Raw genomic sequence first — 57,671 nt, forward strand, 5'->3', positions numbered from 1 at the left:
CCCCCCCCCCCCCCCCTTTTTCACCCCCCCCCCCCCCCCCCATACCTACACATGTCGTGGTTCGTCGGCAGCGTCAGATGTGTATAAGAGACAGAGACTATTGGGATCATTTATTGGAACTTGAAAGAAGACGCAAATTTTAGTGGTAAAATTGATGCTTTTCAAGTTAGTTGCGACTACTAACGTTGTCCAGCAACGCTTCTAGCTCTATTAGATGTTTCGAAGCAGGTAGGCGCTTTCCACTTTCCCATTCTGTGACAGTTGATTGGTCAACTTTCAATAGGTTTGCGAGCATAGAGGAAGTGGTTCCCGTTCTATACCGGTATGCTTTTATCTTACCAGAAAGTGTTGATTCATCAAAGTCTAATGGGTTATAACCCAAAAAGTCGATAATTTTTGGAAAGAATTTGATTTGTGGATTGCTTCTATTGTTTTCCCAATAGGTAATACAGTCTATACTTACATCAAACCTCTCAGCAACATCACTCTGCAACAACTTTAGTTCCATCCTTTTCTTACGGATATGCTCGCCAATTGTAACCGGCGAACTAGGATAAGAAAATGGCAAGGGCTTATCTACTTGCTTAACATATTTAAAACAAGGCAACGCATGTATGTCCTTGTGGCTTTTTCAATCATCCAGATAAGGAATGCTTATGTGCTCCGGGTGTGGTACAGAAATACCTGAGCAAGATTTCCGGTCCTTTGTTAGACCGCATCGATTTACATGTGGAGGTAACCCCGGTTAATTTTGAGCAACTTGCTTCCAATAGAAAAACCGAAAAAAGCGAACAGATCAGGTCACGCGTAATCAACGCAAGAACCATCCAGGGCGAACGCTTTAAAAACCAGGAAAATCTGCATGCCAATGCACAAATGAGCTCGAACATGGTGCGGCAAATTTGTGTGATAGACGAAACCGGGCAAAACCTCATTAAAATGGCGATGGAAAAACTGGGGCTTTCGGCGAGGGCCTACGATCGTATTTTGAAGGTGGCCAGAACCATCGCCGATTTAGACGAAAGCGAACAGATCAACACTCAACATCTCGCCGAAGCCATCCATTACAGAAGCCTGGATAGAGAAACCTGGGCGGGATGAGTCAAGATGCTTTATTTTTTACTTATGCCGCTTTTTGACAAGACTTGACGAGGCGGTATTTGTAATGTTCATGGCAGGTTTGGCAACGGGTCTTCTCAAGGCCGAAAGCGCTTTGTCGTTGCAACATGATTTACCTTTGCTTAAACAGGCTTCCTTTTTAACGGGAGTGGCTTTTGGAGCCTTGGTTTGCGCCTGGGCAACAAAACCTACGGCCGTCAGTAACAAAGCTAGGGCTAATTTTTTCATCGGGTTAGGTTTAGCTAAGTTCGGCTAATACGGTAATACCGCCTTTTACCACTTGATCCAGCTGCAGGTTTACCTTGGTGCCAATAGGCAGGAAAATGTCGACCCTAGAACCAAATTTGATAAAGCCAAACTGCTCGTTTTGCACCACTTGATCGCCTTCTTTCACATACCATACAATGCGTCGGGCCAATGCGCCTGCAATTTGCCTAAACAATACCGGGGTGCCGTTTTTATGTTCAACCACTACGGTGGTTCTTTCGTTTTCGGTACTCGATTTGGGGTTCCAGGCGGCTAAATATTTGCCCGGATGGTATTTGAAAAACTTCACAACGCCCGAAATCGGGTTGCGGTTAATGTGTACGTTTACCGGCGACATGAAAATAGAAACCTGCAGGCGTTTGTCTTTGAAATATTCGCCTTCTTCGGTCTCCTCAATAACCACTACTTTACCATCGGCAGGGCATATCACCAGGTTTTCGCCATTCGTAAACGTTCTTTTAGGGTTCCTAAAAAACTGCAGAACGATAATGAAGAGGGCAAAAGACACGATGTAAATCAGCCAGCGAAGCCAGGTTAAATCGGCAAATTTATAGTCAACAAAGGCGTTGAGCAAAAAGATAAACAGAACAGTTAACGCAATGCTGGTATAGCCTTCTTTGTGTATGGTCATTGTTTTGGGGTTTAATATGGCAAAATTCGGAAAAAAAGCGGGAATTTACGAATTACGATTTTAGATTTACGATTTAAGTGGTCCAGCATACACGATCTACGATCGAAAATCTACAATCGCCAATCTATATGGCTCTATAAATGTCTTTCAGGTTTCGGCCAAGCCCATCGTAATCGAGCCCATAACCCACTACAAATTCGTTGGGTATTTCGAAACCCACGTATTTCAGTTCTGCTATGGGGGCTTTGAGTGCCGCAGGCTTAAGCAACAGGCTACAGATACTTACCGATGCTGGCTTTTGTGCGTAAACCTTCTCCAGGATGTACTGCAGCGTTAATCCGGTATCAACAATATCTTCTACCAAAATAACATCGCGGTTTTCCAAGTCGCTGGGCAGGCCAAAGGTTTCCTTGATCTTTCCGCTGCTTTCGGTTCCATGGTAAGAAGCTACGCGGATAAAATTGACCTCGCAGGCAATATCGATTTCTTTCAGCAGATCGGCCATAAACAAAAAACTGCCATTGAGCACGCCTATAAAAACCGGACAGCGGTTTTCGTAATCCAGGTTCAGCTGTATGCCAATGAGGCGGGTCCGTTTGCCAATGGCATCGTTTTCGAGAAAGATTTCGAAGTCTTTGTTGTTTACTTGTATTTTATTCATCTGGGTTTAAGAAGCGCCATTTTCTTTGGCCTTTTCCTGCTCGCGCTCCTTTCGGCGCTGTTCACGACGTTCTTGGCGCAATTGTTTTTTGGTTTTAACGGTATCGGGTCTAATCATGGCTTTATTGTTCGCCGCGGTATCTTTTTTGGCCGAATTGCCACCAAACAAACGGTCGAACAAGCTTTTGCCTTTGTCTTGCATGGCGGCCGGCGGTAACATGCCGTCTTCGTCGGCATCAACAGCAGTGGTATCAACAACCGTCGAATCAGGCAGCAAATACTGCCTTAAGCCCTCACGCAGGCGAACGTTGTAAAAACCGTAACCGCTAGTATCGGCTGGCGTTAGCCCTCTTCTGGCCATGGTGCCTCCAATAAAGTTAAAATAAGGTAGCAAATAGCCTTTTAAGCTTCCGTCGCTCATAAACTTATACAAAGCTACTTTGGGCTTCGGCACAATATTGGCCAGGAAAATGCCTTCGCCTATGCTAAGTTCTGCAGGAGTCTTGCCAAAATAATGCCTCGAAGCTTCGCCAATTCCATACACGTTTTGGCCCATTTCGATAATGTTGAAATAAACCTCGAGCATGCGCTGCTTGCTCACCAGCTTGTTGTTTTCAATCAGCCAAACAATTAAAATCTCTTCCGCTTTGCGGGCCAATGTTTTTTGCCTGCTCAAGAAAACGTTTTTCACCAATTGCATAGAAATGGTGCTGCCACCGCGTTTAAAGCGCTTTTCCTTAAAGTTTACAGCGATGGATTTGCGGATGGATTCTTCCACAAAGCCATGGTGCCTAAAAAACGACGGGTCTTCTGAAGTAAGCAAGGCATTTTTGAAATTGGGCGAAATCTCATCCAGCCGTGTAAAATTGGGGTTAGACGGGCCAATGGTAATGTTGCGCATCGGCTTGCCGTATTCGTAAGGGGTGTACACAAAATCGCTGTTGATTTTCTGCAGATCGGTTTTGCCCCATTTCACGATTTTAAAATTGGTTGGGGTTAGCGTAGAGTTGAACTTTACGCTGTCTGGAATAGCGGTATCGAGGTAAAAATCGAGGTTGTAGCGCAATTTGCCTTGCACCTGCATGCCCTCTAGCGATTCGAACAATCCCAATGGAAAAGAATCGAAAATAGCCTGGGCATCCTGTTCTTCGGCCTTGAGCTTCATCTCGTAAATTTTGTTGGGCGACAAGGTGTATTTGAGAAAAGGATGGATGGAGGCCTTTTTCAGGTAAACTGTAGAAGTGCTATCCAGGCAAAGGAAGTTGTCGCCAATCAGCATATCGGCATCAATTTTGGCATCAGGCACGATAATGTCGGCCGAGGAAATGCGTTTTTGGTTGATCAGTAGGTTTTTGACACTCCAAGATCCGGATATTTTGTAGTCGCCACCGCTAAAATCGGCTTCCTTCATCTCGGTCCTTACGGTATCGAAGTTGATTTTGGTACTCAGTTTTCGTTCAATGTAAGGCAGTTCTACTTTTTTGCCATCGGCATAAAGCATAATGTTGAGGCGTTTTCTGCTGGGGTTCAGTTTGCCGTTGATGTGCCAGGTAGCCGCCGTATCGTTTACGGTAATGTTCGATTTGAGCTCGCCACCATCTATGGTAGCCGAAGTGGTAAGGAATTTGAGTGTAGCGGTATCGTTGTCGTTCAGCTGCATCATCAGGTTCTTCAGCTGCATGTCGTCGGGAATTTTATAGAAGACCTCGTTTAGCAGGTTGCTGGCCAAATCGCTGAGGGCTACTTTATTCGAGTTGCTGGTACTGTCCTTCTTTTTTCTTTTCAGGATGAAATCGAGGTTGGTAAGCGAATCCTTGAGCACCACATTGAGCTTGCCTTCGCTGAGGTTGATTTCAGACAGCTTTACGTTGCCAAAAATAAGGGGAAAGAGCTTCACGCCCACTGTAATATCGTTAATGGTGGCCAAGGTGTCGCGGTCTTTGGGCACTACCGAAATGTGCTGCATGCGTACGGCACTTAGGCCACTAAAGCCTGCCGATCCGATTTTGATTTCCAGTCCGTAGTCCTTATCCGCTTTGGCAATGGCCTTGGCCATCATTTTTTTGAGCAACGCCTCACGCTTGCCATAGGCCACCGCACCCAATGCAACAAGAACCAATGCAAAAACACCCAAAACCCAGGCGCCAATCTTGATATATTTTTTAGGAATTCTAATTTGAGGGAATTGCATAAACTAATGTAGAAATTATTGTTAAACAAACGCCTTGGGCAAATGTTTATTTCGTGTTAAAATTACAACAAAAAGGCCTATCACAAATTATTTATGCCTATGTTTTGTTAATTTTGGGGATGATAATTACCAATGAGCAGGTTTTAGCCGCTTTACGACATGTAGAGGACCCCGACCTGAAAAAGGACCTGGTTACGTTGCACATGATCAAAGACCTGAAAATCGAAGGTCAAACCATAGGCTTTACGTTAGAGCTGACTACCCCGGCCTGTCCGATGAAAGACATGCTGAAAAATGCCTGTATCAATGCCATTAAACATTTTGTTACGCCCGATGCCGAAATCAATATCAACATTACGGCCCGGGTAACCAAACCTTTAGATACCACGCAATTGAACGCCATTAAAAATATCATTTTGGTTTCGTCGGGCAAAGGCGGCGTCGGCAAATCAACCGTGGCCAGCAATTTGGCAGTTACCTTAGCCAAAGACGGTGCCAAGGTTGGACTGATTGATGCTGATATTTACGGGCCTTCGGTGCCGATTATGTTCGGGCTGGTTGGAGCCAAGCCAAGCGCACGGGAAGCCGAAAATGGCAAGACTTTGATTTTACCGATCGAAAAATATGGCATCAAGTTGCTTTCTTTGGGTTTTTTTGCCGATCCAGACCAGCCGGTGCCATGGCGCGGGCCAATGGCTTCCAATGCCATTAAGCAGCTGTTTAACGATGCCGATTGGGGCGAATTGGACTACCTGATTGTAGATTTACCTCCAGGAACCGGCGATATCCACATTACCATCAGCCAAAGCTTCCCGATAGCGGGTGCCGTTATTGTAACTACGCCACAACAGGTAGCCCTAGCCGACACCCGAAAAGGGCTGGCCATGTTCAGGATGCCTGGCATTAACATCCCGGTATTGGGGGTTATCGAGAACATGTCGTACTTTACACCGGCAGAGCTTCCTGAGAACAAATACTACATTTTTGGAAAAGATGGTGGCAAAGCATTGGCCGAACAGTACGGAGTACCTTTCTTGGGCGAAATTCCGTTGGTGCAAAGCGTAGCGGCTGCCGGCGATAACGGCGAACCGATAGCTACAGACCCGCAAAGCCCAGTAGCTTTGGCCTTTAGCGAAATTGCAGGCAAAATGGCACAGCAGGTTTCTATACACAACGTACAAGCGGCGAATTGCTAAAAATTTACTATTTTTATACTTTAAAAAATATAAGATGAGTTTAACGGAACAAGTAGAGCAAGCATTAGAAACCATTAGGCCTTATTTAATCGCCGATGGAGGAAATGTTGCCTTAGAAGAGATTACGCCGGAACATGTCGTAAAATTGAGGTTGTTGGGCAATTGCAGCTCCTGCAAAATGAGTTTTATGACCATGAAAGCCGGCATTGAGCAAGCGATCATGAAAGCCGTGCCAGAAATTAAAAGTGTTGTGGCTATTGATTTGGCCGAACAGGAATAGTTTTTTAACACATTTTAACTAGCCAATAAGCCTTTTACACGTATTTTTGTAAAATGAAGTACTGTCTAACCATCATATTATTGCTGTTTTCGGCCGTTGTTTTTGCGCAAGACGGAGGCAAAAGCAATAAACTGGTGCAGTTTTCGGGCATTATTACCGAGGCTGACAGCAATTCTGTTGTACCTTATGTGACCATTACCAACCTGAGCAACAAAGAGCAGAAATATGCTGCTAATTACCAGGGCTATTTTTCTTTTATTGTCCATCCAGGCGATACTTTGCTGTTTTCGGCCGTAGGCTTTACCAGCAAGACCTTTGTGTTGCCTACCGAAATAGCCGATCATAAATACACGGCGATGATTAAGATGAAATCGGAAATTGTGTATTTAAAAACCGTACGTGTAAACCCATGGGCTACGGTAGAAGAATTTACCAAAGACTTTCTGTCTATGAAGGTAGCCGATGACGATATGGCTATTGCCAAGAAAAACCTGTCGAGGACCAGCATTAGGGGCATGACCCTTACTTTGCCAAGAGATGCACAGGAAGTTAGCAACAGTAACTACCGCTACAACTTCGACCGCATGGTGAATGCCAACATGCGCCAAACCAATCCACTGCTTAATCCTTTTGCCTGGGGCAGGCTCATGCAGGAAATCTTTGCCGGCGACAAGGCGCGCAGCGAAGATAAATAAACGCATTTTTTTATGGTGATGATTAGTCCCACCTTGCCAAGAAGGAGAATGGCTGCTTGCTAGGCGCGAGCCCAAAGCTTACTAAAACCTTGATGGCCTGTGTTAGGCACTTCTTTACTGGCGCAATGCCGACTTAGCTACCGATTAAGCTCTACCTTTTCTTGCTTTGCTTAGGGAAACGCATTTTATAGTCGGTACGCACGTTGCCTTTCGAAATGTTTTCCAGCTTGCTTTTTAACAACTGTTTGCGCAACAAGCTCAACTTATCGGTAAACAGCTTACCTTCAATATGGTCGTATTCGTGCTGGATTACGCGAGCTGGAAATCCGCCTACTTCTTCTTCGTGCAACTGCCAGTTTTCGTCGTAGTAACGGATCAGGATGTTAGGTTTGCGCATCACGTCTTCCCTGATTTCGGGAATACTTAAACAACCTTCGTTAAAAGCCCAGGGCTCGCCGGTTTCAGCTAAAATTTCGGCATTGATGAATACCTTTTTGAAAGGCTCTTCGTCTTCGTCGGCACGGGTATCAACAACAAACAGCCTGATGGCCAAACCTACTTGTGGAGCGGCTAGGCCTACGCCATTGGCATTGTACATCGTGTCGAACATATTGCTGATCAACGCTTGCAAATCAGGATAGGTTTCGTCTATTGGCGTACAAACTTTCTTTAAAACAGGGTCTCCGTAGGCTACGATAGGTAATTTCATGTTGCAAAAATACGAAAAAGATTTTATATGGTATTCGGGAGCGTCAGCCCTAATGGCGTGGTGCCCATCATAATTGAGTATACTGTATTCCGTCTGAATGAAACTAGTCGACAGGATAGAAAACAAGCGAGCTCAGGTTCTTTTCGTCCAGCATCTCGTTTGCAATGTTTTGCATATCTGCAGTGGTTACGGCGTTGATTTTCTGAAAAACGGTAGTCAGGCTGTCAATCCGATCATAGTCGATCAGGCTTTTGGCCATCGAAATGATCAATCCGATCCGGTTTTCTTCGCCCAAAGCAATTTGGCCGATAAACTTGTTCTTGGCCTTGTGCAATTGGATTTCGGTAAAGGGATTGGTCTTTATCTTTCTAAATTCCTTAAAAATAAGGCTCCGGGCTTTGTCAACCTTTTCTTTGTCGGTGCCAAAATAAAGCGCAAAAATTCCGGTATCGCTCAAAGGGCTGTAATTGGTTTCGATGGTATAAGCGATGCCGTGTTTTTCGCGCAGCTGCAGATTCAGGATAGAGCTCATGCCGGTACCGCCCAAAATGTTGTTGAGCAGCAAAAGCCCGGTTTTATAAGGGTGATGCAGCGAATAGGCCTGTATGCCCATCATGCAGTGCGCCTGCATAATCTGCTTGTTAGACACCAGGTTTTGCACCAGCGCCTGCTGTGGAGCCATTCGGTTGCTTTGTCCAGTATTTGCAGGTACGCTTTCGAAATGCTTGGTGCCAATCTTAACCACCTTCGTAAGGTTATAGTTGCCCAAAACGGCTACTACAATTTGGTCGGTACGGTAATGCTGGCGGATAAAATGATGGATATCTTTTTGGCTCAGCGCACCAACGGTATCGGGGGTACCCAAAATGTTGCGCCCTAAGGCGTGTCCGGCAAAAAGCTGGTCTTCAAAATCGTCGTTAATGGCTTCTTCGGGCTGGTCCAGGTACGAAGTAATCTCGTCGAGCACGACGCCTTTTTCCTTCTCTATTTCCTCTTCTGGAAAAGTAGAATGGAAAACGATATCGTTAAAAAGCTCTAAAGTGCGGTCGAGGTAGGGATGCAGAAAAGAGGCATGGATGCAGGTGTATTCTTTGGTGGTATAGGCGTTCAGGTCGGCACCCACGCTTTCCAGCCGGGTTAAGATCTGGTTGGTATTGCGTTTTTCGGTCCGCTTAAAAATCAGGTGTTCGATAAAGTGGGCCAGGCCCATTTGCGCATCGCTTTCATCCCTCGATCCCGTATTGACAATAATGCAGGCATGAGAAATCGGCGATGCCGAAGGAACGTGCAAAAGCCTGATGCCGTTGCTTAAAGTATGAACATTATATTCCATTGAAGGCGCAAAGCTACGGCAATTTAAGTTATAAAATATCTGTATCCTGTAAACTTAGGGTATCGGCTACCTTGCTGGCGGTAGGCCTGCTCATGACCAAATTAATGAAAGGCATTCCGGCAAATATTAAAAAATAGAGGTTGCCGTGCATTAAGAAAACAACCAAATTAACCATTGACCCCGCCTCTAAAATGCCACATTTTGTTAAGAATGCCCTTTGATATCGAATAAACTTAGATTTCGTATCACTTGCGGAATCTATATTGGCAATTAGGCTGTTAAATAAAATATTACTTATCGTACTGCTAAAAATGGCTGTTAAAATAAATCCCCGTTCGTAATAGCCATTCGGCGATTGAAAGAAAAGCTTACTTTGGTTAATCAGTAAGCCTACCATGGCAAATGTAAATACCGCGACGCAAAAGGCAGTATGCATCAGTTGGATTACTTTAAGTTGTTGTTTCATGCAAGTGTAAGTATAATCAAAAATTCAGGAATTCGGTAAAGCAACAAAAAGGGAATATTTTCTATTATCGAAAATATTCCCTTGGATATGTTAAGATATTAGGTCGGTTTATTTTAAAGTTAGCTCAATAACGGGGATTTCGAAATTGGGCTTTTTCTTGGGCAACTTGAGTACCAGGTTGCTAGCGGTCGATTTGTTCAGGTCGGTTTGAAGCTCTGAGTTGTCGTGCAGAAATTGGGCATACGCAACCTTGTCTCTATAGCCCTCCAACACCATATTGCCATCTTTCGGATAATCGAATAAATGCACATACAGCTTCCTGGCTTCTTTGTTATAGGTAAGTTTGGTGCCTTCAACCGCCTTAAATTCGTTTGGCGCGAAGGTGCAGTTGTAAATCGATCTGGAATTGGCATGCATCCAAGAGCCTAAACTATCCAAGGCATTGGTGGCCCTATAGTCAAACTCGCCACGGGCAGTAGGCCCTACGTTCAGCAACAGGTTGCCGCCGTTGGCTACCGAGGTAATCAGCAAATCTAATAGCTGGCGATGGGTTTTCCAGGTATTTTCGTCGCGGTAATAGCCCCAAGAGCCTGAAAAGGTTTGGCAGGTTTCCCACACCTTTCCCCTGTATTTTTCGAGCTCTTTGGTGCCCACTTGTTCGGGTGTTTCAAAATCCTGCCCGTCTTCATACGCTTTCAGGTCTAAACGATTGTCGACAATGATACCAGGTTGCAATTTTCTGATCTGTTTAAGCAATTCTATCGAGCCCCAGTCGTCCTTGCCCTTGCCGTACTTTCCCGGATAGGAGAAATCGAGCCAAAGGATGTCTATTTTTCCATAATTGCTCAACAGTTCGGTAACCTGATTGTACATGTATTTGCGATACTTGGCCATATCTTTCCCCTTGTTTAGGGCGGCATAGCCACTATCGCTTTCCTTAACCAGTCTTTGCGGGTGCATCCGGTCTATCGTAAAATCGGGGTGATGCCAATCGATCAGCGAGTAATAAAAACCTATCTTAATGCCTTCGGCCCTAAAGGCCTCTACAAATTCTTTGACCAGATCTCTCTTGGCCGGCGTATTGGTGGCTTTATAATCGGTAAATTTACTGTCGAACAAGGTAAAACCTTCATGATGCTTGGTCGTGAGTACCGCATATTTCATCCCTGCTTTTTTTGCCTCCTTGGCCCAAACTTTGGGCTGGAACAAGTCTGGATTGAACTGTTGAAAGTATTTTTCATAGCCTTCGTTCGTTATTCGCTCGGCGTTTTTTACCCATTCATGGCGCGCCGGCAAGGCATACAAACCCCAGTGAATAAACATGCCGAAACGGGCATCGGTCCACCATTCCATTCTTTTTATTTTAGCTTCAGGGCTTTCGGTCCCTATTTTTTGTTGCGAAAATGCGGCGGTATAAACGGCTATCGCAAAAAGCAGGCATAACAGTGTTTTTCTTTTCATGGCTTGATGATTTGGTTAGAGGTATACAAGATAACCAGAAGCCTGCATTTAAAATTAAGCGCAATTGGCAAATGATTATGCTTTTTACACCTAAAGTAGTAGCCTTTCCAGGCATAAACGCTTGTTGAGCAAGGTTTTGGTCGGCAGGATGTTTGACAGGTTTTGCCGTATTCGCTGTCATTTTGACCTGTTTCGCATTTTGGAACAGGGCTTGATGGGTAAGGATATAATCAAAAAATTAGAAATTAAAATATGACAACAGAAAAAGGAAATATTTCCATACACACGGAGAACATTTTCCCGATCATCAAGAAATTCCTGTATTCGGATAATGAGATCTTTTTAAGGGAATTGGTTTCTAACGCAGTTGATGCGGTACAAAAAATAAAACGATTGGCGGCCTTGGGCCAGTACAATGGCGAGCTAGGCGAACCTCTGGTAGAAGTAAAGCTTGACGAAAAAGCCAAAACCATTACCATTAGCGACAATGGCTTGGGCATGACTGCCGAAGAAATCAAAAAATATATCAACCAAGTCGCCTTTTCGGGCGCCAGCGAATTTGTAGAGAAATTTAAGGACGCCAAAGATGCCAATGAAATTATCGGCAAGTTTGGTTTGGGCTTCTACTCTGCATTTATGGTAGCCGATTGGGTTGAAATCCAAACCTTGTCATATCAGGAAGGTGCAGCCGCGGCCAAATGGACCTGCGATGGCAGCACCGAATTTGAAATTGCCGACGGTAACCGTACCACCAGAGGTACCGATATTATTTTGCACATCAACAGCGAATCGGAGGAGTTTTTACACGAACACAAGCTGCAGGAGATTTTGGATAAATACGCCAAATTCTTGCCAGTGCCAATTAAATTCGGCACCAAAACCACACAAGAAGAAGACGGACAGGACGAAGAAGGCAAAACCAAATACAAATCGGTTGAGGTAGACAACATTATCAATACCACCAATCCGATCTGGACCAAAGCGCCTGCAGATTTGTCAGACGAAGATTACCTCGATTTTTACAAGCAGCTTTACCCTTTTTCGGAAGAGCCTTTGTTTTGGATCCACTTGAACGTAGACTATCCGTTTAACCTAACGGGGGTGCTTTATTTCCCTAAGGTAAAAGACGACTTCGATCTGCAACGCAACAAAATCAAGCTGTTCAGCCGCCAGGTGTTTATTACTGACGAAGTAAAAGACATCGTGCCAGAGTTCCTGATGTTGCTGCATGGCGTAATCGACTCGCCGGATATTCCGTTGAACGTGTCGAGAAGCTTCTTGCAAGCCGATAGCAACGTGAAAAAAATCAACAGCTACATCACCAAAAAAGTAGCCGATAAACTGGCCGAGCTGTTTAACAAAGACCGTAAGGCCTACGAAGAAAAATGGAGCAATATCGGTCTTTTTGTGAAGTACGGCATGATCAGCGAAGAGAAATTCTACGAAAAAGCCAAAGATTTCGCTTTGTTGACCAATACACAAAATGAGAACTTTACCCTAGAAGAATACAAGGAAAAAATCAAGGCCGAGCAAACCGATAAAAACGGTTCATTGGTTTACCTGTACACTACCGATCCTGATAAACAAGACGGTTTTATCCAGGCCGCCAATAAAAAAGGCTACGACGTGTTGCTGATGAATTCGCCTATCGATGGCCATTTTGTAAGCAGCCTGGAGCAAAAACTGGAAAAAACCTTGCTTAAACGTGTTGACGCCAGTGTAACCAACCAGCTGATTGAAAAAGACGAGCTGCACGAATCAGTATTGAGCGACGAGCAGTCGACCCAGGTGAAATCCATTTTCGAAAAAGCCATTGTAAAACCAGGCTTCAGCGTAGAAGTGGTAGGCTTAAGCCCAGACGACGCGCCGGTAACCATTACCATGGACGAATTTATGCGCCGCATGAAAGACATGGCCAAAATGGGCGGAGGCATGAGTTTTTATGGCAATATGCCCGATAGCTATAAGGTAGCCATTAACGGCAACCATAAATTGGTAGGCAAGATTTTGGCCACAACCAATGAAGAAGAGCAAAGCAAATACGCTAAACAGGCTGTAGACTTGGCCCTGCTTTCGCAAGGCATGCTTACTGGAGCAGAATTGACAGATTTTGTTAACCGCAGCGTAGAGCTGATCTAATAACCGAAATAAGAAAGGGTGTTTTAATCAAAACACCCTTTCGCTTTTTAATGCCTTTTTATGAGAAGAAGACTTCAATTCGCTCCCATAGCCATATTTTTATTTGTTTTTGCCTTGTTAAACGCCTACGTAACGGAGGGCTTGAGGCTGGTGGTTCCGTATTACGTATTGGCCATTTTTTGGTCGGTCGTAGTCGTTGTAACCCTTGCCTTGGCGGGTTCTATTTTTTACAGCCGTGGCAGAGAACTGGGTACGGCCTTCAAAATTTCGGCACATGCTTTTTTGGTGCTTTTGGTAAGCGAACTGCTCTTTGCCGTGGTATTGCTGTTTGGCGATGTTTATCGGCTGTTGGCAGGTACGGTTCATCTCATTGGCAACCACCGGTTTTTGGCGCCGGTTAGAAATCCTTATTGGGTAGATTTTGGCCTGGTGCTTTTCGGTTTAAGTGTGCTCTTGTTCGTTTACGGAATGCTACGGGGCAAATATGCGTATCGGGTAATCCATCATACTTTGCATTTCAACGATTTGCCCAAGGCTTTCGATGGCTTTACCATTACCCAGATTTCGGATGTACATGCGGGCAGCTTTAAAAACCAGGCCGCCGTACAACGGGGTATAGACCTGATTAAACAACAGGATTCGGATTTATTTGTGTTTACCGGCGACCTGGTTAACAACAAAGCCGAAGAAATCAAGCCCTGGATTGGTCATTTTTCGCAAATCAAGGCGCGCTACGGCCAGTTCTCGGTATTGGGCAACCACGATTATGGCGATTATGTAAAATGGCCAAGCGAAGAGGCTAAAAGGGCAAATCTGGCGCAGTTGAAAAAATACCATGCCGAATTGGGTTTCCGTTTGTTGCTCGACGAACACGTAACCTTGCAAAAAGAAGGCGAGCACATTATTTTGGCGGGCATAGAAAATTGGGGGCTCGGTTTTGGCGAGCGTGGCGACCTGCAAAAGGCACTGGAGCAAACCACCACCACCGAATTTAAGGTACTGCTTTCGCACGATCCGTCGCATTGGGAGCAACAGGTCAAAAACAATCCCTCAAAAATACAGCTAACCTTGGCCGGACATACGCACGGCATGCAGTTTGGCATCGAGGCTTTTGGCATCAAATGGAGCCCGGTTAAATTCCGCTACAACCATTGGGCGGGCATCAAAGCAGAAAACGGAAGATACCTGAACGTAAACAGAGGCTTTGGGTTTATCGGTTTTTCGGGACGCGTGGGCATTTGGCCAGAGGTAACGGTTATTACCCTTAAAAGAGCCTAGCCAAAAATTTCATAAAAAATAAGGGGCTTGTAGCGTTTGGCCCATTGGCGCCGTATAGGTTGGTAATATGTTAATGGCCATTAACCAATATGTACAAGTACCTAAAAATTTAATTATGAAATTACTCCATTACAAAGTTATCATTGCCACTATTGCGCTCTCTATTGCTTTCGCTTCATGTTCAAAGATAAAGTCTACGCCCGTACAGCTTTCGGGCTTAAGCCTCATCAACGCTGTGCCTACTGACGAAAAACTGGATGTTTTTATCGATAATGGCAAGGTAACCAATAACAATTTTGCCTACCTCGACAAATGGGATTATGCAAATGCCTATTCTGGCAACCGAAAAGTTGACATTTCCAAACAAGGAAGCGGCCTAAACCTAAGAACCGAGGTGATCAGCATGGAACCCCAGTTCGGCTATTCGCTTTTCGTTATTGATAAACTAGACAATGTGAAGCTCTTGTTGTTGAAAGACGACCTGACTACGCCAGCAACCGGAAAGGCAAAAGTTCGTTTTGTGAATTTAAGCTCCGATTCTGATCCCTTGGATTTGGCTATCGTTGGCAAAGCCGATCCATTGGCGACCAATAAAGCCTTCAAGGAATTCAGTACTTTCGAGGCGGTTGATGCGGCGGCTTCTGTAACCTTCAACATTAAAAACAAGGCTACAGGTGCTGTTTTGGCTACGCTAACCAATATCAACGTAGAGAGTGGCAAAATCTATACTATTTATGCCCGGGGCCTAAAGGCGTCTGTTGATGGCCCAACCGTATTCGGTGCCACTATTTTTACACACAAATAGTTCACCAAAGGCTTCCCATTAGTTCGGAAGCCTTTTTCTTGGCCGCAAGCTACAGGCTCGAACCGAAGAACCCTGGCTTGTGGCCTTTAATTTTTTGAGGACTAATGTTAAAATTGGTGAAAGCTATTTTTTTAGTTGAAACTAAGCATTAAGTTTGTTTTGATTATTGCCTTAAGCCTCAATGCACCTTTTCAGATTTGTCTTAATTTTATCGATTGCATTGAGCTGTGGCCTCTCCCAATTAAGGGCCCAAACCTTGCACAAGCTCGGGGGCAGCATCATCGATACGGCAGGCAAACCCATCAGCGAAGCCAATATCCTGCTGATCGCAGGTGCGGATACGCTTCGAACCACCAGCAACAAAGACGGTCGTTTTAGTTTTAAGGATATCAAGGCCTCCAAAGTAACCCTCAACATCAGTATCATCGGTTACGAGCGCTATGGGGCATTGCACGAACTCAAAGAAAAGACCACGACTTTAGCGCCTGTTACACTCAAAAATGCGGGCGAAATGCTCAAGGAAGTTGTCATCAGGCCCCAGCCCCAACCCATTCGGATCAAGAAAGATACCATCGAGTACGATGCGGCCGCTTTTAATGTAATGGAAGACGATCGGGTGACCGAGCTGCTAAAGCAATTGCCGGGCATGGAGGTTGACGACGACGACAATGTAAAAACCATGGGCAAGGAAATGACCAAGCTCCGGGTAAACGGCAAAGATTTCTTTACCAATAACGTTAAAGATTTTATCAGCAAGCTGCCGGCAAGCATCGTGGCCAAAATACAGGTGATAGACGATTATGGCGATCAGGCCAATTTTACCGGCATCAGGGTAGGCGAACCTGTAAAAATGCTCAATATTGTAACCAAGCCGGGTATGGACAAAGGTGTATTTGGCACCATAAGTACCGTTGGTGGCACCAACAGCCAGTACGGGGCAAAGCTCAACAGCAATATCTGGAGAGACCAAACGCAAATTGGCTTTAATGGCGGCTTTAACAAGGCCAACAACGGCGCGGGAAGCAGCAAAAACAGCAGCGCCAATGGCAGCTATCTTGACAAGATTGGCAAGAATATCAACAGCAACCTGAATTACAATTTTGGCAATATGCAAAGCGATAGCCAACGCGAATCGCTGATTGAGACCACGAATACCCTCGGTACGATTTTTAATCAGACAGGAAGCAACGGCAATAACAAAAGCAACAACAATAGCCTCGCCTGGGGCATACAGTCGTCTACCAAAAAAAGATTTTTCGTCATTAACCTTGGCTTGTCTCAAAACAAGGGAGCGAGCAATAGTCAAAGCTTTTCTAGGCAAAGCGGCATCGTAAAACAAGACCTGAACGATGAAAACAGATCTTCTAGCCATACGCCGAATATCAATGTCGGTGGCTCATGGTCGCAACGTTTTAAGCAAAGTAGGAATAACGTGAGCTTTAACTTTAATTTTAGCCGGGGTGTTACCAGTAGCGATCAGCAAATCAACAGCCACACCACTTATTACGACCCCAATAGCAGCGCTATGGTTAAAGACTCGATTTTAAATAGGTTGATAGATAGCCAGAACAAAAGTACCAATTTAGGCGGGGGCCTGAGCTTTAGCCAAACCTTGGGGAAAAAAGATACCATAGCTTCGCGAAACCTGAACATATCCTACAATTTTTCGGTAGGCAATGTCGAAAATTCGCTGCTTACCTATGTAACCGATGCGCAAGGTATTTCGCATTATGTTGATACGCTCAGCAATCGCTACCATTCTACCAATATCACGCAGAGTGCAGGCATCAGCTACAGCTACAACGCCAAGAAACTGAGCTACAACTTGGGCATTAACGCACAGCCCAACTTGATGAGGGGCAAATACGAAGACCGTAACGAACGCATCAGCAATAGCACGCTCAATTACTCGCCTACGCTTAATGTAAGTTACCGGATATCACCCTCCAACTCGTTTTCGGCCTATTACAATGGCAGCAGCCGGGCGCCGGGCTTCTATCAGCTGCAACCGGTAAAAAACACACAGAACCTGCAAAACATAGTTATCGGAAACCCCGAACTCAAGCCGTCTTTCAGTCATGCCATCAACATGAATTATAACCTGGTAGGCTTAAAAACTGGCAAATCGCTACAGTTGGGCATTGGGGCTTCTACCGTGCAGAACCAGATTGTAACCAACGTAATTTTGCGGCGCGATACCCTGAATAGCCTAAAACAGGAAACCCACTACGAAAACACCAACGGAACTTACAACGTAAATGGGAACTACGCGTTTACCCTCCCCTTTGGCAACCGGAAATACAATGTTGGCCTCAGAGGCAACGTGGGCTATTCGCAAAATGTGTCGTTTACCGATAACGTAAAACTCTTTAACCACGGCGTTAATTTTAGCCAAGCCCTTAATTCCGGCTACAATAGCAAGAAGTTCTCGGCAAGCGGAAGCGTAAGCTATAGCCTGAGCACCAATAACTATTCGTTGCAGCAACAAAACACTAAAAACATCGAGAACTGGTTTTTTAACCTCACTGCACGCGCCAACCTGTTTAAGGGATTGAATGTAGGCTTAAACGGCTCTAAAAGGATCAATTCAGGCTATGCTTTGGGCAATAACAATCCGCTGATTATTAACGCCAGCATCAGCCAAGCCTTTTTTAAAAAGAAATCGGCTACCATTAGTATACAGGGCTACGACTTGCTAAAGCAAGGCAACAACCTGTCGCGTTATGTTTCAGGCAACTCGATTGTCGACAGCAGGTCTAACCAGCTTACCCGCTATTTTACGTTTAACCTAAGCCTCAATTTGCAGCAATTTGGCTCAAAATAAGCCAATCGAATAATCGTTATATTTGCAAGGATGAAAAATAAAGCTGTTGCGATAAAAAAGTATATAATCAATGGCCTGTTTATTGGTTTATTGGCCTTGTTGCTTTTTGTGCCTTCGGCAAAAGCGCTTGTAATCAGAGGGCTGATGGAAATCGGGTTATACAATCCGGAAGTAGCGGCCAAGCCCGTTACCGCAAAGGCCGATTTATCGGGCATTCGGTTTAAAGATGCAAAAGGAAGAACGCTGAGCCTGGCCGATTTGGAAGGCAAGGTTATCTTCCTTAATTTCTGGGCTACCTGGTGTCCGCCATGCCTAGCCGAAATGCCTTCGGTAAACAAGCTTTATGAGCACTATAAAAACGATAGTGAAGTGGTCTTTTTGCTGGTGGATGCCGATAGCGACTTTGCAAAATCGCAGGCCTACATGGACCGCAAAAAATATGCTTTGCCTGTGTACAACTTTGCCAGCAACTTGCCCGAAACCTTGTTTAAAGGAGCGTTGCCAACTACCGTGGTGTTCGACAAAAAAGGACGTTTGAGCTATAGGGGCGAAGGCGCCGCCAATTATGCCAGCAAAAAGTTCGTCGGCTTTATCGAACAGCTCAAAGCCTTAAAAAACTAAGATTATGCAACCATTTGATATAGAGATCGGAAATACCAGTTATGCGGTTTTTCCGGAAGGAAACAACACCTACACCATTTTTAAAAACGGGAAAATGTATGTACAGATCCAGAAAGACACCGAATCAATCTGGCTAAAGCTCGACGAGCAAACCGAAACCCCTTTGTTTGAAGAAAATCCTGAAATCAACGAAATAGGCAAACGCATAGAGGCCTATAAAGAACTACCTGAAGAAGAGGACGATGATTACGAAGATTAATGCCCTTATTCGTTATTTCGGATAATCAGGTAATAGATCACGTAAAGCCAACCGAAAAGGCCCGCTAAGGCTGAGGTTAACACCGAATTGGTCCTTGTCCAACAAATGGCAACAGCCAAGGCGCTACCGATGCCAATTCCGTTGCCGATAGCCGTATTGGTTACATTGCCATCAGCGGCCAAGAGCGTGGTAATTGAGCCGAAAAAAACAACGAGGGATAACAAAGCTGATTTTTTTAACATAGCGAAGAGTTTGTTTTTGCATAAATATAAGCTACTTGGCTAGACAATAAAAAGGCAAGTTGCGATTGCCTGTTTTTGCTCAATGCCATTTTCCGGTGCGCAGGTAATAGCGCAGCAGGGCCAGCAATGCCAGGCAAAACGACAAGCCCAAAAGGTATAGGCCGAGTATGATTAGTTTTTTCTTCGTCATGGTAATTTTTCGCACAGGTTAAGAGCTTTTGCAATCAGGCTTATAGAGCCAGCATTTAGGTCTGCTATCTTTTTTTCAAAAAGCCTTTTGAGGCTAGGAATTTTTTGAAGTCCTGCAAGTTTATATTCCTGCTAATAATTTTTCCGTTTTCGTCAAGCAAGATATTCTGTGGAACATAAGAGATCAAAAGTTTCGTTTGGAGCGACACATCCTTTTGCAGGTAGTTGTGCCAGGCCAATTTTTCTTCTTGCAGCGCCTGTTGCCAATGCCTATCGTTTTTGTCGATGCTGATAGAAATGAGTTGCAGCTTGTTGGTGTCAATGGCTTGATAAAGAGAGCGGAGTTCTGGAAACTGTGCCCTGCAGGGTTTGCACCAGCTTGCCCAAAAATCAAGCAGGTAATATTTCTTGGTTAGCAAAGTTGTAAAACGATGCGGTTTTCTGCTTTTATCGAGCACCTCAAAACCAGGGAGTATTCCAGCCTCGATCATTTTGGAGCTATTGATCAACCCAAGGACATAATTCCCTTCGGGGGTGTTCTTTAAAGATGGGTCGAGCGCCTTATAATATTTTTCAATTAGCGGATAAGGAAGTGCATGCGTGAGGTCGGTCAACCGATAGAGCGTGTAGTAAGCTTTTCGGTGCGCTACAACATCGGTATAGGTTCTACGTTGATAAGCTTCCCACCTTTCTTGCAATGGCCGTGTTTTTGGGGAGATTGGAGTTGCTTTTTCCAAAATGTCCACAGCCCGGTCAAGCGGTATAAAATCTGGTTTGGCCATGAATCCCTTTGCATCAAGCAAATGGTTTTCGCCGCCTTCAACCGTCATTGATGTTGCGTTTTCATATCCTTTGAGTTGAATTGGCTGCTCGTTGGACAAGGGCTTTACCCTTAAAACGGCATCAGAATAGATAAAGTCGCCGGTAAAACCAACGATGTTCCCCTTGGCATTATAAAGCGTAAGGTTGGCGATAAACGATTGCGAATGTCTGAGCTGCCAATCGAAAGGCTTCCGGGTAACGGCCATCGAATCGAACCTGACCTTCTGCCAGCCACTGTCTGTCAGTTGAAGTTTCCAAAGGATGGCCTTTAAAGGCAAGGCGCTTGCCTCGGGTATGTCTAAAACTATTTTGGGCGTACTTGGCCTACAACCCAACAATAAAATACAAAGCAACAGGTTAAGCAAAAACCTCATGTCATATCGTTTAAAATCTGCCTATCATTTCCGACAGGCAGATGGGTAATTTTGATGCCTTAGATGATGCCTCTGCACATGGTATGGCCAGTATTGGTGCGGTAGGTCGTTCCGTTTACGATAACCGCGCAACCACAGTCGAGCGTGCCCGATCCGTTTGAACACTGGCCTTGATAATTCTTCCGAAGCTCCTCAATGTACAGTGTACAGGTTTCGGCGGTAAAGCATACCACTTCTCCGCCCGGTACTGTTCCCGCTAAAATGTTTTTCATTTCGCTTCTTGTTAAGGCCTTGCCTTGCCCAGGCTTTGCGCCTACAGTTTTTGTCCTTTTCATGTTTGTCATATTTGGTAAATGCAACCTCATTACACCAGGTTGCTTGGGTGCTTTAGCAATAAGACAATAGGTTGAAAAAGTAAATTTTTGCGCTGCCGGGATGCGGGGACAGAAGTGTCCTAAAGTTTGGAAAGAATTTTCTAAAAAGCTATCCGTTTTATGGATAGATTATCCAATAAATTGCTAATTTTAGAAAAAATACAAGATATGGTTGGTCTTAAAATACGTATGATCAGAGAGATGAGAGGCTACTCTCAAGAGTACATGGCAGATAAATTAGGGATGGCCCAAAACTCTTATTCAAGGATTGAAACTAATCAGACAAAATTATCTACGGAGCTTTTACAGAAAATAGCGACCATTCTGGGCGTTTCGCCTATGGATATCCTGAGTCAACAACCAGCTATTATCAACCTGCAGTCGAATCAGGGAACGCAACAGGCTATAGGGCATGTTGACACCATTGTGTCGGAAAACAAGGAGCTTTATGCCAAAATGCTGGAGCAGAAAGATGTCGAAATCCAGCGACTGCAAAAGATGGTAGAAGCCCTGCTCGAAAAACTCGGCAGTTAACCTCCCCAATTTCTGTAGCGAATAGCCGCAGTGGAGCCCTCTGATCTTGCGCTTTAGGACTGTTTTTATTGTTGGCGGAGAATATCAACAAATACACCATCCGTTACAAAACCTTTGGCCTGCAAATAGTTAGCTTCAGATTACAGGATTTCTATAGATGAAGTCCATCGTTCCCATTAGTGTTCCTCGCGATAAAGAACACAAAACCGCGAGTGCTTAAGCTTGTGGCTTGGGCGTATCGCTTACCGTACGTTGTGTAGGATAGGCAAAATCAGACCCATATTGGTGCACGATTTCAATCAGCTTAAAATTCACCGCTTCCTTGATTTTGAGGTAGGCGTTAAAATCGATATTCTGTACCAGGTAAAGCACCTGGATATTCAATGCCGAATCGCCAAAACTATCAAATGATGCAACTCCGTCGGAAGTATCAGGATTATCGGCCAAAAACTGGTTGATATCATCCACAATTTTTTTAATCATTTCCGAATCGGTTTCGTAGGTTATGCCGATGTTGAATTTTACCCTACGGTAATTGCGTCGGGTCATGTTTTCGAGCACGCCATCAATCATTGCCCTGTTGGGTATCACGATGGTTGTTTTATCGGTACTGCGCAATACCGTACTTCTAAAGCCGACCTTCTCAATGGTTCCCTCAACACCGTCTACTTTTACCAAATCGCCCACGGTAAAAGGCTTATCCATAAAAATGGTGAACGATCCGATCAGGTTTTCGAGGCTTTCCTTGGCGGCCAAAGCAATGGCTATACCTCCGATACCCAAACCGGTAATGAGACTCAATGCATTCACTTCGAACACATAACCCAACAGCACGAAGAAGCCGATAAAACAAACGATAAACTTAAACAGCTCTTTCAAGAAAGGCACCAATTGGTCGTCGGCCTTATTGTTCGATTTCATGGCCTTGTACATAAGCACATGGGCAACAAAATCGATCAGCCTCAGCACGATCCAAAAGAAAGCCATAATGATCAGGAAGAGGAAGATCTTGTCGAACAGCTCGCCCAGGGTAAATTCCTGTGCCACCTTAACCTTGTCTACCACCTTATGGTAATGCCAGCACACCACATCGAGCGGGTGCTTCAATTGGTTAACCGCCAGGTAAAGCGAAGCCAGCGTAATAAAGGTTTCGATCGGCTTTAGCAGGAGACCAATAAAGGTGTCCATCTTTACATCGTCGGCAAATTTTTTGAACAGCCTAAACAGGAGCTGGCTTAAAAACCTCGAAACTATCCGCTTAAAAAGCAGTCCAAGCAAAAGTATGCCACCAAATAAGCAATAAGCCTGAATGGTATTGCCCCAGAAAACCTGTCCAAAAAATTCGCTGCTCATTATACTAGTTGTTTCAATGCAATTTCAAATGCAGTGCTCGATAAATTTGTTTTTTTGTTAGATGTGGCGTAAACAGCCTTCAAGGCATTGTTGATTACCGATGAAGCATCAGAAAAGATAGCATCGTCGCTCATTTCGATGTTACGCTGCATCAGATAGGCAAATACCCTGGCCATGCCGCAGTTGGCAATAAAATCGGGGATTACCGCTACATTGTTGTCGGCATACTCCATAATGCTGCCAAAGAAAATTTCCTTGTCGGCAAAAGGCACATTGGCGCCACAGGCAATTACTTCCAAGCCGCCTTTGATCATTTTATCTACTTCGCTTTGCTGCACCAGCCTAGAGGCCGCTGCAGGCACGAATATTTCGGCTCCAACGTTCCATACCTGCTCGTTTGCTTCGGCAAAAGGAATCAGGTTATCGGCCACCAAGGTATTGTTTACCCGGGTATTGAACAATGTTTTCACTTCTTCGGCACTCAAGCCTTCGGGCCTGATCAAACCGCCAACGCGATCGATGATAGCCACAATTTTAACGCCTTGTTGCGCCAGGTAGTATCCGGCTGCCGCCGCTACGTTGCCCCAACCCTGAATAATGGCTTTCTTGCCTGCCACATGGCCACCCCAAATCTCGTAAAAATGCCTGATCGATTCAGAAACGCCATAGCCGGTAATCATATCGGCCACTTTGTATTTTCTTTTGATGTCGGGCGTGTACTCTAAATCTTCGAGCACTTTCGAAACACCATAGCGCAACTGGCCGATTTGGTGGATGCGCTCGTTTTCCCTGGCCTGATAGTGACCATTGATTACGCCCTCTTGCGGGTGCCATAGGCCGTAGCCTTCGGTAATAGGGATAACTTCGTGTATCTCGTCTATATTCAAATCGCCTCCAGTACCGTAATAGTTTTTAAGCAGGGGCATAACGGCCTTGTACCAGCGCTCCAAGACTTCTTTTTTACGCGGATCGGCCGGGTCGAAGTTGATGCCCGATTTTGCACCGCCAATTGGCGGACCAGAAACGGTAAACTTAACCTCCATGGTTTTGGCCAACGATTCTACTTCACGTTTATCCAAGCCCTTGCGCATACGCGTACCGCCACCGGCCGCACCGCCACGCAGAGAGTTGATCACTACCCATCCTTCGGCTTCCGATTCTTTATCTTTCCATTCGAAAACAATTTCTGGTTGTTTCTCTTCATACTTTTTTAACAGTTCTTTCATCTGTGTAATCTTGGTTTTAACAGTGATGAAGCTATCGGGAGCATTCAAAAACACTCTCGAAGGTTCATTTCGATTTATAATTTGGTGGGGCAAAGATATAAACAAAAAAACCTCCACGAAGCTAATCGTGAAGGTTATATTTTTTTATAGAAAATATTACTTTCTTAAAGATTTGATACGGGCTGCTTTACCGGTTAGTTCGCGTAGATAGAACAATTTAGCTCTACGTACTTTGCCGTAACCGTTAACTTCCACTTTATCAATATTTGGAGAGTTTACCGGGAAGATACGCTCAACACCTACTCCATTACTAATTTTACGAACAGTAAACGTTTCGTTTGCGCCAGCACTGTTGCGTTGGATTACAACACCTTGGTAAATCTGAATACGTTCTTTATTTCCTTCGCGAATTTTATAGTGAACACTCACTGTATCTCCTGACTTGAAAGAAGGAAGTTCTTTTTTCGCGATTACCTGCTCTTCTACAAATTTTACTAAATCCATGATTTTAAGCTATTAAGCCGATTTTTGGTTCTTCAAAATCGGATTGCAATATTAGGCATTTTATTTTTAAAATAAAAGCGAAGTTTAAAAATAATTTATTTTCTAACAAATTGTGGTTTTTCCACATTTTTGGAGGCTTATTTCAACAGGTCGGGTCTGCGCTGTTCGGTACGCTTCAGGGCCTCTTCGTGGCGCCACTCGTTAATTTTGGCTTCATGGCCGCTCAGCAACACCTCTGGCACCTTGTGTCCACGCCACTCGGCAGGCCTGGTGTAGATGGGGGCATCCAGCAATTCGCCCTGAAAACTGTCTGAAAGGGCCGAGGTTTCATCGTTCAGCACGCCCGGAATTAAGCGGGTTACCGCATCAACCAAAACCGCAGCCGGCAGTTCGCCACCAGAAAGCACATAATCGCCAATTGAAATTTCGCGGGTTACATAAATATCCCTGATACGCTGGTCTATGCCTTTGTAGTGGCCGCATAAAATGATAATGTTTTCCTTTATCGACAGCTCGTTGGCCATGGTTTGGTTCAGCGTTAGACCATCCGGACTCATAAAAATTATTTCGTCGTAGGTCCTTTCGGCCTGCAGTTTTTCTATGCAGCTGGCAAAAGGCTCAATGCTCATCACCATGCCACTGCCGCCGCCATATGGATAATCGTCAACGCTCTTTTGCTTGTTGGTGGCGTAATCCCTTAAATTATGCACCACGATTTCGGCGATGCCTTTTTTTTGCGCACGCTGCAGAATAGAATGGGCAAAAGGGCTGGTCAATAAATCGGGCAGTACAGAAATGATATCAAAACGCATGGGGCAAAGGTAAGAAATTAACCCTTGCGAAGTTTCGAAACTTCGCAAGGGCTGTGTTCGTTCGTTTGTTCTTTAGCTCATTGACAACACCTCAAGAGACAGAATGGCTGATTGAAACATCGGCAACTGAAACCTGCCTACAATAGGCTATCGGCCAAAAAACTTCGGACTAACTAATCACCATCTTCCAGTTCAAAAATCTCTTCCACTGGTTTTTCAAACACCTTGGCCATTTTTAAGGCCAGCACGGTTGACGGCACGTATTTGCCCGATTCGATGGTGTTGATGGTCTGCCTCGAAACCTGGATCAAATCAGCCAGTTCGGCTTGGGTAATATTTTTGATGGCACGTTGTACCCTGATGTTATTTTTCATAGCTCATTCCTCCTTCGGCAGCAGTTAACAATCGGTTATTTTTATAATTGACGTACTCCATTCTGAGCACAAAATAAAGCAACAGCGAGAATTGCGCAAATAGCATAAAATATAAAAAGCTGAACGAATAGAGCAGCACATTGGCCACCAGCAACAATCCGTAGTTAATGTAAACCGCCAACTGCAGGCTTTCCAGGCGTTGCTGCATCAGCATTTCGTCTTCTTTTTTATGCTGCGAAAAGGCCCAGAGCAATAAGCCGATTACCAAGCCCAAGTAATTAACCTGTTTTACCGGATCCCATTTTTCATCGTCCAAACTAAAAACAAACACAAAAGTCAAGACCAAACAAACTAACGAAAGGACCACACCTACCGGCTTAAAAGGCAGATGGGGCAAAAACCGGGGCTCGCTGATCAGGTAGCTTTCTTTTTTAAAATATTTAAGATAATAAAACCTGCCGATAAAAATAACCAGCGGCGTGAAGAGGTTCAGCTCGGAAGCGTGGTCGCCAATAAACGGAATTTCGGCAATGCTCATGCTAAAAACCAGGCCCACAAAATAAAACAAATAATAGGTCATCACGCCCCAATACAGGGCGTTGAGCCTAAGCCGGGCATTGAGCTCGTCCTCTTTCCTGCTCTTAGAAAAGGCAATGAGCAACAGGCCTGCGATAACCAGCAAGATGGCCAGCTCGTTGGTAAAATTTTCGAAGGCGGGCGTAAATATTCCATTGGTTTTACGCAGCCGCAGCCCAAAACCCGGAATTTCGTATTGCTGGATGATGTTAAAGTAGCCTAAGACAAAGCCAGGTATGGCCAGCACGTATCCAACCCAGCTACCCCATGTTGGAAACAGATATTTACTTTTCATGATTTTAATTTTTTAGCGGTTAAACAACAATTATATCAAGCATGCTTGAACAAATGTAAAGCATAATTGACATAAATGTCAAGTTTAATTTACAAAAAGATTAGAATATCTTACAAAACTACCTTAAACTGTCCACTGATCGTGAATTATGGCCACTAAATAATATTCGTTATTGTACATTTTGAAGACCAAACGCAGGCTACGCCAGTCCATGCCGTTGTATTTTGGATCGATACCTTTGATGTGGTACTCCACAAAATGAAGTCCGGGATAAACTTCAGAAATGTTGTTCAAGGCGTTTCCCTTCTTGATCACCTGGTCGAAAGCCACTTGATCGCTACTGAGGTAATCGGCATCGTATACAAACTTGTCGAGATAAGGAATTACTTTAAGCTTCATCGATTCGCCGGTACCGTCATAAACGCCCCAGGTGAGGGTCCAGTTTTTCTCAATGGATTCGAGAAAGTCTTTCGCCAGCAGCTTCTTGCTGTTGGCTACATTGATATGGCCATAGGGCGAAAAGAGTATGGGATCTTTAGGGTGGAAGTAGCTGGCAAACGAACGGTAATCCTTGTTTTTGAGGCTTTGCAAGACCCGGCCTGCCACCAGCATAACCGAATCTCTTGCCGGCGAACCCGGCTGTTGCTGCACAGCCACGCTGTCTTTAGGCGGCACGGGTTGGGGGGCAGGCTTGTCCTCAACCAGCGAATCTAAAGTAATGCGCTTCATGTTCTCGTTGCCGCCGCAACCCCAACAAAAAACGGCCACCAAAGCAAATGCGATTGCACATCTCATCATGCTTAAAGATAGCCACAGGGTTTTAATTACCCAAATAAATATCCAGCAATCCTTCTGGCAGGTCGAGGTGCAAGGTATTTTCCTCATCGTCTATTTCCAGAATGAAATCCTCATTGAGCGGGAAAAGCACATCGCGGTTTTTATAGTGTACGGTAGCCACAAATTGTTGCGGATATTCGTTTACCTCGATAATCTCGCCCAATTCGCCAAGCGTTTCGTCAATAGCGATAAAGCCTTTCAGGTCGGTGTAGTAAAACTCGTCGTCTTCGCGTTCTGGTTTTTTGCTCAGTGGCAGGTAAACCTTTTTCTTTACCAAAGGCTGGGCCTTGTCTATATGGTCTATATCGTCAAAATAAAAAGTTCCGGTTTGGTTAGCCTGCAATTTATGCGATGCCACGAAATAGGGCACCAGCTTGCCGTTCATTTCAACAAACAGCACATCAAGATCCAGCTGCTCATAATCTTCAAACTCGAAATAAAGCTGCACTTCGCCTTTTAAACCCTTGGTTTTGGTGATGTAGCCGATATAAAACGCCTCTTCTTTTAACATAGCGAATGGTATAGGGGGTTAAAAAAATAGCGAAGGACTTTGCAGTTCTTCGCTATCTATCAGAATTGGACAAGTCTTATGCGTTGTCTTCTTCTTTTGTTTCTTCTGGAGCGGCCTCTGCTGCTGGAGTTTCTTCGGTTGCAGTTTCAGCTACAGGAGCTTCTTCTGTTACTTCTTCTTCAACAACTTCTTCTGCTACTGGCGCGTTTTTCAATGCGATAGCGGCGGCGCGGTCAGCATTTTTCTTAGCCTCGGCAGCTAGGGCTGCTTTTTTAGCTTCGTTTTTGCTGTTGCTCAAGTTTTCTTTTTTGCTTTCGATTTTACCACCTTTAGCCTCTAACCAAGCTGCAAATTTAGCCTCTGCCTGCTCTTGGGTTAAAGCGCCTTTTTTAACACCACCTTCTAAGTGTTTTTTGTACAAAACGCCTTTGTAAGAAAGGATAGCGCGGGCAGTATCAGTAGGTTGTGCACCTTTGTTTACCCAGTCTAATGATTTTTCGAAATTGATTTCGATGGTGGCTGGATTGGTGTTCGGGTTGTAAGAACCTAAACGCTCAATAAATTTACCATCTCTTGGTGAGCGAGAATCCGCTACGACCACGTGGAAAAAAGGTTTCCCTTTTTTACCGAATCTTTGCAATCTGATTTTGGTTGCCATTCTTTTAAGTTTATGTATTCAACATAGTTCCCGGAAGCACCGTGCTTGCGGGGAGGCAAAGGTAAGTAAAATCCCAATAACTAACAAGCTTTTAGTCAATTAGTCGAAATCCGGCAAGCGATGAGGCTAATGGCCGCCTGAGCCATAATGCCTTGCCATACGCTCTGCGTACGGCGCAAAGCTCAAATTTTAAATTCAGCTAACAATACTCTAATGGGTTTTAGGCATCTTTGAAGCATGAAGATAGCCATAGACATGGACGAAGTCCTAGCCGACCCCATCCACAAATTTATAGAACTCTACAACCGCGACTACGGCATTCCGCTCGACCTGAAATTAGATGCCGGCAACGAAATCTACCACCATGTACCTGCGCACATCAACAACAAATGGTTCGATTACATTAACGAAAAAGGCTTTTTCAGGAATTTGCCCGTTATTGAAGGGAGTGTAGAAGCCGTCAAAAAACTGCAGGAACAACACGAGGTCTATATTGTTTCGGCGGCCATGGAATTTCGTAATTCCTTAGAAGACAAACTCGACTGGCTTAAGGAGCATTTTCCATTCATCAGCTGGAGGAACATTATTTTTTGTGGCGACAAAATTGTAAACGTAGATGTGATGATCGACGACCGGATCAAGAATTTTATCGATTTTAAAGGGCGCCCGCTTTTGTTCACTTCGCCACACAACCTTTTAATAACAGATTACGAACGGGTTGACAACTGGCAACAGGTTTTGGATAAACTGTTGGTTCAGTAGTTCGCTGGTCCATTTATAAAGGCCTTTGTTTGACGTGTAGGATTACGGCTGGGCTGTTGCTTAAAAAATGGCCAGAAATAACCCTCTGGCCATTCCCCTCACCTTAAAAACTAAATTCTCCAACCAGGTTTCCGTTTCTGCTGCTGGACTCCAGGGGCAATACCATCATCTTTCGCTCTTCTTTGCCTGTGGCATAGCGGATATAGATCTCGGCGCTCACCGTTGTTGGTCCGCTTAGGCTAACCTGCCTGTCGCCAAAGTAGTTTACCTCTATTTTATATTTTCCTTTGATGGCTTTTTTGAGCATAAACTGTTCCGGGCCATAACCATCGGTAAAGTCGTTGCTCATTCTGCCTCCGATTTCAGTTTTTGGATGGCTGTAATAACATTTTTCTCCATCGGGATCGGTAACCCACAAATCGATATCAGTGTCGTTCTTGTTCCAGTTGAGCACCACCCTAATGTCAACCGGTAAAGGCTGGATCAGTCTTTTATCAATTTGCCTGGTATCTAGCCGCTTGCCGTATTTTGTAATCAGGTGGTTGATTTCGGCAATAATGATCTCTTCAATGCCTTCATCCCTATCGGCCGATTGCATGTTATAGCTTTGGGTAAGCACTTTGTACAGGTTGTTGAGCGCTTCCTGATAACGGCCCACATCTTCTAACGCCAACGCATAATCGCGATAGCTTTGCGCATCCATTGGCCGCCATTGCAACACCTTTTCGGCAATGAAAAGCGAGGCGGTATAGTTATGGGTCTGTTTAAGTTTATAGGCCATTACCTTGTACAAATCGGCATTTTCAAGCTCTAGTTCTGCCATGTTGCTCAATATCTGCAGCGCCCTTACACTATCAGCCTGTTGATAGAACCAATTGGCCACATCGAAATAAAAAGTTGGCGTATGCAGGTATTGCTCCCTAAGCCCCAAATATTTCTGATAGGCTGCTGCCGGCTTGCCGGTTAAAGCCTTCATGTAATCTTTATCGCTTTTAAATTCTTTGACCGTAATGACGGGTTGCTGCTCAAATGCCTGCGACTTATCTCTTGTAACTTCCATGCCCGCTACCTTGCCCTGCAGGGACCCATTTGTTGGCAGCGTTATAGAAGACGCCGAATAGGTAGTCATTCGCTTAGCCTGCGCTTGGGCAGTTGAGGTAATCATCGCTTCCTGAAGACTGTTATTTTTCAGCAGTTCTTCTGCTTGTACAGCATCGGCCCTTTGCCTTTCATTTCTTGCCGGGCTTGGTGCACTTACCGCAGCTTCTCTCACCCTTTCTTCGACCACTACCGGCTGCGGAAACTTGAACTGATCTTGTTTCCTTTTCGGAGTAAAGTCGGTATTCCACCATTCCTTAAGCGTTTTGCTCATGGCTATCGCGTCATTAATCAGGTCTGTTCTTCGCTCTACAATCAATTGCCTTCTTTGTTTTGTTGCCAAATCGAATTCCTTGCGCAGTTCGGTAGGCGGCGTAATGTCGTACCTCAGGTAATCGTCTAAAGTTTCCAACACAAGGAGACTGGTATTTCGGGTTACAATGCCAAACTGCTTGCTCAGGCTACTGATTTCGTCTTTATTGGCTTCATACTGGATGTCCATTTCGGCAATTTTTTTCTGCGCCCAAATTCTGCTTACTTCTACGCGGCTTAAGGGTTGCATATTAGGGTCGAGGCGCACTTCCTGTTCGCTTACTACCGAACGGCCATAGCCAAACTGCAGGATGATCTTGGTGCTGTATTCGCTTAATATTCCGGCAACGGCCAAATGTCTGCCGGCATTTACCGGTAGCGAAGGATAGGTTTGGCGTACTTCTAGGTTGTTTTTAATGCCTAAATACTGCAACTGGTCTTCGTTTAGCTGCTCAAAGGCATCTTTTGTGGTTGTGGCATTGAGGTTAACAAACTTGCCTCCGCTTTTCAATGCAATGTATTGTTGCGTGCTGTAATCGGCCTTTAAACTCGAGTTAACTACATGAACAGGCTGCTGAAGCGCTACCCTATTTTTCCCGAAAGTTGAAAGCCCATCAGTAAAAAACAGATACTCGCCGGCCGGCAAAACCTTCGCATTGATGCGGCTAAAATCGGTCGCGCCATCATAAACAATCTTGCCCAGTCGCTCTCTTAGCGCATCCCAATTGCCGTTGGTAATGGTAAAAGTACCTGCCAGACTAAAGGTATTGTTCAGCAAGCCCAAACGGATAGTGAGGTTTTTTCGTTGTTTGACAATCAGGTCTAAAAGTTCTGTTTCCTTTTTCAAATCGCGTTGTAGCCCACTTAGCGAGCAATCCCAAATCAAGCCGATTTCATTGCTCCATTGGTGCGGCCTGCTGGCGGCTTTCGGAAAAACATTGACCAGGAAGTAATAACCGCTGCTGGCCTTTTGCAACTGCACCTCAGGTAAACTTGCTTTTTTAGGCAGGTTGATGGTTAAGCCTTTCTTCGAAATAAAATCGGTTTTCCTTAGCGAAGCGATATAGGTATTGTCCATGTTTTTAATATCGAGGCTGCCATCGGGCTGCTCGACAAACTCGGGCTTGGCTATGCTTTCGAAAATGGTTGCATTTAATGAGAATTCGGCGATTTTTTCTGGATAAGCCAAAGGCAGGTGATAGCGCAAGGTGCTGTTTGCCCCAAGCTTGAGCTCTTCTTCATAGCCCAAGGTAATGGTTCTTGATCCGTTTGCCGGAATAGGATAGATCTTTGTCCTGAAATTATTGCCCTCTACCTGTTCGAGCAGACCCGGGTCAACCCTTCGGCGTACAATGCTTTCAAAAACCTCGGTGGCCTTGGCTTTGGCTACAGGTACGGCTTCGCGCATCTTGCCGTTAATGTCGAGCGCATAGCGGCTGATTGTTACGCCTTCGGGCATCGGAAAGGTCAGTTCTCCCTCTAAAACGCGATTGCTGCTGTTGTAAAAGGTCATGGTCATGGTGGTTGTAGCAATATTGCCCACCAATTGTACGGCTATATCCAGTTTTTTTAGCGTAACCGGCTGTTCTGTTGCCGTACCTGTTTTCAGAATCGGCATTTGAGCCAATGCCCAAATTGGTAAGGCGAGCAGCACAAGGGGGAGAAAAAGTTTAAATAGTTTCATGGCTTTGCATTTTTAGTATGGATGCAAAACCAAATCAATTTGCATAAATCTTTTTTCGGATGATGATCGGGGCCCATGCTTTACTCGTCCCGTTTTGTAACATTTATGCGCTTTAAGCATCGAAATATAAAACCTAAAAGAAAATGTTAATCACAACCACAAATACCATTGAAGGCAAGAGAATTGTAAAGTACATTGGTCTTGTAAGTGGCGAAACCATTATTGGCGCCAATATTTTTAAAGATTTGTTTGCGGGTATCCGCGATATTGTCGGTGGCCGTTCGGGCTCCTACGAGCAGGTGTTGCGCGAAGGCAAAAACACAGCCGTAAACGAAATGCAGCAATATGCGGCAGCCATGGGTGCCAATGCCATTATTGGTGTAGACCTCGATTACGAAACCGTTGGAAGCGGTGGAAGCATGCTGATGGTTACTGCTAGCGGCACCGCCGTTGTGCTGGAGGATTAGCGCAAAGTGTTTGGGATTGCGCTGGGCGTTTTCTGCAAAGCGCAGCCACTACAAAATAAAGAGGCCACAGATTGACAGACTTGAATGCATCTCAGCTGTTAATCTGTGGCTAGTTTTTTTATAGCGAAAGGATTTCTGCCAATTTTAACCAGGTTGGCGTTATTTTTTCTGCATCGATATGTTTGATGGCGTGCGAAAACGGGGTAAATACGATTTCTTTGTTAACCTGGCCAGCCATTACATCGGTCTTGCCTTCTAGTAAGCCTTCAACCGCCGCCACGCCCAGGCGACTTGCCAATACGCGGTCCATACAGCTCGGCTTGCCACCACGCTGGATATGACCCAATACCGAAACACGGATATCATACTTCGGAAACTTGGCCTTCAGCGCCTCTCCTACGTTGTAAGCACCTCCGGCTTCGTCGCCCTCGGCAACAATAATAATTTTAGAAGCCTTGTCTTTACGGCCATGCTCCAACCTTTTCATCAGGTCTTCTACACCAATTTTGGCTTCCGGAATAAGGATGGCTTCAGCACCTACACCAATACCACTGCGCAAGGCGATTAATCCCGAATCGCGACCCATTACTTCTACAATAAACAACCGGTCGTGCGACTCGGCGGTATCTCTGATCTTATCAACCGCATTGACCACGGTGTTAATGGCCGTATCGTAGCCGATCGTAAAATCGGTTCCAGCCAAGTCGTTATCAATAGTGCCAGGCAAACCAATCACCGGAAAACTGAATTCTCTCGAAAAAAGATCGGCACCGGTAAAAGTTCCGTCGCCACCAATGACCACCAGCGCATCGATATCGCTTGCCACCAAATTCTTATAGGCCAGCTCGCGACCTTCCTTGGTTTTAAAGGCATCGCTACGGGCGGTTTTTAATATGGTGCCTCCCCGTTGGATAATATTGGCCACCGACTTGCCGTCCATCGGCATAAAATCGGCTTGGATAAGTCCTTCGTAGCCCCGCATTACGCCGGTAACCCTTAAATTATGGTATAAGCTCGCTCTTACCACCGCCCTAATGGCGGCATTCATTCCGGGAGAATCTCCTCCGGAAGTTAGTATTCCTATATTTTTGATGTTACTCATGTATGTTTCTTATTTGCTCGGCTTATAATTGTCTAAGCCACTCTGCAAGAATGCCGCATATTCCTTCGCATTAAAATTAGCGCCTTGGGGTTCAACCAATGGATTTAAATCATGGTCGGCCAATACATAAAATGGCTGTGCGTTTGCATTGTATTTAGTTGCCTGAAGATCTTGGTTCCATCTGCCCAAATCATCCGTATTCCCTTTCAAATAGTTAGAATAGTGATTTTTATTGGCGGGCATTTTTATTTTCCGCTCGTCTACATAGAGTTGGATCAGCACATAGTTTTCTTTAATCAGCTTGCCTACTGTGGCATCGACCCAAACCTCGTCTTCCATTTTGCGGCAATTGACGCAGGTATGGCCGGTAAAGTCGAGCATAATTGGCTTATTTACTTGTTTAGCGTAAGCAATTCCCTCATCCAAATCAAAAAACACATTGAAACCATGCGGCGGATGCAATACATCATCGTATTTTACCTTTTTAGGGAAACCCACCGAGGCCGAACTAGCAGAACCTGAGCTCCCGGCAGTCAAGATAAAATCCTGGGTATTCATCGGAGGTGCCAATCCGCTTAATATTTTTACCGGAGCACCCCAAAGGCCAGGCACCAAATAAATGGCGAAAGCTATTGAAACTAGCGACAATAATAACCTTGGTACGCTGACATACTGCAGGTCGCTATCATGTGAAAATTTGAGCTTGCCCAGCAGGTAGAAGCCCATCATGGCAAAAATCACGATCCACAATACCAAAAAGATTTCTCTGTCGAACCACTCCCAGTGCCAAACCAAATCTGCTGCCGACAGGAATTTCAAGGCCAAAGCCAGCTCTAAAAAGCCCAAACAAACCTTTACGCTGTTCAGCCAGCCTCCAGATTTTGGCATGCTATTTAAAAAGCCTGGGAATATAGCCGATAAGGTAAACGGAAGGGCCAAAGCCAAGGCAAAACCAAACATACCAACGGCAGGTGCCAATATTTCTCCTTTTGAACTTGCTTGCACCAATAGCGTACCGATAATTGGTCCGGTACAAGAGAACGAAACCAAAGCTAAAGAAGCCGCCATAAAGAATATACCACCCAAACCTTTGCTATTGTCGGCCTTTGCGTCAATCTTATTAACGAAAGAACTTGGCAAGGTAATCTCGAATGCACCAAAAAAGGAAATGGCAAAAACAACAAGCAATATAAAAAACAGAATATTGAATAGGCCGCTGCTGCTTAATTCATTCAGCTTTGCCGAACCAAACAAGATAGTAATCAACAAGCCAAAAGCCACATAAATAACGATGATAGAAAGGCCATAAATAATGGCCAAGCCAACGCCTTTTTTCTTGCTTCCCGCTTTTTTCGTAAAATAACTTACTGTGAGTGGAACCATGGGAAAGATACATGGCATTAGAAACGCCAAGAATCCACCAAACAAACCCTCAATAAAGGTTTGCCAAAGTGTTTTGGGCTTTGCCTCTTTTTTAACTGATGTGGCTGGAGCTTTTGCCGTACTTACCGAATCCTTTTTAACGGTATCTGCTTTGATATTATTCTTTATGCTATCTTCCTTAGACCCAATCGTGGTAAACTGCAAATCGTCGGGTGCACTGTTGGCCGTTGTGTCTGTTTGCGGTTTGAGCGCATAGCCGAGGTTAGGGCTCATTACTAAAAAGGAAGCCATAAGGAACAGCAGCAAGCTTAATTTTTTCATGGTGATATCGATTAAATTCTCAAAGGTTAGTGTGCTTTGGTGTGTTTTTAAAAGGCGTGAAGTTAATGATATTTTTTTATTTGACATCTTTGGTCCTCTCCTCAAATGCCTTATTTTACTTTCAATAAATACTATCAATTAACTGGGATACTAAACATCAGCTCGTCAGAAGGCAGGCAAGCCTTGTCGCTGCATACCATAAATTCAACTTTGCCCCTAACGGTAGTTTGCCTTTTGTTGAGCCTGATTTTTTGCTCAAAAACAACCTCTTTTTCAAAATAGCCAAGGTTGGCCTTTAAAAATTTATCGTATTTAACTGTTGGCTTGGGCTGCTGGGTAGCCCCAATCAGGGTATAATCTTTAGCGGGTACAAAAGTAAAAAAGGTGCGGGTTGGACTCGGTTTCGGATTGAGTGCATAAACATGCCATTTAGGCTGCAGGCGGGCTTTAAGGTAAAGCGTGGCTTCATGCGCTCCGGTTTTTTGGGCGCGGTACGACCAGCTTATTGGTTTTTCAAGCTGTGCCAATACGCTCGAGCTGGCACCAAGGATCAAAATCAATCCCAATATCAGTTTCTTCATTGGATTATATCAAACAAAAAAAGCCCTGAAAAACTTCAAGGCTCTTTAATTTCTTTTTATGGTTTATTTTACCGGTATGCTAAAGGCTACTTCGGCAGGAGGCAGGCATTGCTTGTCGTTACATACGCCAAACTCCAGTTTTCCTTTGACCACGGTTTCGCCCTTGTTCAGTTTTACCTTTTGCTGAAAAACGACTTCGTTCTCAAAATAAGCCACGTTCATCTTGAAAGTTTTTTCATAAGTGCTAATCGGTTTAGGCTCCATAGTCTTGCCAACCAGGGTATAGTCTTTTGATGGGCTGAAGGTGAAAACGGTTTTGGTAGGTCCACCCGCCTTTACGTTTTGCGAATAGATATGCCATCCTTCATCAATTGTGGCCTTTAAATAAACCGTGGCTTCGGTTTTGCTTGTTTTTTTGGCCACGTACGACCAGCTTACGGGGTTTTCTAGTTGCGCAAATGCTCCGGCAACGCTAAAAAATAATACTGTTAATACTAAAGCTATTCTTTTCATTTGTTTATATATGGGTTAAAAATTCGATCTCCTTAAAATTATATTCCACCATTTGGCCTTCTTTTTCCAAGCGCAGCAGCCCCAGGTCGCTGATGCCCTTGATCGTTCCTTCAAAAACCTCGCCATTTTGGCGGTAGTTAGCCCGCTGGTCAAACCTGTATAGCCTATCAACGTAAGTTTGCCTCAATTCGGTATAATGGCCCGCCCTAAGCTGCAAATATAGTTTTTCCAGTTCGCTGCAAATTTCAGACAATAATCTGTCCAAATTCACATCTTGTTGTAAAATTTGCCCCAGAGAAGTAGCACGTTGACTCAGTGCTGGCGCAAAAACCTGCTGGTTTACATTGAGGCCTATGCCAATAACGGCAGTTTTGATGGTGCTGCCCACGATGGTATTCTCAATCAGTATGCCACCCAGTTTCTGGTCAAAATAGTAAATATCATTGGGCCATTTGATGCACATGCCCGATGGCACATAAGCCAACAAAACCCTGTTTACAGCCACGCTAACCACCATGTTGAGCAAAAACTGCTTATCCAGGGGCAAAAAGCCGGGCCTCAATAAAACACTGAAAGTTAGGTTTTTTCCGGGCTCGGCATGCCAGGCATTCTGCTGCTGGCCCCGTCCGGCATATTGATTCTCTGCCATAATTACAGTACCTTCTGCTAATGGCTCGGAATTTGACACTAGATTTTTCAGAAAATTATTGGTCGAATCAACCGCCGATAATTTGATAAGATTTTGACCAACAAATAATGTTGAAAAAGTGTTATTTTGCAAGTGTTGATGTTATATTTGTTGCTAATCAAAAGTAAAAATTTTTAATGGTAAAAAAGAAAACCGCAAATCTTTCTACATACCTCTCAGAAATAGCTATCCATGGCATCCAGGAAAAAAAAGGGAACGATATTGTGCGCTTGGATCTTAGAGAACTGAACAGTTCGGTTTCCGATTATTTTATTGTTTGCAATGCCGATTCTTCGACCCAGGTAAAAGCCATTGCCGATAGCGTTGAGGATGAAATCTATAAACAAACGCAGTTGAACCCTTGGCGCAAAGAGGGTTTGGATAATGCCGAATGGATTATCCTCGACTATTTTGATGTCGTAGTGCACATTTTCAGAACTGAAAAACGCGATTTCTATGGCATCGAAGACTTATGGGGCGATGCAGAAACCACCTCTTACAAGAGCGCATAGCCGTTAACTTAACACTAATGTAAAAATGAAAGAAAACCAAAATACAGACAATCCAAAACAGATTAAGCGAGTTCCTAATATTCCGAAGAAACCACAAAAAGGCTCCAAATTCAATATCTTCTGGGTTTATGCGGCCATTATTATCGGTCTTGTTGTTGTTAATTTCCTGTTCTCTTCCAACGATGTAAAAACCATCCCATACAAGGAATTCGAGCAAAACATGCTCATTCCGGGCGATGTGAAGCAAATTGTGGGCTATAAATCGTCGGATGGAGAAACGTATACCGGCGAAATCTACCTCAAGCCAGAAAAGGACAAAGATCCAAAGTATAAAAAATACCTCAACAACAATGCGCTGCAGCTTTCTAAAGGCGGACCGATTGCTAAATTGGTGATGACCGATTCGAAAACAATGAGCGAAAGCTTGAAGGAATCGCAAAAAAACCTGTCTCCTGATGATCAGATTACCATTACGGCTACTTCGAAATCAAATCCATGGGGCACTATTTTTCTCAATATCATTTTGCCACTGTTGTTTTTTGCCGGACTTTGGATTTTCATGATGCGCCGCATGGGCGGTGGCGGCGGTGGTGGCGGCGGCCAGATTTTCAACATCGGAAAATCGAAGGCTACACTGTTCGACAAAGAAAGCCAGGTTAACATCACCTTTAACGATGTAGCCGGTTTAGAAGAAGCCAAACAAGAGGTAATGGAAATCGTAGATTTCTTAAAAAATCCTAAAAAATACACCAATTTGGGTGGTAAAATCCCGAAAGGTGCGCTTTTGGTAGGTTCGCCGGGTACCGGTAAAACCCTATTGGCCAAAGCCGTTGCCGGCGAAGCCCAGGTTCCTTTCTTCTCGCTGTCGGGTTCCGACTTTGTAGAAATGTTTGTGGGCGTGGGTGCCTCGCGTGTGCGCGATTTGTTTAAACAAGCCAAAGACAAGGCTCCGTGTATTATCTTTATCGATGAGGTGGATGCCATTGGCCGGGCCCGTGGCAAAAACAGCATGATGGGCGGCAACGATGAGCGCGAAAACACCCTGAACCAGTTATTGGTAGAAATGGATGGTTTTGGCACCGATTCTGGAATTATCATCTTGGCCGCAACCAACCGTCCTGATGTATTAGACTCGGCTTTAATGCGTCCAGGAAGGTTCGACAGGCAAATTTCTATCGACAAGCCAGACTTGGTTGGCCGCGAGCAGATTTTCAGGGTACACTTAAAACCAATTAAAACAGCACAAGAGGTTGATGCCAAAAAACTGTCGGCACAAACGCCTGGTTTTGCGGGTGCAGAAATTGCCAACGTTTGTAACGAGGCCGCCTTGATTGCGGCACGCCGAAACAAGGAAATGGTTGATATGCAGGATTTCCAAGATGCGATTGACCGTGTAATTGGTGGTTTAGAAAAGAAAAACAAAATCATCTCTCCAGAAGAGAAAAAAATTGTGGCCTACCACGAAGCCGGCCACGCCATCGCAGGCTGGTTCCTAGAACACGCCAACCCATTGGTAAAGGTTTCCATTGTTCCACGTGGGGTTGCGGCCCTAGGCTATGCGCAATACCTGCCTAAAGAGCAGTTCTTGTATACCACCGAACAACTGATGGACGATATGTGCATGACCATGGGTGGCCGTGTAGCCGAAGACATTATTTTTGGCAAGATTTCGACCGGTGCGCTGAGCGATTTGGAACACATTACCCGAATTGCCTATGGCATGGTTAAAATCTATGGCATGAACAAAAATGTGGGTAATATCTCTTTCTACGACCCGCACAACGAATACAATTTCGATAAGCCATACTCTGATAAAACGGCCGAAATGATCGACAATGAGGTTCGTGCCCTTTCTAACGAAGTTTACGAGCGTACCAAAAACCTCTTGCTCGAAAAGAGGGAGGGCCTGGAAAAACTGGCTCAAAAACTATTGGAAAAAGAAATCCTTTTCCAAGCCGATTTGGAAGAGCTTTTGGGCAAACGTCCATTTGATAGCAGAACAACTTACGACGAGTTTGTAAACGGTACCGACAATCCGCTACCTGTTTCTGAAGGCTTGGTGCAAGGCAATGTTACGCCACTCGAGCCTAGTTCAAAAACAGAAGAATAAACAATTATTCAGCCATACAACAGAGCAGCAACCTTATAGTTTAAGGTTGCTGCTTTGTTTATAAGAAAAGTTAATTACATTTGGATTGTCTGATATGAAAGAGAATATTACGCCGAAGGAATTGATGCTGAAAAAAATTAGAAAGGCCCTGCTCGAAAAGCGGGACAATCCTTATCCTAATTTAGAAGAAAACCCTCTTTACAAGTCTAATACCGAAGAACTGGAAATCCTGTTTGCCGAGCAGCTCACCGCCGTGTCGGGCAATTTTGTTTTTTGCGAAAACGGGGTCGATTTTATCGAAAATATTCTCGAATTGGCCGATCGTTTCAATTGGCGCAAAATCTATTGCTGGGAACCCGAACTGCAAGCCTTGTTAAGGCACTACGAATTCCCTTTTTACGAAACCGACAAAGACTTTGAACTGGCCGAAGTAGGCATTACCCTTTGCGAAGCTCTCGTGGCCCGAAACGGATCGGTTATGCTGAGCAACCAACAGGCCTCCGGACGACGGCTGAGCATTTTCCCTCATCATCACATTGTAATTGCCAGAACCGGCCAGCTGGTGTTAGACCTTAAAGATGCTTTCAAGCTGCTGAAAGACAAATATGGCAACCAACTTCCTTCTATGATAAGCAACATTACCGGACCAAGCCGAACGGCAGATATTGAAAAAACACTGGTCCTTGGCGCGCATGGCCCAAAAGAACTATTTGTATTTTTGATTGACGATTTTTCCTGAAAAATTTTTATTTTAAATAAATAATACTATTTTTATACTGAATACCAAATCGGTATAGGGTATAAACTTGGCAAGATGAACAAAACATATTCGGTAATCACAGGCACAGGCAGCTATATTCCAGAAAATATCATCTCGGGTGATCATTTCATGGAGTCCTCTTTTTTCGACAAAGGCATAAAGCTGGACAAGGAAAACACCGAAATCATTAACAAGTTTAGTGAAATTACGGAAATCGTTGAGCGCAGGTATGCCGATCCGCACCTGCTGAACAGCAATATTGCGACAGTAGCGGCCAAGCGCGCCATTGCCGCGGCTGGCATCGACAAGGAATCGTTAGATCAAATCATTTTTGCACACAACTTTGGCGATGTTAAATTAGCCTCTAACCGCATGGATATGCTCCCGGCTTTGGCCGCCAAGGTCAAGCTGGAGCTACAGATCGAAAATCCGGATTGCGTGGCCTACGACCTTATTTTTGGCTGTCCGGGTTGGGTACAAGGCGTTATACAAGCCGATTACCTGATCAGGAGCGGCGACGCCAAAAAAGTAATGGTTATTGGTTCGGAAATGCTTTCGAGAATCATCGATCCGCACGACAGAGACAGCATGATTTTCTCCGATGGCTCGGGCGCAGTTATTTTCGAAGCCCGCAGTTCTGATGAGCCTCTAGGCGTTATCGCCCATAAAAGCCAAACCTTTGCCAATTATGCGTCCTTACTTACCATGGGCTGTAGCAACAATCCCGACGAAAAGAACGGCAATACCTACCTTAAAATGAACGGGCGCAAGCTCTACGAATTTGCGGTAATCAATGTGCCCCAAGTGGTTAAAATAGCCATAGACAAGGCCGGCATAGGTTTATCAGCCATTAAAACGGTATTCATCCATCAGGCCAATGGCAAAATGGACAACGCCATTATGAAAAGGCTGTTTAAGCTTTATGGATTAGACGAAGTACCCGAAAACCTTGTTCCCATGACGATTTCATGGCTGGGCAACAGTTCTGTAGCCACCATCCCAACCCTTATCGATCTGGTGGTGAACGGAAAGGTAGAAGGCTACCAGGCCAGAGCCGGAGAATACGCCGTGTTTGCGTCGGTTGGAGCAGGAATGCACATTAATGCCGTAGTGTATCGGTTCTAAAATACTTGGCAGGCACATTCTCAAAGCATACCTACAACGTTAAAAATTCGCAGGCCTTGCTCAATTTCCCAATCTTTTTAAACCCTGTTTGGCTTCTGCTTCGATGCTGCTTTCGTACTCGTGGTTTTTCATGCCGATAGCTGTATTAAAGCTGGCCTTGGCTTTAGCGGGATTGCTTTTTTCGTAGATCTTTCCCATTTGGATGGCCGCTTTGGCCGCATAATAGTATTTTAGGTTTTTGCCTACATTAATGGCGTTTTGGTAATTGGCAAGCGCCAATTCATCCTTGCCCAGGTCGTCGTTTATACGCCCCAGGCGATAATAATATTCTGCTTTATCTTTTGGCGAGGTATAATCGTCGGCATTGGTACTATTCAGTAGTTCGGCAGCCTTGGTCAAATAGGCTCCATCAAACAACAGGCGGGCTTTGAGCAGGGTTTTGTTCGGAACCGGTGCATTGGCATCATTCAGCGCCTGCTTGTCTCTTTCCTGATAAGTATAGCCACTTGATTTGGCTTTGGCGGCATAGGCATTATAACCCGCATCATCGCCTTTTAACAGCGCAATCCAACCTAAATGCAGATTGGCATCCTTGATGTAGTTTACGCCTTTATTGGTCTGCAAAAAACGATCGAAGGAAGCCGAGGCGCTATAATCGAGTTTGTTGAGCTTGGCAATGCCCATCAGGTAGTCCAAATAAGGAAAAGCCTGGTAATAAGCTCCAGTAGGCCTATTGTTCAATATTTCGATAGCCTCGTCGTTATGCCCGTTGCGGGTGCACACGTAAGCCTGCAGGTAGGATTTGAGCAGGCTGCTGTCGGCAATGCGCGCCGTATACTTCATGGTTTTGGCATAGGCTTGCGGGCTTTTGGCGACATCGGAGAGCACATAGGCGTAGTAGAACACGGTTTCTTCGTAAAACGGTTCATAGGTAGACTTAGGCAGGTTTTCTGCCAGTTTGTCGAGCATGCTTAAGCCTTGCTGCAAATTGCCCCTTAAGCCAAAGGTAGAAAGTGTCGACTTCAAAAAGCCATCGGGCAAGGCCCCAATCACGGCATTGATAAATCCCAGTCCTTTGCCATTGAGGTGAAAGCCAGGAAACTTCTTGCTGTTGTCTTGCAACATGCCGTTAGCTCGGTTTATCTCTCTAGCCGCCGTTAAATAAGCGCCGTACCTTCCCCTAATGAGCGCCCATTGCAAATTGATTTCGGCCTGGGCATACAAATAATAAGGCGATGTTTTATCATCGTCGCTAATCTGGTCTATGCGGGCACTTTTATTGGCTTCGAGCCGCTCAAATTCGGTCTTGCTCTCGGTAGTAATGAGGTAAAAATAATCTACATAGTTTTCCAGCAAGGGCACAATGGAATTGTTCGGGCGCACCTTTTTCTCGTTGGCAATCAGCTGGCGGGCAGTGGCCAGTTTGAGCTCAAAAATATTTTGGTAGGCCTTGAGGCAGTTGGCATTAAAATCGAAGTTGGCCAGGGCCAGGTTTGGAACTGCCAAGCAGCAGCAAAGAAAGAGATATTGGATAAAGCGTTTAATACGTACGGGTTTAAGCATAGATTGCCGTTGGTCTTTAAAAATTTAAGTTACTGATTTTATATAACGTTAAAAAACCGCCGATGTTTTTGTGAACAAAACAAACTTAAATCTTTCTAGGTCCGTGCAAAGCTTGCATTGCAAAAAAGGCCGGATTTTCATCCGGCCTTTTCCTATTTTGTTATGCTTCTGTTTCGCTAAGCTCATGGGTCAATGCTTCATCAACCAAGATACGGCCACAGTGCTCGCAAACGATTACTTTTTTGCGCTGACGGATATCCAATTGGCGCTGAGGCGGAATTTGGTTGAAACAACCTGAACATGAATCCCTATCAATAGTTACGACAGCCAGACCGTTAACCGCATTGTTTCTCAACCTGTGGTAAGCGGTTAGCAAACGTTCTTCGATTTGGGTTTCTGCTTTTTCTGCTTTTTTCAACAAAGCCTGTTCTTCTTTTTCAGTTTCGGCAGTAATGGTTTCCAACTCTGTTTTCTTTACGTCCAAATCGCCTTTTCTAGCTTCGATATTAGCCAGGGCTTGCTCATAAACTTCGGTTTTAGAAGTGATTTCGAAGCCATGCTCCTTGATTTTCTTCTCGCAAACCTGTATTTCCAGGTTCTGGATTTCTACTTCTTTGGTTAAAGCGTCGTATTCTCTGTTGTTTTTTACGTCTTTTAATTGTGCTTCGTATTTTTTGATCAGGCTTTGCGCTTCTTTGATCATGTTTTTACGGGTTACGATTGCATCTTCAGTATCGTCTAATTCAGCTTTGATTTTTTGTATACGCGTTTCTAATCCGGCTACTTCATCCTCTAAATCAGCTACTTCCATAGGCAACTCGCCTCTAATCTGACGGATTTTATCAATCTTGGTGTGAAGATTCTGTAATTCGTATAAAGCTTTTAGCTTTTGCTCTACTGTTTGTTCCATTAAATGAAATAATTTATGGGGTTTGTGTTATGCTCCGTTAAACGGATTGCAAAGTTAGGAAATTTTTCTTGAATATTCTCTATCAACAAATTAGATGTAAATTGTTCGCTTTCATAGTGTCCGATGTCGGCAATAACCAGGTGTTGTTCGGCGTCAAAAAACTCATGGTATTTAAAATCGGCTGTGATAAAGGCATCAGCGCCAGCGGCTATGGCCTCTTTCAGCAAAAAACTGCCAGATCCGCCACACACGGCCACTTTTTTTATTTTTTTAGGCAACAAGGCCGTATGCCTGATTACTTTGGCCTGCATGCGGTCTTTAACCAAAGCCAAAAAATCTTGTCCTTCCATCTCTTGTGGCAACCAGCCTACCATCCCTGCACCTACGGTTTCGAGCTTGTTGGCTATGGGGTAGATATCGTAGGCTACCTCTTCGTAAGGGTGGCTTTCGAGCAGGGCCAGCAACACTTTGCGCTCGTCCTGTGCTTTAAAAACCGTTTCGATCCTGATTTCGGCCTCGTGGTGCTGCCGGCCTTTTTCACCCACAAAGGGGTCGCTTCCTTCGCCGGCCTTGAAGGTTCCGGTTCCGGCACCGTTAAAGCTGCATTCGCTGTAGTTGCCAATATGGCCTGCACCCGCAGCAAACAAGGCCTCGCGTACCTGGCCTGCTTGTGCCTCCGGACAAAAAGTGACCAGTTTTTTAAGCAGGTTTCCCTTTGGCGACAGGATTTTTGCTTGTTGGATGCCCAGTTGTTTGCAAATCCGCGCATTCACACCATTAGCCATGTGGTCTAGATTGGTATGGATGGCATATAGGGCGATGTTGTGCCGAATGGCCTTGAGTACCACGCGTTCTACATAGGTTTTGCCATTCAGCTTTTTAAGCCCTTTAAAGACAATGGGGTGGTGCGTAATGATCAGGTTGCAATTTTGGGCAATCGCCTCGTCTACAAGCTGTTCGGTACAATCGAGCGCCACCAGCGCCGCCTGTATCTCATCGTTGGGATGGCCTACAATAAGGCCCGAATTGTCATAATCTTCCTGGTAGTTGAGCGGGGCCAGGCTTTCGAGGTAATTGGTAATTACGGCTAACTTCATGGTATAAAAATAGCAAATCCTTGCAGGATTTGCACCTACAAGGATTTTTATACGGGTAGTGGTGGCCTAGTATTGTTTAAAACCGCCCATTCTTACCATTTGCAAGCTTTCGAATACCATGCGTTGGTTGTGCTCAAAGGCCAGGCTTTTGTGGTTGATGATGTCTACAATCGACCCGATCAAACATAAACCTCCGGTTAACAAGTACAGGATACCCATCCCAATTTGGTTAACGATGAAACGTTGCAGGCCGGGAACCAAGAAAAGACCGATCACACAGAAGAGCAACATATCACTTGGATTTTTCCTCTTGCCTGAGTAGATCATTAAAAATGTGCGTACTTGTTGTTCGTCAAGACCACTGGTTGCAGTTTGCAAGTATGAATATTCTTGAGGGGTGATACCCGGTAATGCCATAAATTGTGCGTCAAACATAGCTTTATCCTCCTAATATTTTAATTTAAATTCCTTTTTAAATAATTGTTTACTGAGCTGGTAAATGCGGTAGCCGATCAAGAGCAGGGCGGGTATGCCAAACCAATGTTGGGCTAAGCTTGCATTCACATCTCCATGGAACAATGCGGTTATCGACCTTCCTAAGCCACAACCCGGACACCAGGTTATGCCTAAATTTGCCAACGGGCAAAGGCTGAAATGATGCTCGTGAGGATTAGCCGTTGCTAGCAATACTAAAGCCAACACCCAAAACAACAGTTCTACCGGAAAGCTGCGAATATACTTCATGTTTCCTTGTTTTAATAATTAGATATAAAGGTACTAGGTTTGTTACTGATGCGCATTTTGATTTCGACCAACGCTAAAAATTACCCGACAAACTGGCAAATGCAGGCTAAGAAACAATTTAGGCTCGGGCTATTTGGCCTTTTAATCCTTTTGTTCGAAACACCGGAGGACTTATTCCCAAAAGCGCTAAGCCTCAAGTTGTACCAATTGTCATTTCGACAGAATTTAGCGGGTGGACATTTGCAAATGCTTATCTTTGTATAGTGAACATCCGCGACCTGATCAACAGATACAAAACCGACGAGCGTGTGCAAGCTGTGGCGCAATCGCTCAACAAAGGCAAGGGCAGCAAAACCCAACTTAAGGGATTGGTGGGCTCTGCCGATGCCGTAATTGCCGTTGCCACCTACTTTTTGCTACACAAACCCCAGCTTTTTATTATGCCCAACCGCGAAGAAGCGGCTTATTTCCTTTCCGATTTAGAAGGCATTTTGGGCATAGATGTACTGCTTTTCCCTTCGTCTTTTCGCAAACCGTTTGAATTTACCCAGATCGATACGGCCAACGTATTGGCCAGGGCCGAGGTGCTGAACGAACTGAACCACCAGTCTGAATATGGCAAAATTGTGGTCACCTATCCAGAGGCCTTGGCCGAAAAGGTAATTGACCGTTCCATTCTCGAAAAAAACACCTTGGAAATCAGCTTGGGTGCCAAGCTCAGCATCGATTTCATCAACGAGTTTTTGATTGAATACGATTTTGAAAGATCCGATTTTGTGTACGAACCGGGACAATTCTCCATCCGTGGCGGCATTGTAGATATTTTTTCTTTCTCCCACGAACTGCCCTACCGCATCGAATTTTTTGGCGACGACATCGAAAGCATCCGCACCTTCGAAATAGACAGCCAGCTTTCGGTAGGCGAGGTAAAAACCCTTACCATTGTACCCAATGTACAAGCCAAATTTTTAACCGAGAGCAACATCAGTCTGCTCGACTATATTGAAAAAGACACCCAGCTTTGGTTTAAGGATGTTGATTTGACTTTGGATGTGGTGAAAAGCGGCTACAAGAAAGCCAATGAGCTTTGGAAGGCGCTTTCTATGCCCGAAAAGCAGCAGAACCCGAACTGGCTCGACCCCAAGTTTTCTTTTTCCGACGAAAAGATGCTGGCCGATCTGTTCCAGGATTTTTCTGTGGTCGAATTTGGCAAACAGTTCTTTTACCAAACCGATTCTGTTTTCCAGTTCGATACCAAGCCCCAACCTTCTTTTAACAAGGACTTTAATCTCTTGATCCACAACCTGAAGGAAAACGAGAAGGCCCATATCCACAATTTTATCTTCACCAATTCGACCAAGCAAACTGAGCGCTTGTATGCCATTTTGGATGATATTGATAAAACGGCAAAGTTTACGCCGGTTAATATTCCGTTGCGCGAAGGCTTTGTAGACCTGGTGCAGCAAATGGCTTTTTATACCGATCATCAGATTTTTGATCGTTTCTACAAATACCAGCTCCGCAAGGGCTACCAACGTAGCCAGGCCATTACCCTCAAAGACCTGCGCGAGCTGAAGCCCGGCGATTTTGTAACCCACATAGACCACGGCATAGGCAAATATGCAGGCCTGGAAAAAGTAGAGGTTAACGGCAAGATACAGGAAATGATCCGTTTGGTGTATGCCGACAATGACCTGCTTTACGTGAACATCAACTCGCTTAACCGTATTGCCAAGTTTAGCGGCAAAGACGGTACGCATCCCAAAATGAACAAATTGGGAACCGAGGCCTGGGACAAACTCAAGAAAACCACAAAAAAAAAAGTTAAAGACATTGCCCGCGACCTGATCAAGCTTTACGCCATGCGCAAGGCCCAATCGGGTACCGCTTTTGCGCCCGACGGCTTCTTAGAAACCGAATTGGAGGCTTCTTTCATTTACGAAGATACCCCAGACCAGGTAAAAGCCACCAGCGACGTGAAAAAAGACATGGAAGCCCCGCATCCTATGGACCGTTTGGTTTGTGGCGACGTAGGCTTTGGCAAAACCGAAATTGCGGTACGCGCCGCCTTCAAAGCCGTAGCCAATGGCAAGCAGGTAGCCGTGTTGGTGCCTACTACCATTTTGGCGTTGCAGCATTTCAAAACATTTTCGTCGAGGTTAAAGGAATTTCCTTGTACGGTCGACTATATCAACCGCTTTAAAACCAGCAAACAGATTAAAGATACTTTGGCCCGTGTGACCGAAGGCAAGGTAGACATTGTAATTGGTACGCATCGTTTGTTGAGCAAGGATGTAAAGTTTAAAGACCTGGGCCTGATGGTGATAGACGAAGAGCAGAAATTTGGGGTAGCCGCCAAAGAAAAGCTGAAGTCGCTGCGCGTCAACGTAGATACACTTACCCTTACCGCAACGCCTATTCCGCGTACCCTGCACTTTTCGCTGATGGGCGCGAGGGATTTGTCGATCATGAGCACGCCACCGCCCAACAGGCAACCTGTTAACACCGAACTGCATGTGTTTAACGACAAGCTGATCCAAGATGCCGTTCAGTACGAATTGGATCGTGGCGGACAGGTTTTCTTTATCCACAACCGTGTTGACGATTTGAGGCAACTGGGAGGGCTGATCCAGAAACTGGTGCCGAAGGCGCGTATCGGCATTGCACACGGACAGCTAGACGGCGACGCACTGGAAGATGTGATGCTCGATTTCATTAATGGTGAAAAAGACGTGTTGGTAGCCACCACGATTATCGAAGCGGGCTTGGATATTCCGAATGCCAATACCATTATCATCAACCATGCGCACATGTTTGGCCTGAGCGATTTGCACCAAATGCGCGGACGCGTGGGCCGATCGAACAAAAAGGCCTTCTGTTATTTGTTAACCTTGCCAATGTCGACATTAACCAACGAGGCCCGTAAACGCCTAAGCGCCATTGAAGAATTTTCTGACCTGGGCAGCGGTTTTAACATTGCCATGAGGGATTTGGACATTAGGGGCAGTGGCAATTTGCTGGGTGGCGAGCAAAGCGGCTTTATTGCCGAAATTGGCTTCGAAATGTACAACAAGATTCTAGACGAAGCTATTCAGGAGCTGAAGGATGCCGAGTTTAAGGATTTGTTTAAAGACGAACCGCAGCGTCCTTTTGTAAGTTTTACCCAAGTAGATACCGATTTGGAACTGCATATTCCGGATGATTACGTGACCAATATCACCGAGCGCTACAACTTGTATACCGAGCTTTCCAAACTCGAAACCGATGCCCAACTCCATGCTTTTGAACAAGAACTGCACGATCGGTTTGGACCAGTACCTGCGCCTGTAAAAGGGATGACCAAGGTATTGCGCCTGCAATGGGTGGGCAAAAAACTGGGATTCGAAAAGCTGAGCTATAAAAAAGGCATTTTGCGCGGCTATTTTGTAAGCGACAAACAATCGCCCTTTTTCGATTCTGAAATATTCAACAAGGTTTTGGCCTTTGCACAGCTGCATCCGCGCCTGTGCAACCTCAAAGAAGTAAAAGATACCCTGCGCATTTCTTTCGACAACATCAATAATGTTGATGAGGCGATTGAAATGTTGGAAATGATTTTGTAGCAACCGTCTTCGGAGCTTTGAAAACTTCGAAAACAATCAACCTAACCAAATATGGATTCTCAAATCTTATTAGACCTGGTCCGCGTTAAAATGCCTTACGGAAAGTACAAGGATTGGCTAATCTGTTCCCTGCCCGAGCCCTATTTGGTGTGGTACCGGGAAAAAGGCTTTCCGGCCGGGAAACTGGGCCAGTTACTGGCCACCATGTACGAAATCAAAGCCAACGGACTGGAATATTTATTGCACCCGCTGAAGCAATAAATTTGGCCATTGGCACAAATCGATAGACCTTAATAAAAGTGCATTCTTGCGAAGTGTTAAAAGCTTCGCAGGAATGCTTAAATGTTATTTTATCTCACAACCGTCCTCATCACAGATGGCATCGTTATTTTTATTCAAAGAGGTTAACTGTACCTGAGGCTGGGATGCCTTCCATTCGTTAAAGCTTTGCGTTAGCGCTTCTTTAAATGCAGGCACGGGCTGTGCGCCAGAAAGCGCATATTTGCGGTCTAATACAAAATACGGAACGCCCCTAACGCCCAGTTGCTGACTTTCATAAATATCGTAACGAACGGCTTCGGCATATTGATCGCTTTCCAGAACGCCTTTTACCAAAGTCTCGTCCAAACCCAATTCTTGACCAATGGCCAACAGCACTTCGTCTTTTGACACATCCAAGCCATCGATAAAATGGGCCTTAAACAACACTTCTTCGGCTTGGTCTTGCAAACCTTGGCTCGCCGCAAAATGAATCAACCTGTGCGCTTTAAATGAGTTTGCGGGAATATTAGCGTTGAAGTCTATATCCAGTCCGGCGTTTTTGGCCATTTGGGCCACCTGAACGGTTAGGCCTTGCGCCTGTTCGCGGCTCATGCCCTTGCTTCGGGCCAGGTAACTGTACAGGTCTTCGTTATTGGTATTTTGGTATTCGGGATTAAGCTGAAAACTTTTCCATTCTACCTCGATTTCCTTTTGAAAAGGCAAGCTTTGCATGGCTTCTTCAAAGTGCCTCTTGCCGATATAGCAAAACGGGCACATCACATCTGACCAGATTTCTACTTTCATGGCACAAAGGTACGGCAGGCCTTTGGGGAAATGGTAAGCAGGGGGTAAAAATCACCAAAAGAAAAGTTATTACTATGCTCGCAATAACCATTTGGTTTTGGTCACATTAGTTGGTTTCCCGTAAACGATAATGTGGACAAAAAATATATCTTTGCCGCTCAAACAAACTATTTAAAAAATGAAAAAATTCCTATTAACGCTCTTCATCTCTGGGGCTTGCCTTGCCGCAAGCGCTCAACTTGAAGGCTCAAAGCAAGTTTTTGAAAGCCCGCAACTCAAAACCGAAATTGCCAAACACAAAGTTATCGCCATCCTCCCGTTCAACACTAAAATCACCTACAAAAAACAACCTAAAAACTTTAGTCAGGAGGCCAATCGCGAACAAGAAAAAACAATGTCTAAATCTATCCAGTCGAGCTTGTTCACTTTCTTGCTGAGAAAAGCCAGCAACTACAGCGTTACTTTTCAGGATGTAGAAAAAACCAATATTTTATTGAAGAAAGCCGGAATGCTTGATAAAATGGATGAGTTTACCAAAGACGAGGTTGCGAAAGCCTTAGGCGTTGATGCCGTATTGGGTGGCGATTTTATCACCGAGCAAACCAAATCGGAAGCCGGTGCCATTGCCTCAGCCGTACTTTTTGGCGGCTTTGGTGGCAAAACAGGAACCGGTACCTTAACCTTAACGCTTAATGATGGTAACGGCGATTTGTTATGGCGCTTTTTCAAAACCATGAACGACAACATTACTACTTCTACCGATGATTTGGTAGAGCACATGATGCGCAAAGTTTCCAGAAACTTTCCTTACGCCAAATAACAAAAAAGCTCCCGAAATAATCGGGAGCTTTTTTTTATTCCATTTATGGGTAACGCTACCAGCAAATTATTTATACAACTGGTTAAACATCCACTTAAATGTTCCATGGGTTTGAGCCCTGAAGGTGATTTCTGGTCCGAAGGCGAATAATTTTCCTTTGCCGTAATCGGCTTCGAAAGCGGTTACGCCATCTTGCAGGTAGCTTTGGCCCCAGGCCCAGCCGCTGCGCAATGGTGTGGCATTGGCAAACCAAGCCAATGGTTTGATTTTTCCACTCGAAACGGCGTCGGCACTTAATTTAAACACCGGACTGTTGTCAAAATAAACATCAGCGGTGCTATCCATGCCCCAGTTGGCAGGTTGCTTGCTATCTAATGCCACATTCAACACGCTTCCTGGCACATAATATTTCTCTGCAGGCAGTCTTTTTTCTACACCGCCAACCAATTCTACAATCGCATTGCGAACCGGCAGCTCGAGGTGGTTTGCCAAATTCGTAGCGCTGCCAATGGTTACGATATCGCCACCGGCTTCCAAGAATTTTTTCAGTTGCGGAATTGATTTTTCTTGCGTCATCCTTCCAATTCTGCCTCTATATTCTGCGGGAACGGTTTCTGGTGCCGGGCCAAAGCCTCTTCCGCCGGCATTGGCCGGATTTGGATTGAAGGCCGGGATAGAACCATCAACAAAAACAATGACATCGTATTTGTCTTTCAGGTTGCCCGCATCAATGTCTGGTGCATAAATAACCGTTGCATAAAAATGGTACTGTTCCATAATGAAACGGATCCAGCCCGAATCCATAGAGCCCCCGTAAGTGTCCCAAAGGGCAATACGGGCAGGGGCAATTTTTACCGCCTTGGCTGGTTTTTGAGCCGCCATTACGCGCATGCCAAAGCCATGTTCCGCTTTATCCAAAATGCTTTTCGCCTTGGCCGATGCCGGTACGTAGAAAGAACCGTCGGCTGTGTTTCTGTATACTTCGGCGCCGCCTTTTAACAGTTCGTTTACCGCCAAGAAACTTTCGTTGGCCTTGGCGCTCAACACATAGCCGCTGCCGCTTGGCAATGCCTTTGGCGTAGCTTTGATCAGTTCGCCATAAGGCAGTTTTTCAAAAGGGCCATCAAAAGGCTCCAGAATACGATCAAATTTCACATTCATCAAATAAGCCAAGGTCCAGCCTGCCGCATCGTAAGGCGCAATTGGGGGGCCTCCTTCGTATTTAAAATCGTTAGGGTGGTCTTGTGGCTCAAACATATCCAAAACATGCGGCCGGAAAGCCTGATCGGTTTTTACCACATAAGAACCTGCCGGATAGGATTTGCCAGCTACCGTAAAAGGTGCCGTGGCTTTTTGCACACGAATCCCGGTCCTGATCAGCGCGTTTAAGAAACGAATGGCCGTTGTAAAATCCTGTTGGTCGGCCGAAAGGATATAGCCTCTTGCATCCCTGTTTTTAGGCGCTTTCATAACCGTATCCAAGTATTTAATCGGCATGCCTCCACGATTGAACTCGCCACCAGGACCCGTGGTTGTTGCTTTTTTATCTTTTTGATAGGCTTCGTTAATGGCATCGATCTTTTTGGGCGAGAAAGACCAGGTGTCTTTGCCGCCACGCTCAATAGAGTTGCGGCCCATTTGGTAAATATTGTACAACAATTCATCGCCGTAGCGTTGCGCATAGTTCAATACCGCATAGTTCAACGAAATCGAATAGTCGATCGAGTTTTTGAAATACCATTTTTGCGGCAGGACCGGGTTTGGCGAATCGCCGTTTGGCAACAGGCGAGAAGGCACCAATGGAATATCGGAAGGGGTTGGACTGCCTACAATTTCGGTCAGCAAGCCAATCATGTTGTGGAAATACGTCGTGGTGCGCAAACCGCCGTTATACCAGGTAGAAAATACCGATCCGCCACGTTGGGTATAGCCTGGCTTGGCTTCTACGTTCATGCGGTTGTGCATGGCTGCGCCCACGGCATCGATACTGGTTAAAATAATTGGATCGAATACATAGTTGTAAGGATCGCGGTAAGGAGGGCCTGCTACCACGGTACCTGCAGGACCCGCCTGATGGTGGTTATACATGATCTGCGGAATCCATTCAACAAACAACTGACGGCCCATATTTTGCGTTTCCTTCAGGTTTAGCATGAAAAAATCGCGGTTATTATCGTGACCGGCATATTTTTCGTACAAGCGGGGTAAGCCGTTGATCGAACGTTTTTTAGGGTCTTTTTCACGCATGTACCAATCGCTCACCAGCTCTTGTCCATCAGGATTGGCGTGGGTCATTAGCACAATTACCTTATCTAATATCTTGGTGGTTTCGGCATCGGTACGACTGGCCAGGTTATAGGCCATCTGGATGAGCTGATGTGCACCAACCACTTCATTGGCGTGCAAGCCGCCATCAATCCATACTACCGCTTTGCCTTCGGCCGCCAGGGCTTTGGCCTGGTCTTTGGTCAAGTCTTCGGCATGCGCTAGTTTTTGTGAAATTTCTTTATACTTCTCCAGGTTTTTTTGGTTTTCTGGCGAGGTAATGATGAGCATGTATTGGCTTCTTCCTTCTTCGGTTTTGCCGATATCAACCAGCTTTACACGGTTGGAGCTGGCGGCCAATTTTTTAAAATAAGCTTCGGTTTGGGTGTAATTGGCCAGCTGGTAATCGTCGCCAATGTCAAAGCCAAAATGAGATTTCGGCGTAGGAACGGTTTGTGCCCAGACGGTTTGCACGCTAAAAAGCAAGGCCAACAGCCACAGGCTACGCGGGTAAAATTTTGCCATAAATTAAGTTTTGTTAGTTATATCAAATATAAACTGCTTTGGCCTTGAACGTATTGCTGCGATTGATTTGTTACAAGAATGTTGCGCACAATGGTGCCACCTGGCCTAAGCTGCCCGATAAATCAATCTGGATATAAGAGATATTTTGCGCGTATTGTCTTGAACTTTCCTAATCCCGGTTCCCAGCTTTTTCTGATTTCGGCTTCAGACATTCCCGCTATAATCTGTTTTCTCAGCTGGTCTGTACCTATGCGCAAATCGAAAGGAGATACCCCATTCGCTCTTTCTTTGCCAAAGAAATTGGCTTTGTCTGGATAGGCCTTATAGAGCTCTATCAGCCATTTCAAATTAAGCTTACGGCTTTTCCTTAAGCTGCCGATGTCGTAGTTGCGAAGGTCGAGGCCATAGCAAACCGTGTCTTTGTGGTTTGGCCACTCGCTCATTCCGGCAATACTAACCGGTTTGTACGAAAACGAATACTTGCCCTTTAGTGCAGGTGCGCCCAAAATGGTAAAGGGCATATAAGTTCCGCGGCCTTCATTGATCGCCGTTCCCTCAAACATGCATAAGCTTGGAAAAAGCATCACGGCTTGTTGCGTATTCAAATTTGGAGAGGGGTTAACCGGCAGCACGTAAGGCATGCTGTGGTTATAATTGGCAACTTTTATGATTTTGATTTTGCATTTCTCCTTCAAATAGCCTTCGCCGTTAAGGTATTGTGCAAACTCTCCTATGGTCATCCCGTGGGTCATGGGAGTGTAATGTATTCCAATGGCCGATTTGTACTTGTCTTCGGTCATTACTGGCCCGTCAACCACATAGCCGTTCGGATTGGGCCTATCGAGAATGAGCAGTTCTTTGCCGTTTTCTGCACAGGCTTCCATTACATGCTCTAGCGTATTGATATTGGTGTAATAGCGGCAACCTACATCCTGGATATCAAATACCATCAGGTCTATATCTGCCAGCTGTTCTTTTGTAGGCTTCTCATTTCGGCCATACAAAGAGATGATCGGAAGGCCGGTTTTCGCATCTTTCTCATTGCCCACCGCCGCTCCATTGCTGGCATTACCCCTAAAGCCATGTTCGGGGCCAAACACTTTTACAATTTTAATTCCAAGGCTCAATAAGCTGTCTACGCTGCTTTTCTTGCCTATTATCGAGCTCTGGTTGGCAACCAGTCCAATCCGTTTTCCCTTGAGGTAAGGCAAATATTTTTCGGTTTGGTCTGCACCTGTAACAATCTCCTGCTTCTTGGAAATTTTTTGTTTTGCCCCTACTATTTGCACGCTAAAAAGCAACAGCAGCAGCCCTAAGCCACGAAGATGAAATTTTGCCATAAAATTAGTTTTGTTGGTTAAATATAGCTCGCTTGGGCTTTGGTAGGCTCGCAGCTATTGATTTTGTTACAAGAGCGGCCCTACTTAATACAAAATCAGGTACAAGTACGCGTATACTACCGGTGCAGCAATCAAAAGTCCGTCAAAGCGGTCTAAAAAGCCCCCATGGCCCGGCAAAAAGCTGCCCGAATCCTTAGCGTCCAAACTTCTTTTCAGCATCGATTCAACCAAATCGCCCAAAGTACCAAAACATACGATAAGTACCGCCATGCCCGCCCAGACCCAACTGGCCTGCTCGGTAAATTGGGTAGAGATTACATAAGAAACCAGCACGCTGGTAAACAAGCCTCCAAAAAAGCCTTCCCACGATTTTTTGGGCGAATGGCGTTCGAACAGCCTGTGCTTGCCAAATTTCATCCCAAACAGGTAGGCGCCCGTATCACTGGCCCAAAGCATCAATAAAAAGGCCAGGGGCAAATGGAAATTGTAGTGGTTAAAATCGTTGAGAAACCCCAGCGAATAAAAGAAGCAGAAAGGTATGGTTACATAAACAAAACCAATAAAAGTATAGGATATATTGGCAAAGGGAATTTTGTTCTTTTTGTAGAGCTCCACAATAAAGATCGAAAACAGCAGCGGCACAATGAGCAGAAGATATTTCAGTTCATACTGGAAAAAATGATAGCCAGCCGTAAGGCCAAAAATAACTGCCGCCGCCAGTACGCCCATGTTCCGGTGGGGCCTGATCCCCCCTATCTTAACCAGTTTATAAAACTCGAGCAAAGCCACCAAACTCAAGGACAAATAGAAAAAGGTAAAGGTATAGGCGCCCAAAAAAATGGAGCCTAACATCACGATGGTAAAGAAAAAAGCGGTAATGGCCCGGGTTTTCATAAAAGTTAAAATGGTATAAATTAAGGGTTAGGATGTGGCTCAATGCCTACTGTCGATTCTTTGGGTTTGGTTTGCTGTTTTAAATAGCCGAACAAAGCTACGGTTAATGCCAGACTAATCAAGGCCAAATACCAGGGCAGTCCAGCGGTATCATCCCGATCTATGGGCAAATTGTTTTTTTGCATGTAAAACGCCACGCAAACGGCATAGGCGTTGTTTAAAAAATGGGCAAAAACCGTATACCAAATGCTTTTGGTCCACCAATAGATATAACCAAACATAGCGCCCAAAAACATCCTCGGAAAAAAGCCGAAGAACTGAAAATGGATGGTGCTGAAAATGGCCGCCGAAATCCAAATGGCCACATGCGGATTTTTAATCCAGCGCAAAAAGCATCGCTGCAAAGCCCCCCTAAAAATAAATTCTTCGCAAATGGCCGGTATGAGGGCTACTACGGTGATGTTGACCAAAAGTGCGCCTATTGATGACATTTTTAAAATCGCCTTGGTCGTTTCCTCGCCTTGGTTTTCTAAATAGCGCATCCAGTCTTCAACTTTTTTCAGCGCCACTGGAAGATGCATCTTTTGGTTCAGCTCGGTTACCCAGCCCATAAAAGGCACAGCGGCCAACATGATCAAAAAAACAAGGCTCAGCCAATTTATCTTGGGGGCTGTAGTGCCATAAAACCGATTAGGGTTTTTACCTTCTGTTACCCCTAGCATCAGTGCCGGAGCCAAAAAGAAAAAAAGCTGCTGTGCGGTTAGCAATATTTTAGTCGCATTCACGCTTCCATTTAAATCCAGCTGGCCACTA

The 57,671-nt window shown here is 44.9% G+C and carries 56 protein-coding genes and 1 pseudogene (1 of these 57 running past the window's edge); 20 read left to right on the top strand and 37 right to left on the bottom strand.

Going from position 1 to position 57,671, the window contains the following annotated elements:
- Window positions 1-166: 166 nt before the first annotated feature.
- Window positions 167-607 carry a helix-turn-helix domain-containing protein gene (locus JHD69_RS04660; RefSeq protein ID WP_370583452.1) on the bottom strand — a complete coding sequence of 147 codons (441 nt, stop codon included), beginning with the start codon at window positions 605-607 and terminating at the stop codon, window positions 167-169.
- 8 nt (window positions 608-615) lie between these two features.
- Here JHD69_RS04660 and JHD69_RS04665 point away from each other — a divergent pair.
- Window positions 616-1,101, top strand: a pseudogene (locus tag JHD69_RS04665) (ATP-binding protein); the annotation flags it as partial.
- A gap of 18 nt (window positions 1,102-1,119) precedes the next feature.
- Here the strand turns inward: JHD69_RS04665 and JHD69_RS04670 are convergent.
- The 4 genes from JHD69_RS04670 to JHD69_RS04685 form a co-directional block, all read right to left on the bottom strand.
- Entirely contained in the window at window positions 1,120-1,347 is a 228-nt protein-coding gene (locus tag JHD69_RS04670) for a hypothetical protein (RefSeq protein WP_199137841.1), read from the bottom strand.
- Window positions 1,348-1,357: 10 nt separating this feature from the next.
- Window positions 1,358-2,017 carry a phosphatidylserine decarboxylase family protein gene (locus tag JHD69_RS04675; RefSeq protein WP_199137843.1) on the bottom strand — a complete coding sequence of 220 codons (660 nt, stop codon included), beginning with the start codon at window positions 2,015-2,017 and terminating at the stop codon, window positions 1,358-1,360.
- A gap of 124 nt (window positions 2,018-2,141) precedes the next feature.
- On the bottom strand, window positions 2,142-2,678 hold the full coding sequence (hpt, locus tag JHD69_RS04680) for a hypoxanthine phosphoribosyltransferase (protein ID WP_199137845.1): 537 nt from the start codon (window positions 2,676-2,678) through the stop codon (window positions 2,142-2,144).
- A gap of 6 nt (window positions 2,679-2,684) precedes the next feature.
- Window positions 2,685-4,868 (bottom strand): transglycosylase domain-containing protein, encoded by a 2,184-nt coding sequence (locus tag JHD69_RS04685; RefSeq protein ID WP_199137847.1) that lies wholly within the window; start codon window positions 4,866-4,868, stop codon window positions 2,685-2,687.
- Between the two features lie 119 nt (window positions 4,869-4,987).
- Here JHD69_RS04685 and JHD69_RS04690 point away from each other — a divergent pair, with 119 nt between their 5' ends.
- Genes JHD69_RS04690 through JHD69_RS04700 form a run of 3 tightly spaced genes read left to right on the top strand, consistent with a single transcriptional unit; the run spans window position 4,988 to window position 7,039 of the window.
- A complete protein-coding gene (locus tag JHD69_RS04690; protein ID WP_199137849.1) occupies window positions 4,988-6,064 on the top strand; it encodes an Mrp/NBP35 family ATP-binding protein in 1,077 nt (358 codons plus the stop codon).
- Window positions 6,065-6,098: 34 nt separating this feature from the next.
- Window positions 6,099-6,344 (top strand): NifU family protein, encoded by a 246-nt coding sequence (locus JHD69_RS04695; protein ID WP_199137851.1) that lies wholly within the window; start codon window positions 6,099-6,101, stop codon window positions 6,342-6,344.
- Between the two features lie 53 nt (window positions 6,345-6,397).
- A complete protein-coding gene (locus tag JHD69_RS04700) occupies window positions 6,398-7,039 on the top strand; it encodes a hypothetical protein (protein ID WP_199137853.1) in 642 nt (213 codons plus the stop codon).
- A gap of 151 nt (window positions 7,040-7,190) precedes the next feature.
- On the opposite strand, the gene def is transcribed toward JHD69_RS04700, so the two are convergent.
- From def to JHD69_RS04720, 4 genes are all read right to left on the bottom strand, one after another.
- Window positions 7,191-7,748: a peptide deformylase gene (gene def / locus JHD69_RS04705; protein WP_199137854.1), complete on the bottom strand. Its 558-nt coding sequence runs from the start codon at window positions 7,746-7,748 to the stop codon at window positions 7,191-7,193.
- Window positions 7,749-7,851: 103 nt separating this feature from the next.
- A complete protein-coding gene (locus JHD69_RS04710; RefSeq protein WP_199137856.1) occupies window positions 7,852-9,081 on the bottom strand; it encodes a M16 family metallopeptidase in 1,230 nt (409 codons plus the stop codon).
- A 28-nt stretch (window positions 9,082-9,109) separates the two neighbouring features.
- On the bottom strand, window positions 9,110-9,547 hold the full coding sequence (locus JHD69_RS04715; RefSeq protein WP_199137858.1) for a hypothetical protein: 438 nt from the start codon (window positions 9,545-9,547) through the stop codon (window positions 9,110-9,112).
- A gap of 108 nt (window positions 9,548-9,655) precedes the next feature.
- Complete coding sequence (locus JHD69_RS04720) at window positions 9,656-11,008, bottom strand: alpha-L-fucosidase (RefSeq protein ID WP_199137860.1); 1,353 nt, start codon at window positions 11,006-11,008, stop codon at window positions 9,656-9,658.
- 252 nt (window positions 11,009-11,260) lie between these two features.
- Between JHD69_RS04720 and htpG the strand changes: the two genes are divergently transcribed.
- The 6 genes from htpG (at window position 11,261) to JHD69_RS04750 (ending at window position 18,934) form a co-directional block, all read left to right on the top strand.
- Window positions 11,261-13,147, top strand: coding sequence for a molecular chaperone HtpG (htpG, locus tag JHD69_RS04725; RefSeq protein ID WP_199137861.1), 1,887 nt, complete (start codon window positions 11,261-11,263; stop codon window positions 13,145-13,147).
- Window positions 13,148-13,207: 60 nt separating this feature from the next.
- Window positions 13,208-14,425, top strand: coding sequence for a metallophosphoesterase (locus tag JHD69_RS04730; protein ID WP_199137862.1), 1,218 nt, complete (start codon window positions 13,208-13,210; stop codon window positions 14,423-14,425).
- A gap of 115 nt (window positions 14,426-14,540) precedes the next feature.
- Window positions 14,541-15,230, top strand: a complete 690-nt coding sequence (locus tag JHD69_RS04735; protein ID WP_199137863.1) for a DUF4397 domain-containing protein — start codon at window positions 14,541-14,543, stop codon at window positions 15,228-15,230.
- 256 nt (window positions 15,231-15,486) lie between these two features.
- Complete coding sequence (locus tag JHD69_RS04740; RefSeq protein WP_199137864.1) at window positions 15,487-18,054, top strand: outer membrane beta-barrel protein; 2,568 nt, start codon at window positions 15,487-15,489, stop codon at window positions 18,052-18,054.
- A 30-nt stretch (window positions 18,055-18,084) separates the two neighbouring features.
- Complete coding sequence (locus JHD69_RS04745) at window positions 18,085-18,675, top strand: TlpA family protein disulfide reductase (protein WP_199137865.1); 591 nt, start codon at window positions 18,085-18,087, stop codon at window positions 18,673-18,675.
- Between the two features lie 4 nt (window positions 18,676-18,679).
- Window positions 18,680-18,934: a hypothetical protein gene (locus tag JHD69_RS04750; protein ID WP_233165697.1), complete on the top strand. Its 255-nt coding sequence runs from the start codon at window positions 18,680-18,682 to the stop codon at window positions 18,932-18,934.
- A gap of 5 nt (window positions 18,935-18,939) precedes the next feature.
- On the opposite strand, the gene JHD69_RS04755 is transcribed toward JHD69_RS04750, so the two are convergent.
- The 3 genes from JHD69_RS04755 to JHD69_RS04765 all read right to left on the bottom strand — a co-directional run bounded on the left by JHD69_RS04755 (window position 18,940) and on the right by JHD69_RS04765 (window position 20,896).
- The gene (locus JHD69_RS04755) at window positions 18,940-19,176 is read right to left on the bottom strand and encodes a hypothetical protein (RefSeq protein WP_199137866.1); all 237 of its coding nucleotides are present in this window, start codon (window positions 19,174-19,176) and stop codon (window positions 18,940-18,942) included.
- Window positions 19,177-19,430: 254 nt separating this feature from the next.
- The gene (locus JHD69_RS04760; RefSeq protein WP_199137868.1) at window positions 19,431-20,561 is read right to left on the bottom strand and encodes a TlpA family protein disulfide reductase; all 1,131 of its coding nucleotides are present in this window, start codon (window positions 20,559-20,561) and stop codon (window positions 19,431-19,433) included.
- 59 nt (window positions 20,562-20,620) lie between these two features.
- A complete protein-coding gene (locus JHD69_RS04765; RefSeq protein WP_199137870.1) occupies window positions 20,621-20,896 on the bottom strand; it encodes a hypothetical protein in 276 nt (91 codons plus the stop codon).
- A 159-nt stretch (window positions 20,897-21,055) separates the two neighbouring features.
- Here JHD69_RS04765 and JHD69_RS04770 point away from each other — a divergent pair, with 159 nt between their 5' ends.
- Entirely contained in the window at window positions 21,056-21,469 is a 414-nt protein-coding gene (locus JHD69_RS04770) for a helix-turn-helix domain-containing protein (protein ID WP_199137871.1), read from the top strand.
- Window positions 21,470-21,685: 216 nt separating this feature from the next.
- Here JHD69_RS04770 and JHD69_RS04775 read toward each other — a convergent pair whose 3' ends face one another.
- From JHD69_RS04775 to JHD69_RS04815, 9 genes are all read right to left on the bottom strand, one after another.
- Window positions 21,686-22,822 carry a mechanosensitive ion channel family protein gene (locus tag JHD69_RS04775; protein WP_199137872.1) on the bottom strand — a complete coding sequence of 379 codons (1,137 nt, stop codon included), beginning with the start codon at window positions 22,820-22,822 and terminating at the stop codon, window positions 21,686-21,688.
- Complete coding sequence (locus JHD69_RS04780) at window positions 22,822-24,048, bottom strand: Glu/Leu/Phe/Val dehydrogenase dimerization domain-containing protein (RefSeq protein WP_199137873.1); 1,227 nt, start codon at window positions 24,046-24,048, stop codon at window positions 22,822-22,824. Before JHD69_RS04780 ends, JHD69_RS04775 begins: the two co-directional genes overlap by 1 nt.
- 156 nt (window positions 24,049-24,204) lie before the next feature.
- Entirely contained in the window at window positions 24,205-24,552 is a 348-nt protein-coding gene (gene rplS, locus JHD69_RS04785) for a 50S ribosomal protein L19 (RefSeq protein ID WP_233165698.1), read from the bottom strand.
- Between the two features lie 137 nt (window positions 24,553-24,689).
- Window positions 24,690-25,364, bottom strand: a complete 675-nt coding sequence (gene trmD, locus JHD69_RS04790) for a tRNA (guanosine(37)-N1)-methyltransferase TrmD (RefSeq protein WP_199137874.1) — start codon at window positions 25,362-25,364, stop codon at window positions 24,690-24,692.
- 173 nt (window positions 25,365-25,537) lie between these two features.
- Window positions 25,538-25,738, bottom strand: coding sequence for a helix-turn-helix transcriptional regulator (locus tag JHD69_RS04795; protein WP_199137875.1), 201 nt, complete (start codon window positions 25,736-25,738; stop codon window positions 25,538-25,540).
- Entirely contained in the window at window positions 25,728-26,609 is an 882-nt protein-coding gene (locus JHD69_RS04800) for a hypothetical protein (protein WP_199137877.1), read from the bottom strand. The genes JHD69_RS04795 and JHD69_RS04800 overlap by 11 nt, the downstream gene beginning before the upstream one ends.
- Before the next feature lie 123 nt (window positions 26,610-26,732).
- Window positions 26,733-27,407: a hypothetical protein gene (locus JHD69_RS04805; RefSeq protein WP_199137878.1), complete on the bottom strand. Its 675-nt coding sequence runs from the start codon at window positions 27,405-27,407 to the stop codon at window positions 26,733-26,735.
- Between the two features lie 22 nt (window positions 27,408-27,429).
- Window positions 27,430-27,957, bottom strand: coding sequence for a ribosome maturation factor RimM (gene rimM / locus JHD69_RS04810; protein WP_199137880.1), 528 nt, complete (start codon window positions 27,955-27,957; stop codon window positions 27,430-27,432).
- 76 nt (window positions 27,958-28,033) lie between these two features.
- The gene (locus JHD69_RS04815) at window positions 28,034-28,615 is read right to left on the bottom strand and encodes a 30S ribosomal protein S16 (protein ID WP_199137882.1); all 582 of its coding nucleotides are present in this window, start codon (window positions 28,613-28,615) and stop codon (window positions 28,034-28,036) included.
- Window positions 28,616-28,852: 237 nt separating this feature from the next.
- Between JHD69_RS04815 and JHD69_RS04820 the strand changes: the two genes are divergently transcribed.
- Window positions 28,853-29,377 carry a 5' nucleotidase, NT5C type gene (locus JHD69_RS04820; RefSeq protein ID WP_233165700.1) on the top strand — a complete coding sequence of 175 codons (525 nt, stop codon included), beginning with the start codon at window positions 28,853-28,855 and terminating at the stop codon, window positions 29,375-29,377.
- A gap of 103 nt (window positions 29,378-29,480) precedes the next feature.
- Here JHD69_RS04820 and JHD69_RS04825 read toward each other — a convergent pair whose 3' ends face one another.
- A complete protein-coding gene (locus JHD69_RS04825; RefSeq protein WP_199137884.1) occupies window positions 29,481-32,471 on the bottom strand; it encodes a VIT domain-containing protein in 2,991 nt (996 codons plus the stop codon).
- A 143-nt stretch (window positions 32,472-32,614) separates the two neighbouring features.
- Here JHD69_RS04825 and JHD69_RS04830 point away from each other — a divergent pair, with 143 nt between their 5' ends.
- Window positions 32,615-32,938 carry a heavy metal-binding domain-containing protein gene (locus JHD69_RS04830; protein ID WP_199137886.1) on the top strand — a complete coding sequence of 108 codons (324 nt, stop codon included), beginning with the start codon at window positions 32,615-32,617 and terminating at the stop codon, window positions 32,936-32,938.
- Between the two features lie 118 nt (window positions 32,939-33,056).
- On the opposite strand, the gene pfkA is transcribed toward JHD69_RS04830, so the two are convergent.
- The 5 genes from pfkA to JHD69_RS04855 form a co-directional block, all read right to left on the bottom strand.
- The gene (gene pfkA, locus JHD69_RS04835; RefSeq protein WP_199137888.1) at window positions 33,057-34,040 is read right to left on the bottom strand and encodes a 6-phosphofructokinase; all 984 of its coding nucleotides are present in this window, start codon (window positions 34,038-34,040) and stop codon (window positions 33,057-33,059) included.
- 9 nt (window positions 34,041-34,049) lie between these two features.
- Window positions 34,050-35,744 carry a protein-disulfide reductase DsbD family protein gene (locus JHD69_RS04840; protein ID WP_199137890.1) on the bottom strand — a complete coding sequence of 565 codons (1,695 nt, stop codon included), beginning with the start codon at window positions 35,742-35,744 and terminating at the stop codon, window positions 34,050-34,052.
- A gap of 134 nt (window positions 35,745-35,878) precedes the next feature.
- Window positions 35,879-36,325, bottom strand: a complete 447-nt coding sequence (locus tag JHD69_RS04845; protein WP_199137892.1) for a protein-disulfide reductase DsbD domain-containing protein — start codon at window positions 36,323-36,325, stop codon at window positions 35,879-35,881.
- Between the two features lie 63 nt (window positions 36,326-36,388).
- On the bottom strand, window positions 36,389-36,838 hold the full coding sequence (locus JHD69_RS04850; protein WP_199137894.1) for a protein-disulfide reductase DsbD N-terminal domain-containing protein: 450 nt from the start codon (window positions 36,836-36,838) through the stop codon (window positions 36,389-36,391).
- Window positions 36,839-36,842: 4 nt separating this feature from the next.
- A complete protein-coding gene (locus JHD69_RS04855) occupies window positions 36,843-37,619 on the bottom strand; it encodes a biotin--[acetyl-CoA-carboxylase] ligase (protein WP_199137896.1) in 777 nt (258 codons plus the stop codon).
- Window positions 37,620-37,663: 44 nt separating this feature from the next.
- Here JHD69_RS04855 and rsfS point away from each other — a divergent pair, with 44 nt between their 5' ends.
- From rsfS to JHD69_RS04875, 4 genes are all read left to right on the top strand, one after another.
- Complete coding sequence (rsfS, locus tag JHD69_RS04860) at window positions 37,664-38,038, top strand: ribosome silencing factor (protein WP_199137898.1); 375 nt, start codon at window positions 37,664-37,666, stop codon at window positions 38,036-38,038.
- Between the two features lie 25 nt (window positions 38,039-38,063).
- Entirely contained in the window at window positions 38,064-40,148 is a 2,085-nt protein-coding gene (gene ftsH / locus JHD69_RS04865; protein ID WP_199137900.1) for an ATP-dependent zinc metalloprotease FtsH, read from the top strand.
- A 94-nt stretch (window positions 40,149-40,242) separates the two neighbouring features.
- Complete coding sequence (locus JHD69_RS04870) at window positions 40,243-40,887, top strand: LutC/YkgG family protein (protein WP_199137902.1); 645 nt, start codon at window positions 40,243-40,245, stop codon at window positions 40,885-40,887.
- Window positions 40,888-40,962: 75 nt separating this feature from the next.
- Window positions 40,963-42,033, top strand: coding sequence for a 3-oxoacyl-ACP synthase III family protein (locus JHD69_RS04875; protein ID WP_199137904.1), 1,071 nt, complete (start codon window positions 40,963-40,965; stop codon window positions 42,031-42,033).
- A 60-nt stretch (window positions 42,034-42,093) separates the two neighbouring features.
- On the opposite strand, the gene JHD69_RS04880 is transcribed toward JHD69_RS04875, so the two are convergent.
- The 5 genes from JHD69_RS04880 to JHD69_RS04900 form a co-directional block, all read right to left on the bottom strand.
- Window positions 42,094-43,596: a tetratricopeptide repeat protein gene (locus JHD69_RS04880; protein WP_199137905.1), complete on the bottom strand. Its 1,503-nt coding sequence runs from the start codon at window positions 43,594-43,596 to the stop codon at window positions 42,094-42,096.
- Window positions 43,597-43,756: 160 nt separating this feature from the next.
- Window positions 43,757-44,506 (bottom strand): zinc ribbon domain-containing protein, encoded by a 750-nt coding sequence (locus JHD69_RS04885; protein ID WP_199137907.1) that lies wholly within the window; start codon window positions 44,504-44,506, stop codon window positions 43,757-43,759.
- Window positions 44,506-45,603, bottom strand: coding sequence for a Nif3-like dinuclear metal center hexameric protein (locus JHD69_RS04890; protein WP_199137915.1), 1,098 nt, complete (start codon window positions 45,601-45,603; stop codon window positions 44,506-44,508). The genes JHD69_RS04885 and JHD69_RS04890 overlap by 1 nt, the downstream gene beginning before the upstream one ends.
- A gap of 66 nt (window positions 45,604-45,669) precedes the next feature.
- Window positions 45,670-46,020, bottom strand: a complete 351-nt coding sequence (locus JHD69_RS04895; protein WP_233165702.1) for a TM2 domain-containing protein — start codon at window positions 46,018-46,020, stop codon at window positions 45,670-45,672.
- 30 nt (window positions 46,021-46,050) lie between these two features.
- Window positions 46,051-46,347, bottom strand: coding sequence for a DUF2752 domain-containing protein (locus JHD69_RS04900; RefSeq protein ID WP_199137919.1), 297 nt, complete (start codon window positions 46,345-46,347; stop codon window positions 46,051-46,053).
- Between the two features lie 263 nt (window positions 46,348-46,610).
- On the opposite strand from JHD69_RS04900, the gene mfd reads away from it, so the two are divergent.
- Window positions 46,611-49,949: a transcription-repair coupling factor gene (gene mfd / locus JHD69_RS04905; protein WP_199137921.1), complete on the top strand. Its 3,339-nt coding sequence runs from the start codon at window positions 46,611-46,613 to the stop codon at window positions 49,947-49,949.
- 51 nt (window positions 49,950-50,000) lie between these two features.
- On the top strand, window positions 50,001-50,210 hold the full coding sequence (locus JHD69_RS04910; RefSeq protein ID WP_199137923.1) for a DUF3820 family protein: 210 nt from the start codon (window positions 50,001-50,003) through the stop codon (window positions 50,208-50,210).
- Between the two features lie 84 nt (window positions 50,211-50,294).
- Here the strand turns inward: JHD69_RS04910 and JHD69_RS04915 are convergent, their stop codons facing one another.
- On the bottom strand, window positions 50,295-51,014 hold the full coding sequence (locus tag JHD69_RS04915) for a DsbA family oxidoreductase (protein WP_199137925.1): 720 nt from the start codon (window positions 51,012-51,014) through the stop codon (window positions 50,295-50,297).
- 178 nt (window positions 51,015-51,192) lie between these two features.
- Here JHD69_RS04915 and JHD69_RS04920 point away from each other — a divergent pair, with 178 nt between their 5' ends.
- Window positions 51,193-51,834, top strand: coding sequence for a hypothetical protein (locus JHD69_RS04920; RefSeq protein WP_199137927.1), 642 nt, complete (start codon window positions 51,193-51,195; stop codon window positions 51,832-51,834).
- Window positions 51,835-51,900: 66 nt separating this feature from the next.
- Here JHD69_RS04920 and JHD69_RS04925 read toward each other — a convergent pair whose 3' ends face one another.
- The 4 genes from JHD69_RS04925 to JHD69_RS04940 form a co-directional block, all read right to left on the bottom strand.
- A complete protein-coding gene (locus JHD69_RS04925; RefSeq protein ID WP_199137929.1) occupies window positions 51,901-54,624 on the bottom strand; it encodes a M14 family metallopeptidase in 2,724 nt (907 codons plus the stop codon).
- 122 nt (window positions 54,625-54,746) lie between these two features.
- Window positions 54,747-55,964 (bottom strand): exo-beta-N-acetylmuramidase NamZ family protein, encoded by a 1,218-nt coding sequence (locus JHD69_RS04930; RefSeq protein ID WP_199137930.1) that lies wholly within the window; start codon window positions 55,962-55,964, stop codon window positions 54,747-54,749.
- A gap of 84 nt (window positions 55,965-56,048) precedes the next feature.
- Window positions 56,049-56,858 (bottom strand): phosphatidate cytidylyltransferase, encoded by an 810-nt coding sequence (locus tag JHD69_RS04935; protein WP_199137931.1) that lies wholly within the window; start codon window positions 56,856-56,858, stop codon window positions 56,049-56,051.
- Window positions 56,859-56,878: 20 nt separating this feature from the next.
- Window positions 56,879-57,671, bottom strand: the 3' portion of a protein-coding gene (locus tag JHD69_RS04940; protein ID WP_199137932.1) for a CPBP family intramembrane glutamic endopeptidase. 155 nt of this gene lie beyond the right edge of the window; the window shows 793 of its 948 coding nt (coding positions 156-948); its start codon lies off the right edge, out of view; the stop codon is at window positions 56,879-56,881.

Source organism: Pedobacter sp. ASV12 (assembly GCF_016429155.1).
Taxonomy (GTDB): Bacteria; Bacteroidota; Bacteroidia; order Sphingobacteriales; family Sphingobacteriaceae; genus Pedobacter.

Coding starts and splice junctions, on each gene's coding strand:
- JHD69_RS04670 (WP_199137841.1), bottom strand. CDS start 1,347: ATGAAAAAATTAGCCCTAGCTTTGTTACTGACGGCCGTAGGTTTTGTT.
- JHD69_RS04675 (WP_199137843.1), bottom strand. CDS start 2,017: ATGACCATACACAAAGAAGGCTATACCAGCATTGCGTTAACTGTTCTG.
- hpt (WP_199137845.1), bottom strand. CDS start 2,678: ATGAATAAAATACAAGTAAACAACAAAGACTTCGAAATCTTTCTCGAA.
- JHD69_RS04685 (WP_199137847.1), bottom strand. CDS start 4,868: ATGCAATTCCCTCAAATTAGAATTCCTAAAAAATATATCAAGATTGGC.
- JHD69_RS04690 (WP_199137849.1), top strand. CDS start 4,988: ATGATAATTACCAATGAGCAGGTTTTAGCCGCTTTACGACATGTAGAG.
- JHD69_RS04695 (WP_199137851.1), top strand. CDS start 6,099: ATGAGTTTAACGGAACAAGTAGAGCAAGCATTAGAAACCATTAGGCCT.
- JHD69_RS04700 (WP_199137853.1), top strand. CDS start 6,398: ATGAAGTACTGTCTAACCATCATATTATTGCTGTTTTCGGCCGTTGTT.
- def (WP_199137854.1), bottom strand. CDS start 7,748: ATGAAATTACCTATCGTAGCCTACGGAGACCCTGTTTTAAAGAAAGTT.
- JHD69_RS04710 (WP_199137856.1), bottom strand. CDS start 9,081: ATGGAATATAATGTTCATACTTTAAGCAACGGCATCAGGCTTTTGCAC.
- JHD69_RS04715 (WP_199137858.1), bottom strand. CDS start 9,547: ATGAAACAACAACTTAAAGTAATCCAACTGATGCATACTGCCTTTTGC.
- JHD69_RS04720 (WP_199137860.1), bottom strand. CDS start 11,008: ATGAAAAGAAAAACACTGTTATGCCTGCTTTTTGCGATAGCCGTTTAT.
- htpG (WP_199137861.1), top strand. CDS start 11,261: ATGACAACAGAAAAAGGAAATATTTCCATACACACGGAGAACATTTTC.
- JHD69_RS04730 (WP_199137862.1), top strand. CDS start 13,208: ATGAGAAGAAGACTTCAATTCGCTCCCATAGCCATATTTTTATTTGTT.
- JHD69_RS04735 (WP_199137863.1), top strand. CDS start 14,541: ATGAAATTACTCCATTACAAAGTTATCATTGCCACTATTGCGCTCTCT.
- JHD69_RS04745 (WP_199137865.1), top strand. CDS start 18,085: ATGAAAAATAAAGCTGTTGCGATAAAAAAGTATATAATCAATGGCCTG.
- JHD69_RS04750 (WP_233165697.1), top strand. CDS start 18,680: ATGCAACCATTTGATATAGAGATCGGAAATACCAGTTATGCGGTTTTT.
- JHD69_RS04755 (WP_199137866.1), bottom strand. CDS start 19,176: ATGTTAAAAAAATCAGCTTTGTTATCCCTCGTTGTTTTTTTCGGCTCA.
- JHD69_RS04760 (WP_199137868.1), bottom strand. CDS start 20,561: ATGAGGTTTTTGCTTAACCTGTTGCTTTGTATTTTATTGTTGGGTTGT.
- JHD69_RS04765 (WP_199137870.1), bottom strand. CDS start 20,896: ATGAAAAGGACAAAAACTGTAGGCGCAAAGCCTGGGCAAGGCAAGGCC.
- JHD69_RS04770 (WP_199137871.1), top strand. CDS start 21,056: ATGGATAGATTATCCAATAAATTGCTAATTTTAGAAAAAATACAAGAT.
- JHD69_RS04775 (WP_199137872.1), bottom strand. CDS start 22,822: ATGAGCAGCGAATTTTTTGGACAGGTTTTCTGGGGCAATACCATTCAG.
- JHD69_RS04780 (WP_199137873.1), bottom strand. CDS start 24,048: ATGAAAGAACTGTTAAAAAAGTATGAAGAGAAACAACCAGAAATTGTT.
- rplS (WP_233165698.1), bottom strand. CDS start 24,552: ATGGATTTAGTAAAATTTGTAGAAGAGCAGGTAATCGCGAAAAAAGAA.
- trmD (WP_199137874.1), bottom strand. CDS start 25,364: ATGCGTTTTGATATCATTTCTGTACTGCCCGATTTATTGACCAGCCCT.
- JHD69_RS04795 (WP_199137875.1), bottom strand. CDS start 25,738: ATGAAAAATAACATCAGGGTACAACGTGCCATCAAAAATATTACCCAA.
- JHD69_RS04800 (WP_199137877.1), bottom strand. CDS start 26,609: ATGAAAAGTAAATATCTGTTTCCAACATGGGGTAGCTGGGTTGGATAC.
- JHD69_RS04805 (WP_199137878.1), bottom strand. CDS start 27,407: ATGATGAGATGTGCAATCGCATTTGCTTTGGTGGCCGTTTTTTGTTGG.
- rimM (WP_199137880.1), bottom strand. CDS start 27,957: ATGTTAAAAGAAGAGGCGTTTTATATCGGCTACATCACCAAAACCAAG.
- JHD69_RS04815 (WP_199137882.1), bottom strand. CDS start 28,615: ATGGCAACCAAAATCAGATTGCAAAGATTCGGTAAAAAAGGGAAACCT.
- JHD69_RS04820 (WP_233165700.1), top strand. CDS start 28,853: ATGAAGATAGCCATAGACATGGACGAAGTCCTAGCCGACCCCATCCAC.
- JHD69_RS04825 (WP_199137884.1), bottom strand. CDS start 32,471: ATGAAACTATTTAAACTTTTTCTCCCCCTTGTGCTGCTCGCCTTACCA.
- JHD69_RS04830 (WP_199137886.1), top strand. CDS start 32,615: ATGTTAATCACAACCACAAATACCATTGAAGGCAAGAGAATTGTAAAG.
- pfkA (WP_199137888.1), bottom strand. CDS start 34,040: ATGAGTAACATCAAAAATATAGGAATACTAACTTCCGGAGGAGATTCT.
- JHD69_RS04840 (WP_199137890.1), bottom strand. CDS start 35,744: ATGAAAAAATTAAGCTTGCTGCTGTTCCTTATGGCTTCCTTTTTAGTA.
- JHD69_RS04845 (WP_199137892.1), bottom strand. CDS start 36,325: ATGAAGAAACTGATATTGGGATTGATTTTGATCCTTGGTGCCAGCTCG.
- JHD69_RS04850 (WP_199137894.1), bottom strand. CDS start 36,838: ATGAAAAGAATAGCTTTAGTATTAACAGTATTATTTTTTAGCGTTGCC.
- rsfS (WP_199137898.1), top strand. CDS start 37,664: ATGGTAAAAAAGAAAACCGCAAATCTTTCTACATACCTCTCAGAAATA.
- ftsH (WP_199137900.1), top strand. CDS start 38,064: ATGAAAGAAAACCAAAATACAGACAATCCAAAACAGATTAAGCGAGTT.
- JHD69_RS04870 (WP_199137902.1), top strand. CDS start 40,243: ATGAAAGAGAATATTACGCCGAAGGAATTGATGCTGAAAAAAATTAGA.
- JHD69_RS04875 (WP_199137904.1), top strand. CDS start 40,963: ATGAACAAAACATATTCGGTAATCACAGGCACAGGCAGCTATATTCCA.
- JHD69_RS04880 (WP_199137905.1), bottom strand. CDS start 43,596: ATGCTTAAACCCGTACGTATTAAACGCTTTATCCAATATCTCTTTCTT.
- JHD69_RS04885 (WP_199137907.1), bottom strand. CDS start 44,506: ATGGAACAAACAGTAGAGCAAAAGCTAAAAGCTTTATACGAATTACAG.
- JHD69_RS04890 (WP_199137915.1), bottom strand. CDS start 45,603: ATGAAGTTAGCCGTAATTACCAATTACCTCGAAAGCCTGGCCCCGCTC.
- JHD69_RS04895 (WP_233165702.1), bottom strand. CDS start 46,020: ATGGCATTACCGGGTATCACCCCTCAAGAATATTCATACTTGCAAACT.
- JHD69_RS04900 (WP_199137919.1), bottom strand. CDS start 46,347: ATGAAGTATATTCGCAGCTTTCCGGTAGAACTGTTGTTTTGGGTGTTG.
- JHD69_RS04910 (WP_199137923.1), top strand. CDS start 50,001: ATGGATTCTCAAATCTTATTAGACCTGGTCCGCGTTAAAATGCCTTAC.
- JHD69_RS04915 (WP_199137925.1), bottom strand. CDS start 51,014: ATGAAAGTAGAAATCTGGTCAGATGTGATGTGCCCGTTTTGCTATATC.
- JHD69_RS04920 (WP_199137927.1), top strand. CDS start 51,193: ATGAAAAAATTCCTATTAACGCTCTTCATCTCTGGGGCTTGCCTTGCC.
- JHD69_RS04925 (WP_199137929.1), bottom strand. CDS start 54,624: ATGGCAAAATTTTACCCGCGTAGCCTGTGGCTGTTGGCCTTGCTTTTT.
- JHD69_RS04930 (WP_199137930.1), bottom strand. CDS start 55,964: ATGGCAAAATTTCATCTTCGTGGCTTAGGGCTGCTGCTGTTGCTTTTT.
- JHD69_RS04935 (WP_199137931.1), bottom strand. CDS start 56,858: ATGAAAACCCGGGCCATTACCGCTTTTTTCTTTACCATCGTGATGTTA.